This window comes from Acrocarpospora corrugata, from assembly GCF_009687845.1.
GTDB classification, from domain to species: domain Bacteria; phylum Actinomycetota; class Actinomycetes; order Streptosporangiales; family Streptosporangiaceae; genus Acrocarpospora; species Acrocarpospora corrugata.
In genome coordinates, this window is the sequence record NZ_BLAD01000097.1 from 1 (window position 1) to 48,277 (window position 48,277).

Consider the following 48,277-nt stretch of genomic DNA (forward strand, 5'->3'; position numbering starts at 1 on the left):
TACTCCTTTTGGGGGCCGTGGGGACTCCAGTCCCCGAGGTAAGGGCGCAGGTCGTCTGGGGCTGGATCTTTGTCGAAGCGCGCATGGGCGAGGCGGGATGGACCGCGGACTGGGTCCAGGCGGTCGGCGATCGCGTGTCCCACTCGATCCAGGGTCGCAGGCGTTCGGCTTCCACTGGCTCCTGGCAGCCGGCCGCAGCTTGGTCGAGCGCGGCACAGAACTCGCGGATTTCGCTGGCCGCCCCCCATGCGTCCAGGGCATTGGCGAATGTCATGTTGCGGTAGTCGTCAACTGCGCGGCTGCGGGCCTGCCCCATCGCGGCCTCCCAGCGCGCCCGCTTCGCGGTTTCTTCTCGTTCTTGTTCGGCGAGCCACTCCTCGTATTGCTGTCTCCGGGTGGACACGCCGCTTCGCCTGACGGTTCAGAATGGGCGGCATGGTCAAACGACGATCCGGTTGCCCGTGTGGGCTGCCCGCCGGGTACGAGGACTGCTGCGGGAGACTTCACCAGGGAGAGGCGGCTCCGACGGCGGAGTCGTTGATGCGATCCCGGTACAGCGCCTTCGCCGTCGGCGACGCCGGCTACCTCCTCCGCACCTGGCATCCGGCGACGCGGCCGCAGTCCCTGGAGTTGGAGCCCTCGCTGCGCTGGGTGCGCTTGGACGTCCTGGAGGCCACCGAACGCACGGTTCACTTCGCCGCGCACTATATGGACGCCGGCCGCACCCACGTCTTGCAAGAACATAGCCGCTTCGTCCGGAACCGCGACGTTTGGCTCTACGTCGGCCCCATCTCCTCCAGCTGACATTTCGCCACACGTTTCGCGTTCAACCGGCGGATACACGACGCCCGCTCCGGCAACCGTGCACGACACTCGACGCGGAAGCGTTCGGCCCGCGCCCGTTCGGGGCAGTTTCGCTTCTCGATTGATCGCGACGACCGAAGGGAATCTTCCGGCGTAAATGGCCGACGCCAACTATCGATCACAGCCGCACTGGTTACCGCCTTGCCCAGACCCGCGCAGTCCAGAAGAACTGACCACCCTGCCCCAGGCTCCGCTGGCGACGGTCAGGCCTCGCCGAGGTCGGTGCAGTGGGCGATCGTCGCGTCGTCGGCCGTCACCGCGTGGCGCGCCTCCGCCTGGCGGACACGATGGATGATTTCGGCGGGTCCGCTCGTCGCCAGGACGGTCATGACCTCTGGCCAGTCGGTGAGCTGGAACCGGTCCACGATGCGGCTGGCTCCATTGCTGAGCAGGACGGCGCCGGCTAGTTCGGAGATCGGGCAGCTTCCGGTGATCGCCTCGTCTGCCGCCCGCGGGTCGTCCTTGGCCACCCAGAAGCCGTCCGGCCGGTTCCGGTTGGCGCGCAAGTCTCGCAGGAGCCGCTGGTATTCGTCGCTACCCACGGCGGCGGCTTCGAGCGCGGGCTGGTACGACCGGCTGATGATCACCTCCCGGGGATCGGAGACGACGAGCGGCGCATCGTCTGCTCTGTCCAGGACGAGGACCGAGTCACCGAGCACCAGGTACTCGAGGAGGCCCTCGGACCGGCGCAGGATGGCGACGGTCGCCGACGGACTGATGGGGTTGGCGACGTCGCAGGTGTCCCGATGATCGTCCGTCACCCGCTCGATGGCCTCGGCGAGCAGCGCCGAAAGGCTGCGGTCCCGCACGAGTGACAAGAGGCTCAGGAGGCTGCCTCCCAGGCGGCCTGCGTACCAAGCCACACCATGCCGGCAGATCGATTCGGTGCCGGGGATGCCGGCGCCGTCGATCAGCACCGCTGCCGTCGGCACGGCGCCGGTGAAGTCCTCGTTAACGCGGCCGGCCCGTCCCGCGGCCACGCTCGTCATCGCCACCCGCATGCTCTGCCCGCAGTCTGGCCCTTGATCAGCGACTCGTCACCATACGTGAGCCGCATGGCGGGAGCGACGACCAGGCGGAGACCGGCGTCTGCGGTGGTGCCGAAACAACCTCGGCCCGCAGACCCGCAGCCGCCAAAGTGCGGTCACGCTTCCGACCGCCAAATGCGGTCAAGACTCACGAGCAAGTGCGCTCAGCTCCCACGAACACGTTGCGACCCTTAATCCCGCGCGCCGGAGGGAGAAAGCGGCAGCCGCCGGAGACATCTCCGGCGGCTGCCCATCAGGCGATTACGCCTACCACCACGGGCCAACGATTCTCGAGATGACGTCTCGTTGGTCGTCCAACGGTTGCCTGGCTGCCTGCTTCGGCTCCAGGCGAATGACGTCGACCTCCATCTTGAATGAGGTGTTGACGTAGGCCCCGGCTACGAATTCGCCCTTCTTGCCGTCGTATACGCGGGCGTAGTAGTCAGTTTGCACCCAACGCACGGCCATCACCGGGGCGAGATAGGCGACGTTGGCAGCTGGATCGCGGGGACCGCCCGGTATGACGGCGGTACCTGAAGTGTTTGTCTGGACAGTTCCCGAGCTTCGAACATATGCGATGTCAAACCACGGCGCCTTCCCGCGAAGCTCGATAGAGTTCTGAATCATCTCGGAATCGGATTGGCTGATGTTCGTGTTGTAGGTAACCGTGGTCGACGTGCCGAGACCGACCGGATTGATCGCGATTCCCGTGTCCTCTCCGACTTCTTCCCACCCACTGGTGGTCTCCATGGAGACATAGGGGTTCATACAGGGGAAGGCCATCCTCGCCTCCCCCATGCACTCTTTCTGGTATTGCCCTGCCATCGCCCCCCTTTCGGTGTACGCGGCTTTGGACTGCTCCACGCGCTTCCGCGCGCAGACGGAGTTACACCGGTTCAGGCCGGCCTTGTCCGCGTATCTGTCCGCTGACCCGACCATGGGAGTCGCCGGTTTGGGGGCAGCGCTGCCGCTTCCTCCTCCCGCGCCGCAGTTGTCCTCGGCGCATGACCGCAGGCCGGTCGGGTCGGTCATGGTGGCGGGGCTGTTGTTGCTGTAGGCGTAGCCGTGCATCTGCTGCGGGTCGTTGACGTCGATGATCGGGTCGACGCTGGTGAACGCGCCGATCAGCGGGTCGTACTCGCGGGCCCCGAGGTGGGTCAGGCCGCTGGGGTCGTTGGTGCCGTTGACGAAGCCCTTGTCGCCCGCCCAGGAGCCGGGGGCCGTGCCGCGCAGGCCGCCGAACGGGAGGGTGCGGCGGCGGGAGACGCCCAGGTCGGTGGACTTGATGGTGGCTTCGCCGGTGTCGTGGTGGTCCTGGACGGTCCAGGACAGGGTGCCCGACGCGCGGACCGCGACCGTTGTGCCCAGGTGGGTGTAGTAGCGGGTGCCGGTCACCGTGGTGCCGGTTCTGCGCAGTTCCAGGCCGCCGGGCAGGTAGAGCGTCGTTCCGGCGGGGTCGCGGCGGACCAGCCGGCTGCCTTCCGCGTCGTACAGGTAGGTCGTGCTCTGGCCGCCCTGCGCGGAGGTGCCGAGGTGGCCCTCCTTGTCCCAGGTCATCGTGGTCGTGACGCCGTTGGTGGTGCGGCTGGTGGTGTTACCGGCCGCGTCGTACGCGAAGGAGTCGGACCCGGTGGCCGCGCCGGACTTGTCGACGCGGGTGACCGTGTGCGGCTTGCTTCCCGCGGCCCCGCCCTGCGCGGGCTGGACGTAGTCGCGGCCGGTGTCCGGCGTTCCGTGCCAGGTCTCGGTGTCCCGGCTGCCGGTGGAGGTGTAGGTGTAGGAGTGCCAGTACTTCGCGGGGCCGCCCAGCCCGGCCATGGACCGCGCGGCGGCGCAGTCTCCGGTGGACGGGGTCCACGCCTCGACGATCCGGCGCAGGTAGTCCGTCGTGTAGCACTGGTAGTCGGCGGCCTGACCCCCGTTGGGGGTGTCGGCGATCCGGGTCAGGTTGCCCATGTCGTCGTAGCGGTAGCCGAAGTCGGCCACCTCGTTCTTGAGTTCGGGCACCACCGAGACGTTGGTGGTACGCCCGGTGGGCTCGTCGATGGTGAAGGTCTGCCAGACGCGCTTGCCCTCCACGCCGAGGATGCGCTGGATCGGCTGGCCGAGCTGGTTGTAGACGACGTCGTTGACGTACAGCTGGGAGCCGCTCAGGTAGGTGGGCGCGCCGACCGCGTTGTAGCCGAGGCTGAGCGTCTCGGCGGGCAGGCCGCCGGCCGCCGGTGTGGCGGTACTGGCGATCTGGCCGTCCTGCTTGTAGGCGGTGGTGAAGGCGTAGGTCCCTGCCAGCGTGCCTTCGGCGGCGGGGACGGTGAGCTTCGTGTCGGTCGGGCGGCCGCCCTTGTCGTAACCGGTCACCTCGGTGACGTACTGGCTGGTGCCGTCGTGGCGGATGGACTTGGCGGGTTTGCCGACGCCGCCCGGGGCCGTGTCGTAGGTCCACTCGGCGCGCGGCGCGCCGGTCACCGAACCGTCCCGCAGACTGGTCTTACGGCCCAGTGCGTCGTAGGTGTACGCCAGGGTGACGCCCCGGGCGTCCTTGATGGTGACGAGCTGACCGGCGGCGTCGTAGGTGGACTCGGTGACGCCCTTGTCCGGGTCGGCCGTCTTGATCTTCCGGCGGCGCTGGTCGTAGGTGTGCTGCCACTTGTTGCCGGCGGCGTCGGTCACGGTGGCCAGGTCACCGGCGTCGGTGTAGGTGTAGCTGGTGGTGTCGTAGGCCGTCGCCGAGCTGTACTGGCGCAGTTGGACGGTGCGTCCGCGGGCGTCGGTGATGGTCTGGGTCTTGGTGCCGCCGGCCGGGGGCACGACGGTGGTCCGGTCGCCGCCGTACGTGGTGACGCTCTTCCACTTGGGCGCCCCGTTGGCCACCAGGGTGGTCTCGGTGATCCGGCCGGCGCCGTCGTACCGGTTCTGGGTGACCGAGGGGATCGTCACGGCCGGGCTGACCAGCGTCGTCCCTGGGAGGCTCCCGTCGTGGTAGTACGGCGCGGAGGTCCAGGCCACCAGGCCGCGGGTGTCATGGACGGAGTCGGCGATCAACCGGCCGCCGCCGATCGTCTGGGTCTGGGTCTGCCGCTCGCGGAGCAGGCCGTCGTAGAGGGTGACCGAGGTCAGGTACTTGCCGGTGCCGGTCGGCAGCAGCTTCCTGGTGGTGATGGCGGTGGGGGCGTTCGCACGGAGCAGGTAGGAGAAGGTCAGGTTCGCGCCCAGGGCGCGGTCGCGGCCGGGGAGCCAGGCGGCGGTGAGGCGGCCGATGCCGTCGTAGACCAGATCGGTCCTGACGTCGTTGGGCGCCTCCAGGATCTTCGGCTGGTTCCAGGCGATCTCCATGGTCGTGGTGGTGGCGTGCCCGGCCGGGTTGGTCGTACGGACCGAGGTGACCGGGCCCGCCTTCGCGGGGGCGTAGGCGGTCGTGGTGGTCCGGCCGAGCGCGTCGGAGCTGGCGACCGTGCGGCCGTTGGCGTCGTAGCCGGTGGTCCCGGTCACCACCCACTGCGGGGTGGCGCCCGACCAAAAGCCGGCCTCATCCGTCTTCACCACCAGGCCCCGGGTGGGCGCGGTGCCGAAGGGCTTGGTGACGTCGTCGAAGTAGCTGCGGGTCATGGACAGCACGTCGCCGGGCACTGCGGGAGTGGCCGTGCAGGCGACCCCGTAGGTGTCGACGGCGGACACCCTGTCGCGCATCCAGAGGCCGTCGTTGACCAGGTAGGTGCTCCTGGTGCACTGGTCGTCCGCCGCGGTGGCCTCGTCGCCGAGGTCGTTCACCTCGACCGGCAGGTTGTCGGCGTTGACCTTGGTCTCGGCGCGGGTCCACCGGGTCGTGTCGTTCCCGGTCAGGTGGGTGCGGCCGAACGTGGTCGCGTCATGCGTCCGGTACGCCGTGAGCGGCCCGCCCTGAGCGTTGACGCCGGTCCGGGTGTAGGAGGGCTCGACCAGGGACCCGCTCAGCCAGACGCCGCCCGGCCCGTCATAGGTGATCTGCTCGCGGAGCTTGCCGGACAGCGCCTCGTGGTCCTCGATCGCCTTGGAGTGCGGGTCGCCGGTGCCGTCCAGCGAGTCCTTCACCCAGACGTCGCGGGCGCCGGTCAGCTGCTTGTCGCCGTCCATGCCACGGAAGTAGCGGTACTCGGTGGCCGACTGCGGGCCGCTCTCCACGCCGGTGCGCACCAGCACCCGGCCGTAGCCGCGCCACTGGCCCCAGGTGCGCTTCTTCTCCTCGGTCAGCTCCGAGTCGTCGTAGTGCCAGGCGGGTGCGTCCAGGTAGTCGTAGCTGGTCTGCTCGTGGGTGAAGCCTCCGGTGTTGTCGTAGACGTCCACGCGGTGGACGACGTACTTGTGGAACCAGTCGAGGGTCGGTTTGGTGTCGTCGGGGGCGTAGTACTGCGGCATGCAGCGGCTGCCGTTGGTGTGCGGGGCCGGCGGGCTCGACCGGGCGCAGTCGCCGGGGAGGTAGGTGACGGCGATCTGGGCGCCCGACTCGGTGGTGATCGAGACGATCCGGAACCGGTTGAGCGCGGTGCGCCCGTCGGCGGGGCCGTCCACCCGGTTGGGGAAGGGGTCGGCGCCGGGCGAGAACACGATCTCCGGGTAGGTCTCGGTGGCTCCGCCCTTGACGCCAGAACCGGACCGGGTGATCCCTTCCAGCCACATCGGCACGCCTTCGCCCTGGCTGGATCCGGCGTTGAGGTAGGAGTGGCGGAGCGTCCAGGTCTCGACCGTGCGGTACTGCCCGGCGTCCCACACCTGGGCCCGGATCGCGCTCAGCCGCTTCTGGGTCCAGAAGGTGGGCGTGAGCTGCTCGGTGCACCGCGCGCCCGGCTGGCAGTACTGGTCCCACGGGGTGTCCGGCCAGGACGCGGGGACCGCCTTCTGGGCCGTGTCGAAGCAGGTCGCCCCGGGCAGGCAGCGGTCGGCCACGTCGAAGAGGACCTGGGCGGCGGGCTGGGCCTGGTCGGTGCGGGAGCCGTACTCGATCTTGGAGAGCCAGCCGCCGCGGTAGTAGGCGGTGCGCTTGTCCGGGTCGTTCTCGCGGCCGTACGCGCCGGGCTCCCGCCCGAAGGACAGGGTCATCGTGTTGCCGTGCGGGTCCACCACCTTGTCGAGGTTCCACCGCCACGCCTGGGTGCGCCGGGAACCGGCGAAGTCGCCGGAGGCGTAGCCGGGCTCGCCCGGGTGGTTGCCGTACACCTGGGTGGTCCAGGTGGACTGGGCGGACGCGCGGTTGCCGAAGAAGTACTGGACGCCGTCGATCGTGGTCACCTTCCAGTACTCGCCGTCCTGGTCGCCGTTGCCGACGGAGGTGTCCTTGATCAGCTCGATCTTGGAGCCGTCGTCGGAGACGCCCTTCCATCGCCCGCCGCCGACGTCGATCAGCTCGGTGCCGCGGCCGTTCAGCGACATGGTCGCGTTCGCCTTCCACCAGCACTGGTCACCGGTCTTGTCGCCGGCGTTGTTGGGGTCCTTCCCGTCGACCGCCTCGGTGTCCTTGGCGCAGGACTTGTACGTGCGCTCGATGAACCCGGGCCACAGATCCCACCCGTCGCCGATCCACGAGCCCTGCGTGTTGGTCCCCCCGGTCCGGCCGTCCACCGCCTGCGAGGAGTACGCCAGCGCCAGCGACGGCACCGGCCCGCCCACGCCGGGCGGCACGCGCAGCGGGTAGGACCAGGCGAAGCCGCCGGTCTGCTGCGACACCTGCCAGGTGGCGGCGGGCGACAGCGAGGTGGCCGTGTAGTCGCCGTTGCCGCCGGCGGCGCCGGCGGTCGCGGCCAGCAGCATCGGCTCCCCGCCGGCGGGGAGAGTGACGTCGGCGGCGAGGGAGCGCGCGGCCGACTCGTTCCTGGAGTTCACCGGTTTGGCGGCGTCCAGGCCGCAGCCCTTGGTGCCCGGCGCGGTCAGCGCGCAGGGCGGCAGCTCGACCAGGCGGAGCCGGGAGGCCCAGTCGCCTCCGTAGGCGGAGGCGAAGCCCGAGTAGTCGACGGAGACGGAGACGGTATCCGAACCGGTGCTCGCGACGGTGCTCGCGACGGTGCTCGCGACGGTGTCCGCCGAGCCTCCGTCGGCCCGCGACACGGTGAGGAGCACCCCGGAGACGCCGGCCTTCGCCGTCGCCGCACGGTCGTGCACCCGCACCCCGACCTTGCCCACCCGGGCGGCCACCCCCGGACTGACCCACACCGGCGAGGCGGCTGCCCGGACCGGCTTCCGCCCGGTGGGCGCCAGGTCCACCACGGTGGTGACAGGTGAGGGCCAGGACACGTCGGCGGCGCCTGCCCGGGGCGGCTCGGCGATCTTCGGGGCGGTGCCGCCCTTCAGCTCCTTGACCGGAATGCTCAGCACGTCTTCGGGGACGGGAGGACTCCACCGGGGCGCGGCGGCCAGCGACTCCCCGCCCATGAGCGGGAGCGTGACCAGTAAGGCAGTGACTATCGCCAGAATTCGTTTCATGCCTGCTCCTACGCCTGTGATCCGTCGGAGTTGATCTCGCCCTGGGTGAGAGCGCGCTGGTAGGCGGCCACCCGGTCGATCGCGCCTGGCCAGAACTGCGCCGGGGCGCCCGACTGCCTCGCCCGGCCGACCGCCCAGCCCTGGTTCGCCGACCATCCGCCGGTGTAGGACGCCAGGTCGGTGCCGTCGAAGTTGTCGCCGTTCAGGTAGAGGCGGATCTTGCCGCCGGCCTGATCGTGGACCCCGGCGAGATGCACCCAGCCAGTGCCGACGGACTCGGTCGAGCAGGCCCTGCTCTCGGCGCCCTCGTCCCCGGCCGTCATCGTGAAGCACCAGGCGGGGTCGGTGACCGCGTCGCCGTTCAGGTCAAGGTCGGTCCGGTACTGGAGGCGGAACCCCGAGCCGGTGGGGCCGTCGGCCGACACGGCGGTGACCGGGCCGGACACCGTCGCGCTCGTCAGCTTCACCCAGGCGGTCACGGTGAATGCGTTCTTCGTGTCGAGCACCGGAGTGGCCGTGGTCCACGCGGTGCCGCTGTTCAGCGCGACCGCGTTGGTGCCGGCCCGCCCAGCCGTACGGGCCGCCGTCCCGGTGACGGTGAGCGGGCGGTCGGCCGGGACCGAGGCCGCCGTGCCGCCGCCGGCCTCGTCGAAGCCCCAGGCCCAGGATCTGGTGCCGGCCGGCCGCACCAGGAACTCGTAGCCGGCCGCGCTCACGGTCGTGTTCCCCGCCGCGTCGGCGGCCTTCACGGTCAGCACGTTCGGCCCTTCCCGGTCGGGCGTCAGGGTGCCGGTCCAGGAGCCGCCTGGCGCGTCGAACCAGCCCTTGTTCACGCCGTTGAGAGTGAACTCGACCTTCGAGGCGCCGGACGCGCCGGCGGTGAACGCCCCCGCCTGGCCCACCCCGCCGCTCCAGATGCCAGCGGATTTGGGCGGGTACGCGGTCGAGGACACCGTCAGATCGGTCGGCGGCGTCTTGTCCACCGTGAAGTCGAACCACGCGGAGTAGGCGCCGCAGAGGAAGGCGTCACAGCCGCGCACCCGCCACGAGTAGGCGCCTTCGGGCAGGTCGGTCGGCACCTGCCAGGACGCGGCCTGGTCGACGGCCCTGTTGGTGACCGCGGTTCCCGACGCCGCCTGCTGGACGGCGCGGGTGGCCTGGTCGTACACCTCGAACTCGACCCTGCCGAGGGTGCCCCCGTTGGGGTCGTCGGGGGTGGCCTGCAGCGTCGGCCGCCCCGACCGGACCTGCGCGCCGGAGGCGGTGCAGGAGAAGCCGCAGTCGCCGGCGACCTGCAGCGCGGTGGGCGCGGTCGGGGTGTGGTTGTACGTCACGACCAGTGCCGCGCTGCTCGGCACGAAATACGACCAGCCGTATTCGTCGCCCTCGTTGTTCGACCTCAGGCCCAGCGTCAGCGAGTCGCTGTTGCTGGTGGCCAGCGCCTGGAGCTTGGCGTCCAGGACCGTGCCGGCCTCGTCGAAGATCTTCTGCTGGTTGGGGCTCGGGCAGCTGCCCTCGTTGGCCTTGAAGGTCTGGGTTTCGATGTGCCCCAGGTAGTCGTCGGCGGCCGTGTTCCAGGTGTAGGAGTTGAAGTGGCTGATGTGCCGCGTCTGCCACAGTTGCGTCTTGTAGCCGGCGCAGGCGGCCACGTGGTTGGCCGTCACCTTGAAGAGCGCGCTGTGGACCTTCGCGCCGTTCATCTGGTCGATGTCGAACTGCATGAACGTCCGCCAGACGCAGCTCTCGTTCCACTTCTTCCCGACGCGCATGTCCGACCGGTACTGCGTGAAGTACGAGCCGGTCTTGTCACAGCTCGTCACGTGCGTCCAGTAGGTCGGCGACGGCTTGCTGAAGGTCGGGTCGATGTACAGGGGGAACTTCACGTTCTTGGCGCGGAGCATCTCCGCGACCGGGGTGACCGTGAGCTCGGTGGCGTTGGCCGTCGTCTCCATCTTCTCGACGCGGTGCCGCACGGCGTTCGCGCCGGTCATGTCGGCGCCGGTCGAGGCCGCGCCGGAGTCCCACATCAGGGCGGAGCCGGACTGGAACAGCTGCTTGCCCGCCGAGTCCACCACCTCAAGCACGCCGTCGCGCTCGCGGACCGTGGCGTTCTCCGCGTCCACCCCGAACCGGAGCCGGGCCAGCGCGGGGTTGGCCGCCGCCTGGGCGTTCTTGACCACCAGCAGCTGCGAGAATCCATCCCGCTCGGCGCGTAGCTGGAGATCCACGCCCGGCAGTACCTCCGGGTAGGTGGCGGTGTCGCCGCTCAGGACCGGCTTGGGCAGCGGCCAGGGCGACTTCAGCCGGACCTGGGTGTCACGTTCGCCGAGCGTGACCAGCGGCGCGGAACCCCCTCCGGAGAACCGCACCTGCGCCGTGATCGCCCCCGGGATCACGCCGCCGCCGGCGTCGAAGCGAAGCGAGGTGTCGATCGGCCGCCAGCCGCCGGCCGTCCTGGCCCGTACGGGGATGATCGTCTGAACCGAGGTCAGCGTGCCGTCCGGGTTGGCGAAGACCTGTCCCGTCTCCGTCCGGAGCGACAGGTCCTCGATTCTGCCGCCGCAACGGGCTGCCTCTGCCACGGCCAGCGCACCGGTGACCGCCTCCGGCGCGCATGAGGGCGCAGCCCGTACGGCGGCTTCGGCGGGCGTCGCCGTCAATCCGGTCAGAAGTAGGCCGAGCACAACACCGACGCGGGTCGGCAGTCTCATATGGGACATCGACAACTCCGTGTTCGAGAGCGAACGTGCGACCGACAATGGCCGCACCCGCGGCAACTATGACAAACCCGCGTTATATCTCCGTATATCCGGCGTATATGGGCGCGGATACAGAACGTATATCCGTCCGACGCGGCCCGCCCTATACCTTCGGGAAAGCCTCACCGTCAGGGAATTGGCCTCGGGCTGCCGAGGGCGGCGAGCTCTTCCCCGGCCTGGCGATCAACCCCGGGTCCTCGCGGAGAATCGCCGAGTGCACAAATTTCACCGTCTGTACTTTACTGTTCCAGTCAGTTCCTTCCTGCGATTTGCCAGGCCGGCACCAAATGGCCATAAAGAACACCCGTAACAAGAATTTCTTGACGCCATATTCCGGCGACTCCATAATTGCCGCCTCCCAGAAAAATGAGGTAGCCCGTGCGGAAATCACTCATATCCGCGGTCTCCGGTTTGACAATCATGTTCGCGGCGTCTCCGGCCCACGCCATGGCGGGCCCAGATCTCACCCCGACGGAAACCACGTTCCCGACATCCGATCTGACGCCGGGCAGCCTGATCTTCTTCGATTCCGGCATCAGGAACAAAGGCGACCTGACCGCAACGGAATTCAACATCAGACGAGTTCAAGGAATACTACGACGGCGATCTGAAAGACCGCGTCCGCAGCTAGCTCCGCTGCTCGAACCGGGGCCTGGCAGCGCCCGCGATGCCCGCTCCCGCGACCGGTCCAGGTCTTGCCGGTACTACATGCCGGATGCGCGGTCCATCTGCTCCAGCGCCCTGCTGGACCGCGAAAGCCCCGCCGGACAGGTGGCCGGGCTTTCGGTGGTCGGCGCGCCTAGGAGGAACCTCAGTTGAATGGGTTGTCGTGGAACGAGGAATTGGTGTGGTAGGTGCTGTTCGGGGGGTTGAAGCGGACGCCGTCGACGATGAGTGAGACGTTGTTGATGGTGCCGCCGGGGGTTACCTCGCCGCTGACGAGGGAGGCGGGGTTTGAGCATTGGGGGATCGTTACCGCGGTGCCGCCGCCGGTGGAGATGATGGTTCGCCAGGCGCCGTTGACGGAGGCGTACAGGGTGGGGCGGGAGTAGCTGGACTGCCAGCAGATGGCGATCGTGTAGCGGTACTTGGTGTTGCCGTCGTCGAAGGCGATCGTGCCGTAGCCCCCGGACAGTTTGATGCCTTGACCCCATACGTCGATGTTCGCCGACTGGTCGGAACCGTATGCGGCGTGGGCTGGGGCGCTTGGCGCCACAAGTGCGGCGACCGTCAGCAGAGCAATCGCGAGGACCCGTGAAAAGCGTGCCACCAATTTCTACCTCTCTTTGCCGGATATCGCTTCGAGGTGATTATTTTGGCGAGGTTTCAGGATGTCCAGTCGCGGAATATTGACATATATGTAACTTCTTAAATTAAGGCTTTGAACATGCCTCTAAGGGTCAATTGACCTGCGGTTTTCTGTCCCGCGTACCGGCTTGGAGGTCGAGCGCGGACCAATACTGTGGCGAACTTTCCCGGTTCTGCGGTCGGTTTAGGCCATTGGCGTGCCTGGGGAGCCGAAAGGAGATGCGGCACAGCGCGTCCACAAGGCATGGAATATGCCGTCCGGGTCGTATCGCCGCCAGAGCCGGGTGACCCGATCACCGGTCCTGCCCGGGTAGACCCGCGCGAACGCGCTCCCGTCCGGGCGGCTCTCGAAGCCTGTGTAAGCACCGTCGACCCGTTCGGCGAGAGGCTGCCAGGCCGCGTCGAGCGCCGCGCCGCTCCGGGGCGGGAACATCGAGGCGATCACCAGCGTGTGCTGCCGCCGGTGCGGGAAGGAGGTCGCGTCGGCGGGCATGTCGTTGACCGCCCCGCCCATGGACCGCATCTGGATCAGGGCCTGCTGCGGTCCCGTCGCCGCCTCCATGATCGCCGCGGCAGCGCCCGGACAGGCCGTGCCCTCCACTGCGTACCGCCAGGGGCAGGCCCTGCTCGCGGGCGAAGCGCAGCGCGGCGACCACTTCCGCGGTGTCGCCGGGGAGCAGCACGGCCGCGGGACTGGCCAGAGTCGTGTACGTGGACCGCAGCAGCCGATAACGCTGGTCCCCGGGAAGAACGATCTTGTCCGTCAGCTCGGGCGGAGCCGTGCCGAGGGTCACCGCGTCCCCCTGATCTCGCGGACGCGCTCGCGAACGGCGGGGGCGACCTCGGCGGCGAATACCTCCAGCTGGGCCAGGTGCTCGGCCACCGGCCAGAACACGAATGTGTCGAAGCCCAGATCGACCGCCCATCCGGTCAGCGTGCCGATCCACAGTCGAACGTCGCCGACCAGGCCCGGAGCGCCGCGGAGATCGCCGATCGCGCCGATCACGTTGTAGATGCGGCGAATGTCAGCCGGATCACGCCCGGCCCCCCGCGCCGCGTCGTCGATGATCTTCTGCTTCGCGGGAACCTCGTCCGGGGCGACGTAGATGTTGAGCGGTGAGATCCAGCCGTCGCTGGAGCGTCCGGTGACGGCCAGCATGCGCGGCTTCTGGCTGCCCAGCCACAGCGGGATCGGCGCCGGCGGCACGGGTCCGGCGGCGTAGCCCTCGATCACGTGCTGATCGCTGCGCAGCCGTACGGTGGAACCCGCCAGCGCGGCGCGCATGACGTGCAGCGAATCCTCGGTGTAGGCGACCATCTCGGGGCCGCCGCGCCGCTGGCCGCCCATGCCGGCGATGGCGTCGGCGAACGCTCCGCCGCCGAGCCCGAGGACGATCCTGCCCTGCGTGAGCACGCTGAGGGAGGCGGCGGCCTTGGCCAGCATGGTCGGCGGCCGCAGCTGCAGATCCGCGACGTCGGTGAGGAACGAGATACGTTCCGTCTCCGCCGCCAAGTGGGTGATCAGGGTCCAGGCGTCGAAGTGCCCGGGTTGGTAGGCGTGGTCCTGGACGGCCAGGTAGTCCAGTCCACCGGCTGCGGCGGCACCGGCCAGCCGCCTGGTCTCCGCGAGTCGCCGCACGTCAGGGTCAAGGCTTAGCCCGAAGGTGATCGGGTGCCCGAAATCAGTCATGTCATGAAGTGTTCTCACGGGGTACTGTTTGGGCAAACCGATGGTTAGCTACTAATATTTGGTAAGTGGCTATCGAATCAACGCTTGGCGCCCTTCGTTCCGGCCAGCCGACCATTCACGAGCCGAGCTGCCGGGGCTTCCAGGACATCCTCGAACTCGTGGGACGGCGGTGGACGTCGGCGATCCTGCTCGCCGGGCAGCGGGGGGCCCGCCGGTTCGGCGAGTACCGCCTGTCCGTGCCCGGGATCTCTGACCGGCTGCTCGCCCAGCGGCTGAAGGAACTCGAATCCGAGGGCCTCATGCGACGCACGGTCATCCCCAGCACGCCGGTACAGATCCTGTACACGCTCTCCCCGAACGGCGAAGAGCTGATGTCCGCCCTGCAGCCTTTGGTCGACTGGAGCTACCAGCGCAACCGGTCTGAGGTCAGCAATGCACCTTACCTAGACTGAAACCGTGACTGATCAGCGACGCGTCAACATCGGCAAGCAGCATCCGGCCAGCTACAAGGCTCTCATCGCCTTGTCTACGGCGGCGGAGGAGAGCGCCGCGGCGGCAGGCCTCGACCCGCTCCTAATCGAGCTGGTGAAGATCCGCACGTCCCAGATCAACGGCTGCGCGTTCTGTCTGCGCATGCACACCCGTGATGCCCTCAAGAAGGGCGAGAGCACGGACCGCCTCGCGGTGCTGCCCGCTTGGGCGGAGACCGGCTACTTCTCCGAGATCGAGCGCGGGGCTCTACGCCTGGCTGAGGCGATCGCGCGGGTGTCGGACGGCCATGTGAGCGATTCGGACTACGCGGCGGCTGCCGCGGTGCTCTCCGATGATCAGGTGTCGGCGGTCGCTTGGCTGTCGACAGTGATGAACGCCTTCAACCGGGTGGCGATCACAAGCCGGTATCCCGTCGATGGCCACTGAGCCGGCCTCCTTCGCGGGGCGACGCAAGCCAGCGATGGGCTTCGTGATCGGCCAGTGATCACAGGTCGGGAGAAAGGGCCAGATGGAAGCCCGCTGACCAGCGTTTCCACAGGTCAGCGCAGGTTCCGAGCGGCCCAGATTTTCGGCAGGCGCGGTCTCCCTAGAAGGAGTTCCTGTCGGCAAGCGCCGAGCGGGTCGCGTGCAACGACGCCAGGAGCTGCAGCCGGTCCGCGTCGGCGCTGCCCGGCTCGGCAGTGAATACCAGCATGACCGGGCCGGGACTACCGGGCAGCGGATAGGTATCCCAGTCCAGGACGATGTCACCGACCTCGGGGACCCGGAAGGTCTTGGTGCCGCTGACAGACTCGCGTACGTCGTGCCGGGCCCACAGCCGCCGGAACTCGGCGCTGCGGATGCTCAGCTCACCGACGATCGCGGTGGCGCGCGGATGGGTGGGGTCGGTGGCGACGGCGGCGCGCATCATGCCGATGTAGTCCAGGGCCTGCCGTTCCCAGTCCGGGCAGCTCCGCTCGCCGGTCAGCGTGTCGTCGAACATCAGCAGGAGCATGTTGAGCCGGTCGGGCGGATAGTCGCCCGGGTCACCGAGCAGCGCCTCCGCCATCGGGTTCCAAGCCAGCAGATCGAGGTGCCGGCCGAGCACGACCGCCGGGGTGTCCATCACCCGCAGCAGCCGCCGCGTTCTGCCCGGCACCCTTTCCGGACCGTGGTCCACCCGGGCGGGCATCGGCCGGCGGGCGGCGTGGGCCAGGGTGAACAGGTGCCGGCGTTCCTCCTCATCGAGGCCGAGCGCGCCGGCGAGCGCGTCCAGGACGTCGTCGGACGGGCGCACCTCCCGGCCCTGCTCCATCCGCTGGTAGTAGTCAGTGCTCAGCCCGGCCAGCAGGGCCAACTCCTCGCGCCGCAGCCCGGTGACCTTGCGCCGGCCGCCCGGCTCCAGGCCGACGTCGTGCGGACGCAGCCTGCTGCGCCGGGCGCGCAGGAAGTCTCCGAGCTCACGAGCGTACGGATGGGTCATGCCGCAAGCATGCCGCCTCGCCGGGCATCCAAGGTAGGTCCCGCAGACCTAGGCAACCGAGAACGATCGAACCGGCTCGTCTTGCTCCTAGCGTCGTCGGTCTACCGCATTGATACCCCCAGGAGCAGCAGATGACCGGATGGACCGCCGACCGCATCCCCGACCAGCACGGCCGGATCGCCGTCGTGACCGGCGCGAACTCGGGCCTCGGCCTGGTCACCGCGACCGAGCTGGCCCGTCACGGCGCTCACGTCGTGCTCGCCGTCCGCGACACCGCCGCCGGCGAGGAGGCCGCCCGCCGGATCGGCGGCGACGTCGAGGTGCGCGAGCTGGACCTGGCCTCCCTCAACTCGGTACGCGCGTTCGCCGCGAAGCTGGCCGCCGACCACCCGGCGATCGACCTGCTGGTCAACAACGCCGGCGTCGTGTTGCTCGGCCCGCGCCGTACCTCCGCCGACGGCTTCGAGCTGCAACTCGGCACCAACATGCTGGGCCACTTCGCGCTGACCGGCCTGCTGCTCGGCAACCTGGCCGCGGCGAGGGAATCCCGGGTGGTCAGTCTCAGCTCGATCACCCACAAAAACGCGCACCTCGACTTCGACGACCTGATGTTCGAGCGTGACTACCGGGCCGCTCCCGCCTACGGCCGATCCAAGCTCGCCACCACGATCTTCGGCGTCGAGCTGGACCGCCGCCTGCGCGCCGCCGGATCGCCGATCGTCAGCGCGCTGGCCCACCCCGGTCTCACGCGCACCAACCTGACTCCGCGTGCCTGGGAGCACCGCGGCCGGTTCGGGCGGTTGATCGCGTGGCTCGGCCTGCTGACCACCCAGTCGGTGGAGCAGGGCACGCTGCCCCAGTTGCGCGCCGCGACCGAGCCCGGTGTGCGGGGCGGCCAGTTCTTCGGGCCGTCCAGGCTCTGGGAGACGCGCGGCCGGGTCATCGAGGCCCGGCTCAGCCGGGAGGCGGCCGATCCGGCCGTCGGCAAGCGGCTCTGGGCGGCGGCCGAAGCACTGACCGGCATCAGCTACCTCTGAACCCGGCCGAGGCGCTGAGCGTGGCCGGCGTCATCGCGGGCATGTCCACGCCGATCACGATGATGGCCAAGGAGAGCGTCAACCGGGCCTTCGAGACCACGCTGGCCGAGGGCGTGCGGTTTGAACGACGCCTCTTCCACACCACCTTCGCGACCGCGGACCAGAAGGAGGGAATGGCCGCCTTCGCGGAGAAGCGCAAGCCGTCGTTCGTCAACCGCTGAGGGGTCCGCCCCGGGGCGAAACCCCGGGGCGGACATTTGACTGACGAGCACCGGGTGCTAATCCGTGACTCGCACCCGGCGCTCGCGTTCATCTCACCGGACGGTGATGAGCCCCCGCTGGTAGGCGCGGACCAGGCGGCGCGGTACCAGCAGTTGCCAGCCGTCGACGACGACGGGTACCAGGTCGGGAGCGGTGGCCTTCCACTGGGAGCGGCGATGCCTGGTGTTGCTGCGGGAGGTCTTCCGTTTGGGAACGGCCACGACTACCAGCTCGCTTTCGTGATTCCGGGCAGCTCGCCCCGGTGAGCCATCTGGCGGAACCGGATCCGGGAGAGTCCGAACTTGGTCAGGTGGCCGCGCGGACGTCCGTCGACGGAGTCGCGGTTGCGCACGCGGGTAGCGCTGGCGTCGCGGGGTTGCCGGGCCAGTTCTCGTACGGCCGCCGCCCTGTCCTCGGGGGTTCCCGTGCGGATGATCTCTTTCAGCTCCGCCCTGCGAGAGGCGAAGCGGGCGACGATGGCTCTGCGCCGCTCGTTGGCTGCGATCTTGCTCTTCTTGGCCATCAGACCTTCTCTCCCCGGGCGCGGATCCGGGCCACGGCCGCCTCGACGCCGATCTTGTCGACGGTTTTGATCGCCCGGGTGCTCAGGGTGAGCCGGACGAAGCGGTCCTCGCTGGGCAGCCAGAAACGGCGGTGCTGGATGTTGGGGTTCCAGCGGCGCCGGGTGCGCCGGTGGGAGTGGGAGATGTTGTTGCCGAAGACCGGTCCGGTGCCGGTGAGCTGGCAGTGGGCCGACATCAGGCCCTCCCGTAGCGCTGGTTGAAGCGCTCCACCCGGCCCGCGGTGTCCAGCACCCTGCTCTTGCCGGTGTAGAAGGGGTGACTCGCCGAGGAGACGTCGACATCGACGAGGGGGTAGGTGTTGCCGTCCTCCCACTCGATCGTCTTCTCGCTGGTCACGGTCGAGCGGGTCAGGAAGGCGAAACCCGCGCTCGGATCGCGGAACACCACGGGGTGGTAGTCGGGGTGGATGTCCTTCTTCATCGGTCCTCCCGGAACTCGACGTGCTTGCGAATGATCGGGTCGTACTTGCTGAGGGTGAGCCGCTCGGGGTTGTTGCGGCGGTTCTTGCGCGTCACGTAGGTGTAGCCGGTCCCCGCGGTGGATCGCAGTTTGACGACCGGTCGTAGCTCGTTTCTGGCCAAGGCCAAGGTCCTTCCTGTTGCCGGACCATGCCATGATAATGATAACTGTTTTCATTCTTGCAACTTGGGAGATCCCCGTGCCCACCCCCGTCGTCCTGGTCGCAGGCCTGCACGCCTCAGCTCGCACAGCTACCGTCGACCGGTTCCTGGCCGACCATCCAGGCGCCGTAGTCATCCACCACGACCTGCGCGAGGTCATCTCCGGCCGGGTCGAGCGCGTAGTGCGCGACGCCTCCGGCGTACGGGACCTGGCCGAAGTACGGCTGGCGCACGGCTGCGTGACCTGCACCGTCCGCGAAGACCTGCTGCCCCAACTGCTCCAGCATGCCGCTGCCCCCCTGCTGGTCGTGGACCTGTGGGACTCGGTCGAACCCCGCTCGGTGGCCGAGGCACTCGACTGCGAAGAGGCCCACGAGGTCCTCCGGCTGACGTCCGTACTGACCGCGCTGCACACCGAGCACCTGCCGGTCGACATCACCCGCGGCGAGCGCCTGGCAGAAGCCGGCCGGAGCGCGGCGACCGGCGACCGGCGCTACCTGGCCGAAGTGCTGGCCCGACAGATCGAGTACGCCACCGCCCTGGTCCTGCACGGCGGCGACGAGGAGGACGTCGATCTCGCCCGCGCCCTGCTCGCGCACCTCGCGCCCGTCACCCCGGTCTTCGCCGACTCCCTGCCCGACGTGACCGGCACCGCGCTGTGCACCCAGGAGCTGGCAGAACGCGTCGACCCCGCCACCGCCCTACTCCCCTGCGACGCGCAGACCGGCGAGGTCACCACCATCGTCTGGCGCCGCCTGCGGCCGCTGCACCCCGCCCGCCTCTTCGAGGCCGTCGACGAACTGGTCACCGAGTCGGTCCGCTCCCGCGGGCGGTTCTGGCTGGCCACCCGGCACAACCGCATGCTCGCCTGGGACGCCGTCGCGGGCGCGGTGTCGGTCGAGGACGCGGGCCCGTGGCTGGCCGCACTCCCGGAGGCCGCCTGGGACCAGATCTCGCCCGCCCGCCGCACGGCCGCCTCCCTGGACTGGACCGACGCTCTCGGGGATCGCGTCCAGCACCTGGTCTTCACCGGCCCAGACCTCGACCGCGAACGCATTCACGCGCTACTCGACTCCTGCCTGCTCACCCCCGCCGAGGCCGTGTCCGGCTCGAACCTGTGGGCAGGCTACGACGACCCGTTCGCCGCCATCCTCGATCTGAAGGAGATCGCATGAAGCCTCGCCGTACCCCGCGCGGGAAAGGCAACCCGCTGCGGGGTGCGACCTCCAGATGCCGCAGGCGTCAGCGTGGACGTGAATTGCCGAAAACGGTACCGTCGCCCGGAGAAGTCGATCTCGGCGTTCTCCGGGCGATTGGAGCTTGTGGATGTCTTCAAGGACGGCCCGATCACCCCGTGTCTCGCCCACGCCCGGCACTCCTCCGACCGGCAGGGTTCGCTATGCCACGGGCCTTCTCGTGGCCGTCTTGGTCGCTGGCTCGCTGGGGTATTTGTTCGGCGCTCCCGACGCCACCCAGAACGCCATCGCCGAATTGCAGGAGGCGGATGCCAAGCGGGATGTCAAGCAGATCGTTGAGTTGACGTCCTCGGCTCGGGTGACCGTCGCTGATCTGGACAAGGTGTTGGCGGGGCTGGCCGCGGCGCTGCCGCCCGGCGGGGCCCTCAACGCCCGGCCCGCCGACGCCGAGGAGATCGGCGAGTGGCAGCGCATGATGCGGCAGGCCGTGGACAGGCACGCCGAGAGCCCGTCCGGGACGACGGCGACCAACGTGGCGCGGGCCGGATTCCGTGCCGCCGTGAACGCGGCGGCGATCGCGGTCGACGCGTACGCGGCCTGCCAGAGACTCTCCCCCGAACTCCGGCAGACCTTCCTCGACCTCGCCGCCCGTCAAAGATCCGCAGCCGTCATGTCCTGGTCGGTCGCGGCCACCCAGCTCGATCAGATCAATATCGACGCGGGTAACGGCCACCAGCACGTCTACCTGACAAGTCTTCCGGGTGAGGGCTCCATGCTCGCCGACAACGTGCCGGAAGGCACGCGCGAATAGGACTGAACGGTCCGCCGGGCTCTCGTTCGACATCCCGAGCCGGTGGCCTTCGCTAGTCCCGCTCGTCGGCGCCCGCATTGCGCTTCCGGGGGCGGCCTGGCTGGTCGCGCGGCGCGTCGAAATCCTGCTCCGAGAGCGCTGGTCGCACGCAGGCGGCGCAGACCCCGTACACCGCTTCGACCTCGAAGCCGTCCGGACGGCGCTCGGCCGCCTGTTCCAGGACCAGCCCGCAGGCCCGGCAGATCAGATGGTGGTGCCGGGCGGGGCCGCAGACCCGGTAGGTCGCCTCCCCGTCCTGGTTGAAGGCGTGCACGAGACCGGCGTCGACGAGCGAGGACATCGCCCGGTACACGGTCGTCAGCCCGATCGGCTCGCCCCGCTGGAGCAGTTCCGCGTGCACCTGCCGGGCGGTGATCGGCCGCGCCTCGGCGAGGAGCGCCTCCAGCACCAGCACGCGCTTCCTCGTCGCTCGGACGCCGGCTCCGCCGAGCCGGGCGTGCCATCGCAGTAACTCGGGCATATCGGTCACCGTTACAGCTTGACAATGGTTTTCGTTTTCTACATGGTTGTCCACGAAAGCACCAGCTTGAAATGAAAACCGTAACTGATCTAGGAAGGTCCGGCATGCACCCCCTGCGTTCTGCCGCCCTCTGCACCCTTACCTTGCTGCTGGCCGGCTGCGGCGGCACCGCCAGCCCGGCGGCCACCAGCGGAACCTCCGCCGCGGCTCCCGGACTCATCACGGTCGTCGCGTCCACCAATGTGTACGGCGACATCGCCCAGCAGGTGGGCGGCGATCGGGTCGAGGTGACTTCGATCATCTCCGACCCTGGCCAGGACCCGCACTCCTACGAGGCCAACACCCAGAACCAGCTCGCCCTCTCCAAGGCGAAGCTGGTGATCGAGAACGGCGGCGGTTACGACGACTTCGTCGACACCATGCTCAAGGCCAGCGGCAACACCGCCGCCGAGATCGTCAACGCCGTCACCGTCTCCGGCAAGACGGCCCCCGCCGGCGGGGAGCTGAACGAACACATCTGGTACGACCTGCCGTCCGTCGCCAAGATCGCGGATCAGATCTCGGCGGGCCTGGCCAAGGCCGACCCCGCCTCCGCCGCTGCCTTCACCGCCAACGCCGACGCCTTCAAGGCCAAGCTCAAGCCCCTGGAGGACCGTACGGCGCAGCTCGCGACCGAGGCGACGGGCACAGCCGTCGCGATCACCGAGCCCGTCCCGCTCTACCTGCTGGACGCCGTCGGGCTCAAGAACCTCACCCCTGAGGAGTTCAGCGAGGCCATCGAGGAAGGCGACGACGTCTCCCCGCAAGTTCTGGCCGAGACGATCGCGCTGTTCACCGGCAAGAAGGTGGAAGCCCTGGTCTACAACGAGCAGACCAGCGGCCCGCAGACCGAGCAGCTGAAGAAGGCGGCGACCGACAACGGCATCACGGTGGTCCCGGTCACCGAGACCCTGCCGGAAGGCAAAGACTACGTCGCCTGGATGACCGGCACCCTCGACGCACTCCAGGCCGCCCTCACCACATGACCGCCACCCCGCTCATCACCCCGCGCCGCTCGAACACCGATAACGTGATCAGTCTCAGCGGCGCGGAACTCGCCTTCGGCGACCGGATCCTGTGGCAGGGCCTGGACCTGGAGCTGGGCCGGGGCGAGTTCGTCGCCGTCCTCGGCCCGAACGGCTCGGGAAAGACCAGCTTCCTGCGGGTTCTCCTCGGACAGCAGCACCTGAGCGCGGGCACCCTGCTGATCCAAGAACGGCCACCCCGCCGAGGCAGCGCCCTGCTCGGTTACATCCCGCAGCACCGGGCCGTCGCCCCGCAAACTCCCCTGCGTGGCCGCGACCTGGTCCGGCTGGGCCTGGACGGTCATCGCTGGGGCCTGCCCGTCGGCGACCGGCGAACCCGCCGGCAAGTCGACGAACTGCTGGAAGCCGTGGGCGCCAAGGCATTCTCTGACCGCCCACTGGCCCTGCTCTCCGGCGGCGAATTGCAACGGCTTCGCGTCGCACAGGCCCTGGCCACCGACCCGGCCATCCTGCTCTGCGACGAACCCCTTCTCTCGCTCGACCTGCATCATCAGAAAGTGGTCGCCGAGCTGGTCAACCAGCGGCGGCGCACCCACGACACCACGGTGGTGTTCGTCACCCACGAGATCAACCCCATCCTGGAGATGGTGGACCGCGTGCTCTACCTCGCCGAGGGACGATTCCGCTTCGGCACCCCCGCGGAGGTCATGACCTCCGCGAGCCTCTCCAGCCTGTACGGGAGCCCGGTAGAAGTGGTCCACCTCAACGGCAGGCTCGTGGTCGTCGGCGCCCCCGGTTCCCACGACCACGGCGGAGAACCCTCAGCATGACCGGCGACATCTGGCAGCAGATCTTCAACTACGACAACTACGGCGAACTCCTGGTCCTGGTCCGCAATTCCCTGATCGCCGGAGCCATGCTGGGCCTGGTCGGCGGCGTCATCGGCACCTTCGTCATGATGCGCGACCTCGCCTTCGCCGTGCACGGCATCGCCGAACTGTCCTTCGCGGGTGCCTCCGCTGCGCTCCTCATCGGGGCGAATGTGGCCGCGGGTTCGCTCGTGGGGTCGATACTCGCGGCGCTGATCATCGGCGCGTTGGGCGTACGGGCCCGGGATCGCAACTCGGTCATCGGGGTGCTCATGCCCTTCGGCCTCGGCCTCGGCGTGCTGTTCCTGGCCCTGTACAAAGGCCGCGCGGCGAACAAGTTCGGCTTGCTCACCGGTCAGATCGTGGCCGTCGACACCGTTCAGATGAGCTGGCTGGTCGGCACCTCCGCCGTGGTCCTGCTCGGGCTCGCCGCAGTCTGGCGGCCTCTGGTGTTCGCCAGCCTTGACCCCGAGGTCGCCGCCGCCAGAGGCGTCCCCGTCCGGGTCCTCTCCCCTGTCTTCATGATCCTGCTCGGCCTGTCAGTGGCCGTCTCCATCCAGGTCGTCGGCGCGCTGCTCGTCCTGGCCCTGCTCGTCACCCCGGCCGCGGCGGCCATGCGGGTCACCGCGTCACCGATCCGGGTGACGCTGCTCAGCGTCCTGTTCGCCGTGACCTCGGTGGTGGGCGGCATCCTGCTCGCCCTGGGCAGCACCATCCCGATCAGCCCGTACGTGACCACCATCTCTTTCGCCCTCTACCTGGGCTGCCGGATCGTCGGCGGCGGCACTACTCGTAGGGCTCGACAGGTTGCGGAATCTCGGTGACCGAGATGGCGTCCAGTTCGGGGGCGACGGTCCCGGCCGGGAGCTTGCCGGACTTGGGTTCCCGCCAGGTGCCGGTGACCTCGATCCAGGTGTTCTCCGGCGGCATGGTGGCGTCCAGGACGGCCACCTTCAGCGCGATGCCGTCGGCCGCGCAGCACGCGATCTGAATTCGGGCCACATACCATCGGTCCTTCTTCTTCACCGAGGGCACGACGAAGCCGGTCAGCTTCACCTGCCGACCCACCAGCGAATTGGCCGAATCGCCCCAGGCCCGCCCGATGAACTCGCTTAAGGCCATGTCGTTGACCTTCCCGGCGGGGAGGGCGTGGTAGGCGTCCAGCGCGGCGACGGGCGGCTGGGCTGGGGCCTCCTCCGACTTGGCCGAGAACGCGCCGAGTGCGGGCGGGGCGATCAGGTAGATCGCGAACACCGGTAGCGTCAGCAGCCAGGCCACCCGCGGCGCATGCCCGTGCTCATGTCCGTGCTCATGCCCCTCGTGGTGGTCCGGCCGCGGGGAGCCACGCCATTCCTGGATCAGCCCGACGACGCCGAGCACGAACACCACCGCGGCCGCCGCGATCAGGAACGGCTGGAAGCCCGGCTTGACGTAGTTCAGGTAGGTGGTGGACAGCGTGGTGATCCGCAACACCGCTCCACCCAGCAGGATCAGAATCATGCTCTGCGTCAGCCGGTTCACAGCAGGACCTCCCCGACCGCCATGCTGACGATCACCGCGAGTACAAAGGTCAGCGGAATGAACCGGGCGGCGAACCGCCGCCCGAAGGTCCCCGCCTGCAACGCGATCAACTTCAGGTCGACCATCGGCCCCACCACCAGGAACGCGAGCCGCGCGGTCGGGGAGAAGGCGGTCATGGAGGCGGCCACGAACGCGTCGGCCTCCGAACAGATCGACAGGATCACCGCCAGCAGCGCCAGCGCCAGCACCGAAACCACCGGGATGCCCGCCACCGACTCCAGCCACGATCGTGGGACGACCACGTTCATCGTCGCCGCGGTGGCCCCGCCGACGACGAGGAACCCGCCCGCGTGCAGGAAGTCGTGCCGCATCGCGTCATGGAAGGACTGCCACTTCGATCCTGCGCCGCCCGTGCGCGAAGGGATGCGCAGCCATTCGGCACGTCCGAACCGCAGCCACACCCATCCGGCCAGCACCGCGACCAAGAGCGAGGCCCCGAACCGGGCCACGGCCATCATCGGCTGCCCGGGAAAGGCCACCACCGTCGCCACGATGACCACCGGATTGATCGCCGGAGAGGCCAGCAGGAATGCCAGCGCCGCCGCCGGGGTCACCCCCCGGGACATCAGCCCGGAGGCGACCGGCACCGACGCGCACTCGCACCCTGGCAGCACCGCCCCGGCCGCGCCCGCCACCGGCACCGCCAGGAAGGGCCGCCTCGGCAGTGCCCTGGTCCAGAACGAGGCCGGGACGAACGCGGTGATCGCCGCCGACAGCAGCACGCCGAAAGCCAGGAAGGGCAACGCCTGGACACAGATGGCCACGAAGATCGTCGCCCACGCCTGCAACGCCGGAGCCGTCAGATACGGCGTGAACACCAACCGCCCGATCACCAGCAACCCGACGACCACGGCGAACATCCACGGCCCCACCGCCGCCACCGGCTGCCGCCGCCCCCACTCCGAGGGAGGGATCTCCTCGGCGGCGTCGACCGTCACTCGCTCAGACATGTGCCGATGCTCCCAGAAGTCCGCAGACGTGTTGAGATGATTCGGCGCTGATTGTAGGGGGCGAACATGAAGGATTCGGCCCGGTGACGCCCGGAGACTTGGGTCTATGAACCGATCACGGCTTCTTTGCGACGTTGCGCTGCCAGGCGGCGGGCCGGGGGGAGGGTGAGGGTCGTCAGAACGGTGCCGGCGACCAGCAGGAGTGCGGTTCTGGCGGAGGTGAGTTCGGCGAGGGTTCCGGCGAGGGCGGCTCCGGCGGGCTGGCCGCCCCAGGCGATCATGCGGGCAGTGGTGTTGACTCTGCCCTGGAGTTCGTCGGGGGTCTGCTCCTGGCGTTCGATGATCCCGTTGAGGCTGACCAGGGTGTTGGCGGCCTGCCAGCAGGCCAGGACGGGGAGGGCGAGCGGGAGCCGATCGGTGCACGCCCACGCGATGAGAAGCAGCCCGACCGCGGTGAGTCCGCTGAGGGAGATGGCGGGCGTGCTGAAGCGGCGGCGCAATCGGGGCAGGAGCAGACCGGCGAGCATCGCGCCGACGGCCGCCGAGGCGAACAGGAGCCCGATCCGGCCGTCGCCCGAGGACAGGCCGAACCGTTCGACCGCGACGACGACGAGCAGGCCGAGGACCGCGCCCTCGGCGAGGCTGTTACCGATGCCGAGGAACGTCAGCGAACTGATCATGGGGTGGGTTCGGATGTAGCGGATGCCGTCGCCGATCTCGGCGCGCAGATTCCGTTTCTCCCCCGGTGCCGTTGCCGGGAGCGGCAGGCGGGACAGCAGCAGGGCGGCGGCGGCGTAGCTCAGCGCGTCGAGGCTCATGGCGTGGGAAGGGCCGGTGGCGGCGATGAGAGCACCGGCGAGCGCGGGCCCGATCAGGGCGACCAGCGTGCTGAGCGTCATCAGGGTGCTGGTGGCTTTGGCGATACCCCCGCGGCCGACCAGGGCGGGGAGCGCTCCGAACGCGGCGGCGTCGAAAAACACGAAGGACGCCGAAGCGCCCGCGGCGACCACGAACAGTTGGGGTGTGGTGAGCAGGCCGAGCGTGGCGGCCACGGGGACGCTCGCGATGAGGAGCGCGCTGGTCCAGCTGGTGACGGCGAGGGTGCGGCGGCGGTTCCACCGGTCGGCCAGAGCTCCGGCGGGCAGGCCGAGGAGTAGGTAGGGGATGGCTTCCAGCGCGGCGAGCAGGCCGCTGAGCGCGGCGCTGCCGGTGCGCTGGTAAAGCAGCACGGGCAGCGCCACGAGGGTGATCGACGATCCGACCCAGGAGATCAGCCGGGCCGTGAGGTAGCGGGACATCAGAACACGGTGGGGTGCAGGGCGCGAGCCAGCGCCTGGGTGCCGTCGATGGCGCGCAGGGCGGAGTAGTCGGCGGCCGGGGTGCCGATGAGGCGTCCGTTCTTGACGGCCTTGGTCTGGCTGAGGTGCTGGCGCAGCCAGGTTTCCGCGGCGGCCCGGTCGGTGTCGTCGGTGTAGTGGTAGATGATCGTGTCGGGGTCGGCCTTGGCGACGGTCTCGACGGAGATGGCGTCGAAGTTCTTGCCTGCGGGGACCATGCCGTCCAGGAGGTTGGCGCCGCCCGCCGTACGGACGATGTCGGAGTAGAGGCCGCGGGCCAGCGCGTAGAGCTGCTTGTCGAAGATCTGCACCATGGCGGTGCCGACCGGTGGCTGTCCGGTCAGTCGCTCGCGGAGGTCGGTGAGGGCGGCCTCGACGGTGGTCTTGGCCTTGGCCGTACGGTCGGGGACGCCGAGGAGGGCGCCGAGGGCGTCGAGGTCACGGCCGGTGTCGGCGAGGGTGGCGGTGCCGGTGGTGTCGGGGCAGAACGCGGCGTCGACGTAGACGGGGACGCCGAGTGCGGCGAGTTCGGCGATGGTGGGGAGTTTCTTGCCGTCGAAGTTGTATTCGCCGTCGGCGAGGATGAAGTCCGGCCGGGCGGCCAGGAGCGCCTCCCTGGAGATCTCGCCGGAGGCGAGGACCTTCACCGAGGCGTAGTCGGCGGCGTAGGCGGGCTTGGGCGGTGACTGGTCGGTCCAGACCTGCCCGGCGATGCGGTCCTTCAGGCCGAGGGCGAGCAGGAGTTCGGTGTTGGAGGGGAAGAAGGACACGATCCGCTGCGGGGGCTGGTCCACCTGTACGGTCCGCCCGCAGTTGGTGACCTGGGCGGGGAAGGCGGTCGTGGCAGGATCGGCCGCGACGGCGTTGGGTTCGGTGGTCGCGCCGCAGGCGGCGGTGAGGGCCAGTAGCGCGAACACGGCGATGCGATTGGTCTTCATTGGAGCTCTCTGATTTCTTGTCGTGGGGCGAAGGTGAGGTTGGGGCGGCCGGTGAGCGGGTTGACGCCGAGGTGGGCGCGGACTCCGAACACCTCGGCGAGGAGCGCGGGGGTCAGGACGTCGATGGGCGGGCCGTGCGCGACGACCCGTCCGGCGGACAGGACGTAGAGGCGGTCGCAGTAGGCGGTGGCGAGATTGAGGTCGTGCAGGGCCGCCAGCGTGGTGATCTTCAGCTCGCGTACCAGCTCAAGGAGTTCGAGCTGGGCGGCGATGTCGAGATGGTTGGTCGGTTCGTCCAGGACCAGCACCTCGCCCTGCTGGGCCAGGGCGCGGGCGAGCAGGACGCGCTGGCGTTCGCCGCCCGAGAGCGTGACGTAGCGTCGGTCCGCCCTGTCGTGCATGCCGACGCGTGCCAGAGCCCGGGCGATGATCTCCCGGTCCGCGGCGGGCGTGGAGCGGTGCGGGGTGCGGCCGGTCGCGACCAGTTCGGCGGCGGTGAAGTCGAATCCGTCCGCGCTGTGCTGAGCTACGACGGCCGTCCGCTGCGCGGAGCGGCGGGCCGACAGCGCCCGCCACACGTCGTCGTCGTCCACGCGCACGGTTCCGGCGTCGGGACGCCGCGCGCGGTAGAGCGTACGCAACAGGGTGGATTTGCCGCTGCCGTTGGGTCCGATCAGCCCGACGAGTTCACCGGGTTCGACGTCGAGGTCGACTCCGCTCACGCCGCCGATCTCGACATGGACGCCGGACAGCTGGACGCGCATCAGGCCACCGCCGTCTCGCGGCGCAGTAGCCACAGGAAGAAGGGCGTGCCCAAGGTCGCGGTGAGGATGCCGAGGGGAAGTTCCAGCGGCGGTGACAGGGTGCGGGCGGCGAGGTCGGCGGCGACCAGGAACAGCCCGCCGGTCATCGCGATCAGCGGGAGAGTCCGCCGGTGGTCGGGGCCGACGAGCAGCCGGACGGCATGCGGGACGATCAGCCCGACGAAGGCGATCCCCCCGGCGACCGCGATGACGGCGGCCGTCAACAGCGCGGCCACCGCCAGGAGCACCAGCCGGAACCGGTGGACGGGAATGCCGAGCGCGGCTGCGGTCTCGTCGCCGAGTAGCAGCGCGTTCAGCCGCCGCGCCTGCGACAGCAGCCAGCCGGTGCAGGCCACCACGATCACGGCGGGCGCGGTCAGGTCGCTCCAGCGGGCTCCGGCCACCGATCCCAGCAGCCAGAACAGGATCCCGGCCAGCTGGTCGGGCTGGGCGCGCAGCTGCAGATAGCTGGTGGCCCCCTGGAGCAGGTAGGACAGGGCGACCCCGGCCAGGACCAGCCGCGTGGGGGTGAGCGCGCCCCGGCGGCTGCCCAGCGCCAGCACCAGCGCGAGGGTCGCGCAGGCTCCGGCGAAGGCCGCCCCTGACACGCCCAGTCCGGCGACGCTCCCGAGGGTGATGACGGCGACGGCGGCCAGGGACGCTCCGGAGGTGATGCCGAGCACGTACGGATCGGCGAGCGGATTGCGGACGACGGTCTGCAGGACGGCCCCGGCGACGGCGAGCCCGGCCCCGGCGATCAGGGCGAGCACGGTCCTGGGCGCGCGCGAGTTCCAGATGATCTCGTTGTCGATGCCGCTGACATCGGCGGGCGGGCGTCCGGTCGTCAGGTGGGCGGTGATCACCCGCCACACGTCGGCGGCGGGCAGGTCGACCGCTCCATAGGTGACGGCTGCCACGAGCAGGACGGGCACAGCCGCGAGCAGCAGGGCGGCCAGCAGCGGGTAGCGCCGTCCGGAGATGAGGTGAGGGGAGCGCAACGGAGGTCTTTCAGTGCGGGAGGGGCAGGGAACGGCGCGGACGACCGTCCAGACTCGCCTCAAGCCGGGTCCCGCCCAGGAACGGCAGCCCGGCGGCGGTGTTGGAGTAGGTGCCGGGCGCGATGACGCGGACCACGTTCAGGCCCGTCTCGCGTACGTCGGCGGTGGTGAGGTCGCTGTAGAAGACCTGAGGGCCCAGCCGCTCGGCGAGCTCACCGGCGTTGCCAGGCGGTGGCGGTGTGAGGGTGGGCCGGTGTTCGGTGAGGGCTTGGGCGAGTTCGTCGTCGAACTCCGCCTGGATCGCGGGATCCAGGAACAGTTGCAGGTGACAGCCGTAGTCGACGACATCGGCGAGGTCGGCCCGGTAGGAGGAACCGTAGGCGCGGTCGGATCGCCAGGGTTTGAGAGGGCTGCGCGGGTCGGCCGCGACCCTGCAGTAGGGCCCGTCCGGGTCGTCAAGGCCGGCGACGAACAGCTGCAGCTGCAGAGCCTCGCCGTAGGCCTTGATCATCGAATCCTCCACATTGGCGCGTACGCCCATGCCGAGGGTCAGGTAACCGCTCTCGCGATCGCGGACCAGCGCTCCGGCCACGCACAGGCCGCTCGGGTTCGGGAATTCGAGGAACCGGACGTCCAGCCGTCGTCGCGGCCCTTCGGCGAAGACGGCAAGCCAGGGCGGCGGGGTGAGGGCGCGGAGTCCGGCCCTGCCGTGCCAGGCCAGCGTCATGGCGTCCCGTTCGACGATCTCGCACAGCCCGCTCCATACGGCGAACTCGCGCGTCGGCCCGGCGGCCAGGCCCGCCTGAATGACCGGGTTGGTGCGTGGCGTGGGCGGGGTGAGGTCGGCGGAGAAGTAGGACACCCACACCAGCCCAGCCGGAACGAGCCTGGCCTCGCCGGTGACCAGGTCGGTGGCCGTGGTCCACTCCACCGGCAGTTCCGAGGTGAACTCGGCGAGCGGGAAACCCGCCTGCGCGTACTGGCCGGCGGAGTACAGGGCCAGTGACGCCGGATCCAGCGCCGTCGGGCCGAGGTCGCCGTAGGCGGCTGTCAGCAATCCGGCGGGGACGAGGTTGCCGCAGTACCGTTCGGCGGCCTCACCGAGCGCCGCGCCTAAGGCGGCTTCGGGGTCGGCGAACGCGTATCCGGCCCCGGCGGAGTCGGCCGGCCAGGGGCTGAAGCGGGTGGTGTCGGACAGCAGGGCGGTGATCAGCTCGAACGAGCCGGGCAGATGATCGGGAACGTCGGTGTGGACGAGGCCGCGGACGATGCCGGTACGGGCGTCCAGAAGGGAGGCATACATGGTCACGCCAGTGGGAGGGGATGAGGGAACAGGTTGTCTTCGGTCAGGACGCGGTCGGTCAGCCCGAGCAGCTGCGGCGTCTCATACAGGCGGGGGCCGCCGCGCAGCGGGAAGGCGGGCGGGGCGTTACCCACCATTCCGGGGACCAGGACCCGCACCACCGACAGCCCGGCCATGGCGATATCACGGGTGGTCAGGTCGGCGCTGTACGCGGTCAGCCCGGCCTCGGCCAGCCGGTCCAGATAACCGGCTGGGTCGGCGGCGGGCAGATCGGCCAACGCGGGGCCGGGCTGGGCGCGAAGCCGGTCTAGCGGGCCGCCCTGCATGCGGGGGTCGAGGTAGAGCTGGGCGATGGCGGGCAGGTCGGTGAGGTCGCGGTAGTCGGACCGGAAGGCGTCGCGGTAGGTCCGGTCGGCGCGGAAGGGCCGGAACACGTGCGCCTCCAGGGCGCCGGTGGCCACCGCTCGCCACACTTCGCCGTCGGGATCGGCGAGCTGGCAGGTCAGCGAGTACAGGCCGTACGCCTCGACCAGCGCCTTGGCCGCTGCCTCGCCGGAGGTGGGGCGACATGCGCTGCCGAACGCGACGATTCCCTCGCCCTCCAGGAACGCGGCCATCACCGGTACGCCGAAGGGTGAGGGAACGGCCAGCAGCCGCACCGAGGGAACCTCGCCGCCAAGCGGCGCGGTCACCCGCTCCGGATCGGACACGGCCTCGACCCCGGCCCCGCTCGACCACCAGATCGTGGTGGCGTCCCGTTCGAACAGTTCCTCCAAGGCGGCCCGCTCGGCCCGGCGCCGGGTCGGACCCGCCGCGATCCCGGAGTAGAAAAGCGAGTGTGTGGCCGGTTCGGCGGCGCGTGGGCCGTGGAAGTAGTCGAGCCAGACCATCGACGCCGGGACCAGCACCGGTTCGCCGGTCCGCAGGTTCGTGGCGGGCGTCCAGGCGATCTCCAGATCACGGGTGAGCGGGACGAACGGAAATCCGGGCTCGCGGTACTGGTCGGCCGAATACAGCGGGATCGTCTCGGGGTCGAGCGCGGCTTCGCCGAGCCGCCGCCAGGACGAAATGAGCAGGTTCCCTGGGATGGCGTTGCCGCAGTACCGCTCCACGGCCTCACCGAGCGCCGCGCCACGGGCCCGGGCCGGATCGGCGATGGCCGCGCCGAACCCGTGCCGGTCGGCCTTCCAGTCGGCGAACCGGCGGGTGTCGGAGACGGCCGACCCCCACCCGGTCCAGAAGCGGGGCAGACCGGGCGGCCGGGCCTGGGTTTCGAGCGCGGTCAGCACCCCGGTACGCCGGTCGACCAGCAGGTCTTCGTTCATGAGGTCTCCAGGACGAGCCGTAGGGCACGCACGCTCTGCCGAACGGGAGCGGTCGCGGTGGTGGTGTAGCGGTCGGCTCCGGTGCCGAGGGCCAACGCGAGACGAGGGAAGTCGCTGCCGGCGATCTCCAGCCGGAGCCTGGATCCGGCAGGCAACGTGGATACGACAGGGCTCAGGACCAGACGGCCGGATCCACCCGACCGGCCGCGGGTCAGCTCGAAGACCTGACCGTCGGCGGTGTGTTCGGTCAGTCGGACGATCCAGTCGACGTCGCCGATGGGAGCGGCGACGTCCAGGTGCGCTTCGGCCGCAGTGAAGGTGAGCGCGGCCGGAAGTGGCGGGGTGGCGTATCGGAGGGCGTCGGGACGTTCATCGAGGGCTTTGCGGTCGGTGGCGGGTGCCAGCGAGGGACGCGGGTCCGCTGGGTCGTGAACGAAGCCGCCGAGCGTGGCGTCGGGTTGGCTGGGGCGGAGGGATCCGTCCGGGTGGGCGTGCAGGACGCGCTCTGTCGTATCCGACGGCCAGGACAGCCAGGTCGTCCCGCCGATCGGGAGGATCTGCTCCCCAGCTCGCGCGGTGCCGTCCAGGCAGTCCCGAAGCCAGGCGACCTGCAGTGCGCCCAGGTCCAGCAGCGAGTGCGCCCCGTGGTCCCGGTCGGCGTATCTGGTCCGGCCGGTGAAGGCCAGATCGTGACCCCACGGGCCGATCACCAACTGCTGCGGCGGGCGCGGAGTCAGGGCGCTGCCCACGGTGCGCCAGTGCGCCAGGGTCTCCTCGATCAGCAGGTCATACCACCCGCCGATATGGAGGCCGGCGGTCGGCAGGGAGGCCAGTTCCCGTTCGGTGATCTCCTCCTTCGGCTGGTGGCACGGTCCGTCGCGGACGACATCCGCCCATCCGGGAAGGCTCACGCCGATCCGGTCAGGCAGCCCGGTCACCGGTAAATGGGCCAGCGCGCCGGGATCTGTGCCGAGCAGGAGCGCGGTGAGGCCGTCGCGGCTGACACGGCCGTCGGCGCGCTCCAGCCACCAGGCCGCGTGCTCGGCCAGCCGGAGGACACCGTTCTCGAACTTGGTGCGGTACAGCGCCATCGACGGCCCCATGCTGACCACCGCCGCGACGACCTCGGGCCGTTCGACGGCCAGCGCCCACGCGGTGTATCCGCTGTAGGAGCCGCCGTAACCGATGAGGCGTCCGTCGCTCCACTCCTGGGCGCGGATCCAGTCGGCCAGCGCGGCGCCGTCGCCGCGTTCGTTGCGGTAGCACTCCCAGACCCCGTCGGAGTCGTACCGGCCGCGCACGTCCTGGACCACGTACGCGAAGCCGCGCCGCGCCCAGCCGACTCCTTCCGCCAGATGATGACCGCGTCCGTACGGCGTGCGGGTGACGACCGTCGGTACAGGCCGGACAACAGCGTCGGGTAGGTGGACATCCAGCGCCAGCGGGGTGCCGTCCCAGCCGGGCAACCGCAGGTTGTAGCGGTTCATGTGATCGGCAGCGGCAGCACGGGATGCCGGTCCAGGCCACCGGACGCCGGATCCACGACGAGCTGGAAGGATCCGCTCGCAGGAAGACCGGTGGCGTGCCAGGTCAGCACATCGTTGACGAGCAGGCCGGCGGCGAGCGCGACCGCGCCCGCGTTCGGCCAGGGAACCGGGGGCAGCGCCACCTTGCCCGCCGCGCCCGCGTCCAGGTAGGACCACAGACCCGCGAGCTCGTCGGGCAGCGGCGACGCCGCGAGCCTGCGGCCCCGCAGATCCCGGTAGGACGCGGTCCGCCCCGGCACCGTCATCGGCCCGAGCACCAGCCGGGTCCCCTCGACGTGACAGCGATGCCAGACCGTCCCGCCCGCGTCGACCCGCTGCCAGCTCTCGTCCGGCAGCCAACTCGCGCAGGCGACCAGCACATCGGCCGCACGCGGGTCGTCGCCCACCTCCGCGACCCCCTCCAGTAACCGCGTGACGTGCAGGGCCACCGGCCCGTCCCCGCTCACGCACACCCGCAACTCGTTCTGGGTGACCTCGGGAGCCGTTCCGAACACCCCCCGCTCCCGCAGGACCGCCGCCAGCGGCTCCAGCTCCGGGTCGTTTCCACCCTGATAGGCCTGGTCGCGCATCCGCTCCAGCAGTGCGGCCGGACCTGAAAGCCGTGCGAACCGCTCGTGCTCATCACACGAGCGCCAGGTCCCGTCCGGGCCCGGGTACAGATGATGACCGGGGGTGATCGACTCCATCGGCTTTCTTCTCCGCGGTTCGAGGGGTTCTGGGGATTCGACGGGTGAGGGGGGACGGGCGGCCCGTTTGGGGAACGGGCCGCCCTGCCGGAACTAGGCGTTCCAGGCGAACGGGGAGTGCACCAGCGCGTTGGTGCCCGGACCCTGCAGCGCCGGAAGCGCCGCCTCGGCGACCAGTTCCTCGAACGCGAACGGCGTGTGCACCAGCGCGTTGGTGCCCGGACCCTGCAGCGCGGGCAGCGCCGCCTCCGGGGTCAGTTCCTGGAACTCAAGGATGTTCACGAGGTTCTCCCATCGACATTGAAAACGGTTTTCGTTTTCAAGGTCGAACTTTAGACATGCACACCCCTCGGGCGCAAGGACAATTTCCGGATATCTCCGGACATGGGAATACGGCTCGGCTGGTCCCACCTCGCGAAGAAGGCGCTCTGTTCGGCCAGATCCCGGCGACGCGAGGCCGCTTCGGCGCAAAACCACCCGGTCGGTCAGCCTCAAGCGCGACCTGCTGGCGGTGCGGATCGCCGCCGGGACCAACCTCGGGCCCATCCGTGTAGCCGAGACATCGGGGGTTGGTATGCCGTGCACGCCTGTAGAGACTGGCCGGCGGGAATCACGCCACTCGCCTGGCCACGCTTCGGTGTTCAGAACATGCGCGCGCTCAGGCCGGTTTGCGGTCGATACGGCCGCAGTGCTTGGCAGTCTCCGGCCCGCCGCCGGTGATCAACCGGATGAGTTCGGCAGTCAGGTCGAGGTGTCGCTCATCCGGTCGGTGACGATCAAGCCGGGTCCGTGGACGGGCTCGGCTCGGCACGCTCACGGGCGGCGGCCGACTTCACCACCGCGACCGCGACCGCGGTGGTGAGCGGGATGGCCAGCACGAGGCCGATAGAGCCGACCAGCGTACGCACCACCTCCTCGGCCACCCCCTCGGTGCCGATCACGTCCAGCAGTGGCCGACCGTAGGTGTCGACCAGCAGCAGGATCGGCAGTGTCGCGCCGACGTAGGCGAACGCGATCGTGTAGACGGTGGAGGCGATGTGGTCGCGTCCGATCCGCATCGCGCTGGTGAACAGCTCGCGGGCCGAGCGGTTCGGCGAAAGCTCGTGCAACTCCCACACGGCGGAGGACTGCGTGATCGTCACATCGTTGAGGACGCCGAGTCCGGCCACGATGATGCCGCACAGGACAAGACCGGACAGATCGACCCGCCCGTTGAGCGCGGTGAGCGCGACCCCCTCGCCATCGCCGAGCCCGGTCAGGTGCACCGCGCGCACCGCCCAGGCGCCGGCCCGGCCGTGGCGAGCAGCCCGAACAGCGTGCCGACCAGAGCGGTGGTGGTCCGGACCGAGAAGCCGTGCGCCAGGTAGAGCACGACGAACATGATGGCCGAGGATCCGACCAGCCCGACCAGCAGCGGGGACTCGCCCGCGAGCAGCGCGGGCAGCATGAATTTCATCAGCACCAGGAAGGCGAGACCCAGGCCGACCAGGGCCGCCAGCCCACGGAACCGGGCCACCGCGACGACCACGACCGCGAACGCGATGGCCAGCACACCGATCGGGGTCTGGCGCGCATAGTCGTAGAAGGCATAGTCCGGCGGACCGGCTTGGTGGGTGAAGACGCGGGTCACCTTGATCCGGTCGCCGGCCTGCATGCCGACCCGGTAGCTTTCGGCGGGCACGTCGATGCTGGCCTGCTCGCCCTGATCCTGCCCGGTCTCCAGCAGGACATCCACGATGGCGCAGGTCACCATTCGTGGCGGGCTGTTGGGGCCGGGTCGCTGATTGCTGGCCGGGCACTCGTACGGCCTGGTGGTCAGCACTGTCGCCTCAGGATGGGTGATCACTCGCGCGGTCCCGGGGTTCGCGGTGCCGGGGGCCGACTGGTCCGCCTGCCCATGCCAGAGCAGCACCATGCCGACCACGGTCGCCAGCGCGAGCGGTGCGAGCACCAGAGTGAGCACGATCAGCGTGCGGCGACTGGCGGGGTTGGGGCCGTGTACGCCACCGCCGTCGTTGGTGTGGGCGTGGGCGTGGTTTCGCAGGGAGATCCTCCGGTGGAGGGAAGCCTTGACTGGCCAAGACCAACCCGTCATTGGCGCAGTTTTGTGACAAGTCACGCTACATGGTGATATTTGACTAACTCAGCTGCTATATCGGTCACACCGATAGGCCATTATGTCGACGGCGTCGGATTCTGGCCAGCGACCAGCCCTCCGCCGCGTAGCGAGCGTTCGTGTAGTCCGTGTTGAATCCGGGCCTGGCGGCGAGCTCATTGTGGGTGCCGCGATCGACCACCCTTGAGATAGGCGCCCCGGGGGCGAAATCCCCGGGGCGGGACTCCGGTCAGAAGTCGGAGTCGAAGCTGACCGACCCGGTCACGCCCACCTGGTAGGCCGAGAAGCGGCGCTCGAAGAAGTTGGACAATTCCTGCACGTCCTGGAGTTCCATGAAGGCGAACGGGTTCTTCGACCCGTACGGCGGCTCGAACCCTGGAGGAGCGGCTCAAGCCGCACGATCGAACATGCGGTTCCAGGACCGCCGCGTCGCCGACCTCGAAGCCCGGCTCCTCGACCCCACGACCGGCAAGTAGCCCGACAAGGCTCCGACCAACGGGCCCGATCACCACCCGGTGGCCGGGCCTGTCGGCCGGCGCCGAAGGACCCTCCGGCTGGCCAGCCGGGCTGCCCGGCGCAAGGCGGGCTCAGCGGGGGCATGGTCTCGGGCCAGGCTTGGTCGCGCGGGCCGATCTCGGCAGTAGGTGCACCCGAGATCACCGCAGACACCCTCACGCCACTCGTCGCATAGTACGCAAAGCGTTGCGTCATAACGTTCGCAGTAGTCCTGCCGGGTGTCGCACCGCGGGCAGGAGCCCGACACCGTCCGGACGGCGGAGGGGCGTTTACGAGGCATCCCCCGTCCGAGGTTCAGCATCTCCTCAACCACCATGGTTCGGACAGATCGACATAAGAGTCCACGATCGTGCGTGAAGAGAAGAGCCCATCAAGCGGCTGAACCTGCACCAGAGCTCCCGCGACGCGCCAGCCGGAAGCCCACACAGGGCCTGCTCCAGCATCCCTCGCGGATGAGCGTCAGAGGGGCAGCACGCCTCAACTCCGCAACCACGAACCACCGGATCTGTCAGCCGGCGAGCTGGCCCGTGAACGGTCCCAGCCCAGCGCACCATCGCATCGGCGATGGCTCCCGGCCACAGACGCGAGTTCTCGAATCTGGCGATCTCGCTCTGCGCACGCGCCGAGAACCACACCGGGCGATCTTCCCGAGCCCTCTTGATCTTCCATCGAGAACATGTACGGTCCACGTCGTGGAGCATCGGCCAGCCCGCCCGCCTGCCAGCCTCAGTACGTTGTTGCTCTTCGTCCTGTTCGTCGGCCGGTCCCATGTCCTGAAACTCCTTCTCCCGGGCCGGCGGTGGCTCAGCCAGGTTGCTCATGCCTTCTCCAGCATCGACGGCTGAAGGAATACTCCCGAAATGATCACGCCCATCAAGCTCAAAGCGGCGACTCCTCAGCCGCTGGACGGATCAGGAACACGGTGCCCAGGAAGCCGCCCGCCGCATTCCCTTACCCGCGCTGCCCGGCGGCTGCGCAGGTCAGCGACAGGTGCATCGCCGCCGCGGCATGTCCGCCGGACGTAAGGCCCGCTGTTCACGCTCGAATCATTCCGCGGACGAAACTGCCCTGACCGGCCACGCAACGTCGTCAATCGCGAGCCACGGCGCAATGGCCACGGCAGCGGGCAAGCCCGGCGAACGCCTTGACCTCGCGGTGAAGGTGGGGCTGGTCGACGTAGCCGCTCTCGGCGGCAACACTGGCGGCGGCGTGACCCGCCGCGAGAAGGTGGGCGGCGTGGTCGAACCGCACCAGCCGGGCGGCGCGTTTGGGTGTGATGCCCAACTGGGACCGGAAGCGGGACCACAGGCGCTTGCGGCTCCAGCCGACCTCGTCCGCCAGGCCGTCGACCCGCACCCGCCCCCGCTGGTGAGCGTCCGTTGCCAGGTGTAGGCGACTTCCGGATCGACGGGTGGGCGGGCGCCCAGCCGCCGGCCGAGGATTTCCACCGCGATCGCGAATCGTTCGTCCAACGACGCGGCGGCGCGCAGCCTGTCCTCGGCGCGCCCGGCGTCGCGGCCCCAGGCATCCTCAAGGGATACCACCGTCCCGCTGAGCTCGGTCGCCGCGCCGAACACCGCAGCTGCCGCGGCCGGCTCCAGCCGGATCTGGAGGCGCTCGCCGACCCCCCGGCCGGCTGCTCGAAGATCGCCGGGGAGGAGACCGATGACGACACTGCCGCGTTCGTGCCGGCCATGGGTGTCGTAGACGAGGCCTTCTCCCTCGCTCAGGTCGACGATCAGGGTGACGGACGGGTGCGCGACCATGGTGATGTCCACGAGTGCGGGGGCACATTGGCGGAACCCGGCCATGCTGATCCCCGGCAGCCGATCTGACCGGCGCGGGACCGCGACGTCCACCCGCGCCCAGTCGGGTGGTGGCCCGGTCGGCAGCACATGACCATTCTAAGCTTCAGGGATCGTCGGCGGCCGTTGCCGTGAAGCCCAGCAGCAGTTCGCCGGTCGTCTCGGGCGCTTCGAACATGGGTATGTGCCCGACGCCGGGCAGCAGCTCGACCCGCGCGTTCGGCACCGCGTCATACTGATGCGCCGACGACGGCTCCCAGCGGCGGTCGGCAGTGCCGAAGATCACCAGCATGGGGACTTCGAGGGCGGCGAGACGTTCGGACACGCTCCGCTCTGCGATGTACGCGGTGTTGCTGCGCAGCACCATCCTGAATGTGCGGTACGTGGTACCCCGTACATCGGCGACCAAGTCGTCTGGGATATCCACGGGGCGAGCGCACGTCCCGCCTATCCCCCTGCGGATCATCGCGTCCGAACGCCTCGACCACAGGAGCGGGCCGAGAGGCGGGGCCAGCAGGACCCGGAGAAGCAACGGCTGCGCAAGGAGCGCATCGGGACTCGGGCCAGTGCTGATCAGCGCGAGCGACCTCACCAGGTCGGGACGCTGTTCGGCAAGCGCGGCGGCGATGTAGCCGCCGCTGGAGTGCCCGACCGTGATGACGCGACGAAGGCCGAGGTCGTCGAGCATCGCCGCCACCCGGCCCGCCTGCACGGGCACGTCGTATGACGGCGCGGGCGGGGACTGGCCGCAACCCGGGAGGTCGACCCGGATGACGTGATGGCGGCCGGCGACTGCCGGGACCACCGGGCTCCAGCAAGCGCCCGAGAACCCCGATCCGTGTATGAGCAACAGCGGCGGCGCCCCCCGCGGGCCGTCGTGGACCACGTGCATTCCCTGCGGCTGCTCCGGGTTGTACTCACTCATGCAGAAGACGATGCATGGGCTGCCGACTATCGGTCTTGGACAAATGTCGTCGGGCTCACACCCGACGCGCGCAGGTCAGCGACGGGTGCCGCGATCAAGTAGCGCGTGGCGATGGTGCCAAGGAGGTTGAGATCCTGGTGCCGCGGGGCTCAAACTCCGTCGCCGGTTGCGCCGGGCATCGCTGCTACCTGGATGAGGCCGTGGGTGCCGTCCGTACGCCATTCCAGGCCGCTCGCGTCCAGCTGGGCTTCCGTGGCGGCATCCACGCCGGTGACGACGTCGGATTTGAGGGTACGAAGCGCGGCCACCGGACTCGGGAAGTACGCCGAGACGGCGGCGAAGTCGGTGGTAGCCGGCCAGCTGCGGTCGCCGACGAGGCGGCGGTAGTTGAGGTCGCCCTTGAGGATGGTGATCGTGGCGGACCGGAGCCTGGCGGCGAGGTCGCCTGGCATCCGGCGGTAGTCCCAGGGGGAGCAGTAGAAGTCATGGGTGTCGAGGGTGAGCGATCCCCCGGCCACCGCGCGCCGGAGCCGGGCTGAGATCTGCTCCGCCGCCCCCCGGGTACGGCTGAGGCGGCGCAGGCAGGCGACGAAGTCGGCGGTGGTCGCGTCGGAGACGTAGTACGGGCGCGGCTTCAGGTGCAGGGTCACCGACGCGGCCAGGTCGTGGCCGAGGAGATGGTCGATGAGCACCAGGTCGGCGAGGAACTCCCGCCCGGCGTTGTCGGCGATGACGACCACCCGCGCGTCGGGTCCGAGGTGGCTCCACAGCTGGTCGCTCTGGTCGATGATGAGCCCGCCGGTCTCCGGGTGGGTGGCTCCTCGCGTACGCCCGACGTGGAAGACGAGGTCGGCCCTGTTTCCCCAGAGCGACGCCAGAAGCTTGTCCTGGGGCGTACTGAGACTGTCGAGGGCCTGGAGGTCCGGTTCCAGGGACGGGTCGGACAGCTCGGCGGTCTTCATGGGCTCGAAGGGGTCCAGCCCATACCAGGGGCCGGGGGCGAAGTAGCCGGTGACCTCAAGGACACGCCGGAAGAAGTACGACTCCGACCACAGGAACGGCGTATCGATCCAGGGCTTGCCGAAGTAGTCCTCACCCCACGAAACCCAAAGGTCACGCTCGGGCGCGGCGTCGCCCAGCGGCTGCATGAGACCTGAGGAGATCTCCTCCTCCAGGGCATCGAAGCCCTGACGCTGCGCGGGACCGTACGGGACGGCCTCCTTGATCTGCGTGATCAGCTTGGGCGTCCGGTCATGCCAGACCCCCCAGGCGAAACCCTCCGGCTCGTTGTTCAGCAGTTCCGGCGGCAAAGGCGTGGGCACCGGGCGCTCCTCATCACGGGGACTGGGAAGGCCACCGTACTTTCAGCCGCCGATGTGGATGTGCGCGGCCTACCAGGACGGCCGCGCCGGGTAGTCCGCGCGGAGAGCGCGTGTGGTCGTGCAGCAGCAACCGGTCGAGCGCGGGAGCGTAGGGGTCGCTGCGCTCGTGGCAGGCGAACAATGGCTGTCCCATCGTTCCTCGGCCCCGATCCTGCCGGCCCGAGACGCACGCATGGGCGCTGTTCGCGACGGCCTGAAAGGGCCAATGCCTTGATCAGGGCGGGTGGCTTGGCGGATGCTTGTGGACGGGCGCTCCGAAGAGGCAGGGGACGTGAAGGGATATCGGGTATTTGCACAGCACGTCGGAACCCGCCGCTGTACCGGTGGCTCCCGGACGCCCGCCGCTCCTCGGCCATCTGCTTCCGCTGATCCGCGATCCGCTGGCGTTCCTGTCGTCGCTGCCCGGCCGCGGGGACCTGGTCGAGGTGCGCGTCGGCCCGACCAAGGCCGGGCTGGATCTTCACCCGGACCACCACCGCCGACGCACTGCTCGGCGGCCACCGGATCCCCGAGAACACGACCGTCATCTACAGCCCGTACATCCTCCGCCGCCGTGCGGACCTCTTCGACGCGCCCGACCGGTTCGACCCCGACCGGTGGCTGCCCGGCCGGGTCCAGCCGGGACGCCGAACATGACGATGGGCCGGGCAGGATCGGCCGGCAGCCGGAACCGGGGCGCGGAGACGATTTGCAGCGCCAGCCGCTGGCGGCCCTCGGCGCTCGCCCGGCGCAGGAAATGCGAGGCCGTCCCTTGGCGTTCCCGCGGATACGACCACGGCGTCCGGGCCGAGGTGTAGTCGAGACCGGCGACCACCAACCGCAGCGTGGTGGCCGGTTGGCCTGGCGGCGGCGCCGAAGCGATCGAATACGGCCGGAACGGCTCGGGCGGAATCACCGCACAGAACGCGTCGTTCTCCCGTGGATCGGCCTTCCAGAGCCGGGTGACGTCATATCCGCCCGCGTACAGCAGGTTCAGGACGTCCCAGAGCTCCCACTGGTCCTCCATCCGGGCGTCCACCACTCGCTGCCACGCGCCCACGGCTGTCAGTTTCACCAGCCGTTTCGCCACCTCCCGCCCGATAGGCCGGAGCCGGGCGAAGCGCAGCAATGTCCGGAGCGGCAGCACATCGGCCTCGCCGTAGCCTTCCCGGCAGGCCACCGCCGCTCGCCACTTCGGGGTGAGCCGCACCAATTCGTCGCCGGTCGCCTGGAGGGCGGCGACGGTACGGCGCACCAACTCGTCGTCGTTCTCGGCCAGTACGCCGACCCGATCACCGGGCAAATGGTGCACGCCCTGCCCGGTGACGTCGATCTCCAGGTGACAGGTCCAGGCGCCGGACGCTCCGGTGACGACACGGCCCCGGCGGGTGGTCCCGAACGCCACCGGCGGACCCACCGGCGGGCGGCGCTCCTCGCGGACGACGGCCAGCTCACCGTCCACTTTGTCCCAGGTCCTGACCTGGCAGTCGCACGTCTGGCGTACGGCGCTGGCACTGCTGTTCAGCGGTGTGCTGTGGTGGTCCGCGGCGCCCGCGCAGTGGCAGGAGGCCCGAGCGCTGTTCTGGCTCGACCTGTCGCTGGGGATCGTAGCCCTGGGACTGTCCTTCTTCCGGCGACGCCGGCCGTTCGTGGTCGCGGTGCTCACGAGTGTCCTGGGCGCGGTCTCGGTGACCGCCAACGGCCCGGGTGCCCTCGCGAAGGTCTCGCTCGCCACCCGCAGGGTGACCTGGCAGATCGTGGTCGTCGGCCTGCTGGACCTGGTCCCCTCAGCGACCATTCCGATGCTTCAGCCGAACCGGGCCGACGACCTGTTGTGGATCGACTTCGTATTGGGGCTGCTGTCCGCCATCGCCATGCTGGTCGGAGGCATGTATATCGGCTCACGCCGCGAGCTGCTGTGGACGCTTCGCGACCGGGCCGGGCGCGCGGAGGCCGAACAGGCGCTGCGGGTCGAACAAGACCAGTCCAACGAGCGCGCCCGGATCGCCCGCGAGATGCATGATGTGCTGGCCCCACCGGATCAGCCTGATCGCCATGCACGCCGGTGCCCCCGCCTACCGCACCAACCTGCCCGCCGACAAGATGCGCGAGACGGCGGAGCTGATCCAGGCCAAATCACACGAGGCGCTCAGCGACCTCAGGCAGGTCCTCGGCGTGCTCCGCGATGGCGACCCGACCGGGGTCGGTGAGCGTCCGCAACCGAACTTCGGGGACCTTTCGGCCCTCGTGCTGGAGGCGAAGGGAGCCGGGATGCTGATCCAGTACGACGATCGTGTGTCCGGCGCGGAGCGGATGCCCGATCAGGTCGGCCGCACGGCGTACCGGATCGTTCAGGAAGGGCTTACCAACGTCCGCAAGCACGCGACTGGAGTGACCGCGCTAGTGCAGGTGTCCGGCTCGCCGACGGAGGGCGTGAACATTCGGATCCGCAACCCGGCGCGCAGCCCGCACGCGATCAACGCCGTGCTCACGCCGGGAGCGGGTCTGGGCCTGGTCGGACTGGGTGAACGCGCCAAGCTGGCCGGTGGCCGGCTGGCCAGGCGCCGCGATGGCGGGATCTTCGAGCTGACTGGGTGGCTGCCGTGGAAGGCATGAGCGGCACCCGGCAGATCCGGGTCCTGATCGTCGACGACGACGCGCTGGTCAGGTCCGGCCTGGAGATGATCCTCGGCGGTGCGCCCGATATCGAAATCGTCGGCCAGGCGGTCGACGGTCGTGACGGTCTCGCCGCCGCGCGAAAGCACCGGCCGGATGTCATCCTCATGGACATCCGGATGCCCCGGCTCGACGGCCTGGAGGCCACCGAGGCGATCGGCTCGTGGGAGGATCCGCCAAAGGTGATCGTCCTGACCACCTTTGACGCCGACGACTACGTGGCCCGGGCGCTCGGCGCCGGCGGTTTCCTGCTCAAGGAGACCGCACCGGCCGCGATCGTCGACGCGATCCGCAAGGTCGCCGACGGCGACCCGATGTTGTCACCGAGCGTCACCACCAGACTGATCGCCCAACTGACCGCCGGTATGGCCCCCGACCGGGCCCGTGCGGCCCGGGGGCGCCTGGCCCGGCTCACCGAACGGGAGCATGACGTGGCGGTCGCCGTGGGGGCCGGGCTCAGCAACGCGGACATCGCGGCCAAGCTGCACCTGTCCGTGCCCACCGTGAAGACGCACATCGGCCGGCTCTTCGCCAAGCTCGAGGTGACCAACCGGGTGCAGATCGCCATCTGCGTACACGACGCTGGACTTGCCTGAGGGTGTCCCGTTCGGAAACTGGATTGTGTTCGGTGAGCTGGGGTTTGGGTGCTCCGTTGCAAGTGGGGCGAGTTCCGCAATGTCACATGGCCTCCTTACCGCCAGTGACCCGGGCGAGGAGTACGTCCGGATCCTCGACGCGATCACCGCGCCAGGCGACGTGCTGGTCGGGCCGGACCAGGACCAGCGCGGCACCGTAGCCTGTCCCGCTCGAAATTAGGATTCTGGGCTTCAGCTGGGCGTTTTCGTGCGTCAAGCAGCGTTTGCTGCCGCCTGGAGACCGTCATTCATGACGCTCCTCACCGGTTTTGCGGAGAATCAGTGGTGCCGAATTGTCGGACATGTGTGCACCGCCTCCGTGTGCTGAAGGTCAGCCGCCCCAGAACGTGTACGTGGAACGCTCGGCGTGCAGTTCGAGCCTGTACGCCGTGCACGTGTACTCGTCCGGGCCGAGCGACAGGGGAACGGCCTGCGGCCCCTGCCACACGACGCCGCTGCCGACTTCGGCGCGGACGCCCAGATCTATCGACAGCGATCCGGCCGCATCCGTGTATTGGATGGCGGTGTCGCTGATCGAATGGCGAAATGTCAGAAGGCCCTGGTAGACAGCGAAGAAACCCCGCTGGTCGAGATCGCCGGTGCCCCTGAGAAGCATGTCGAGCTTCCAGTCCCCGGTGCCGTCGTCCCGGAAGTTGAGCGTGTTGTCCGGGCTGGTGTCATTGGTAAGCTCCGCGGTTCCCGGTGAGCTCGGATCCCAGGCGCTGGTGTTCAGACACTGTTGCTGACCGAACTCGTCGCGGCGCGCCTCGGCCATCTGAGCGAAGACGAGCAGGAGGTCCTCGAGTACGTCACGTTCGCCGAACCGATAAGCCTCAACGTCCTCCAGCGGCTCGTCCCCGCCGCGGCCATCGAGACCGTCGAGGCGCGAAAGCTGATCGCGGTCCAACCCGACGGCCTCCGCAGGCAGGTACGGCTCGCGCACCCCCTCTACGGGGAGGTGACGATGCGGGCCTGCCCCTACCTCCGCCGGGTCCGGCACCTCCGTGAACTCGCCTCCGCTCTCGCGCGGACCGGTTTGCGCCGTAACGGCGACGCGCTCCGGCTGGCCGTCTGGTGGCTGGAGAGCGACGCGCCCGGCGATCCCGCGGTCCTCCTGAGGGCCGGCCGGGACGCGCTCGCCGTCCTCGACATCCCGCTGGCCACGCAGCTGGGCTGGGCGGCCCACCGGGCCGGCGGCGGCGTGGCGGCCGGGGCGTGGCTCACCGGAGTCCTCAACCTGGCCGGGGAGCACGAGCGGGCCGCCGCGGTGTCGCGCGAGGTGCCCGAGCCCGACGACGACGCCGGTCTGACGGCTCTGGCCGAGGCCCGGCTCCAGGTGCACGGGCTGGGCCTGGGGCAGATCGACAAGGTGCGCGAGACCTACACCGAGGTGATCGGCCGCCTGCGCTCTCCCTCCCATCGGGCCCGGATCACGGCCGTGTACGCCTACCAGCTGGCCGTGCAGCTCGACTGCAGGACCGCCGCGGACCTGCCAGAACCGGAAGCCGATCCGGTGCTCGCGGCCTACGTGGCCCACGCCAAGACCACCGGCCTGGTCCATCTGGGGCGTTACCGGGAGGCGGCGGAACTCGCCGAGCGGGTGCTGGCGGTCGTCGAGGAGTGGCGTGACGCCCGGCCGATGGCCGTACTCGGGCTGGAAGTCGACCGGCACACGGCCATGCTCCTGAGCGGCGACCTCGCCACCGCCGAACGCCGGATCGTCGCCGACCACGAGCGGGCCGTGGCCGACCAGCTCTGGCACGGCTGGACCAGCCTGCGGATCATGTGCAGGGCCAGGTCCGCCCGGTTCGCCGGACACGTAAGAGAGGCCCTGCGGCTGGCCCTGGTGGCGTACGACAGCATGCCCGCCGCCTATCGCGACGTCACGCTCGGCGAGGTCGCCCTGGCCGCGGCGCTCTGCGGGGACGGGGACACCGCGGCGCAGGCCGTCCGGGCCGGGACGGACGAGCCGCCGTCCAACGGCTACCGGATCATGACCTTCTGGGCGGAACTGGCCCGGCCGTGGGTCGCCGCGCTCCGGTCGGACCTGGCGACCGCCGTGCGGGCGGGCCTCGCCGTCGCGACCTGGCCCGCGCGCACGACCTGCCCGCATTCGAGCTGATCGCGCTGCATGACCTCGTCCGGCTGGGCGCCGCCGAGCAGGTGCGCGACCGCCTGGACCGGGTCGCCGCCGGGCACGACGGAGAGCTTGCCCCGCTGTTCGCGGAGCACGCCCGAGCGGCCGGGGACGGCGCGGCGTTGCTGGCGGTGGCCGATCGCTTCGACCGGCTCGGCTTCACCCTGTTCGCCGCCGAGGCGGCCGCGCAGGCGGCCGACGCCTGCCGGGACGACCGGTCACTGGCTTTCGCCCGAGCCAGAGCGTACGCGCTGGCCAGCAGATGCGAGGGGGCCGACACCCCGGCGCTCAGCCGCGTCGAGCCGCCCGGACTCACGCCGAGCGAGAGCAAAGTCGCCCAACTCGCCGCGGAGGGCAAGACCACCAAAGACATCGCCGCCGAACTCGTGCTCTCCCGTCGTACGGTCGACAACCATCTCCGTTCGGTGTACCGCAAGCTGGGCATCCACCGCCGAGACGGCCTGCGGCAGGTCGTCAGTCACTGAGCGAGCGCGGCATCGCAGTGTCGGGGCGGCAGACCTGGTTCTCGCCGCGGAGACTGACCTTGTCGCATCTCGACCGGGACTCCGAACGCCCCGACTCCGCCTACCTCAGGGCTTGACGGCGATGCCGCCGTACGCCCAGGCGTGGCCACCGGGGATGGGCTCCTGGTACTCGTTCTCGTCCGGACGCCAGTCGACCACCTCGACGAGGCCGGGTTCGATCAGGTCCCAGCCGGTGAAGAAGCGCGTCACGTCGGCATGTGTGCGGGGAATCATCGGGGCCGTGCCATTTTCGTATGGTTTGCCCAGTTCCTCCTGCTGGACCTTGGGGGCGAAGTCGAGCGTGATGTGCGAGAGCAGCAGGTGGCTGCCCGGGAGGACCACGGCCTTGCAGTATTCGACGAGCTGGTGCGGGGCCTCGTCGTCGGTGAGGAAGTGCAGGACGCCGGCCAGGATGAGGCCGACCGGCTTCGAGAAATCGATCACGCGCCGGATCTCGGGGTGGGACAGGATCACGTCGGGTTCGCGGAGATCCGCCTCGATGACCGTGGTCATCCCGGTCGTGGTGCCCGTTAGCAGCGCCCGCCCGTGAACGAGCACGATCGGATCGTTGTCCACGTAGGCCACCCGGGCGTACGGGTTGACCTGCTGGGCGATCTCGTGTGTGTTGCCCTGCGTGGGGATGCCTGTCCCGATGTCGAGGAATTGTGTGATCCCCGCTTTCGTGGCCAGATGCCGTACGGCCCGGCGGAGGAAGGCCCGATGCGCGCGCACCCCCTCACGCGTCCCCGGCGACACCCTGACCAGCTGCTCGGCCGCCTCCCGGTCGGACATGAAGTGGTCCTTGCCGCCCAGCAAATAGTCGTAGATGCGCGCCGGATGCGGAATGTTCGGGTCGATCCGCGAGGCGGGACTCTGGTCACGAACCGGAGGCAGAGCGTCAGCGGAACCGGTCATACGCGCTCCCCGGCATTCGTGTAGTGCATGGTTCTCCTTCTATTTCGACTGACGCTCGCCGCGAAGCTCGCATCAGAAAAGGCCCGTCCGTCTGGCCGGACCGGATGGCACCCTCGCCGGGGCGCCGAAATCGGCGTGAACGGCGTCGCGGCGGGACCGGGGCGGCCAGACAGGACGGGAGTCAGCAGGGGTCAGTGGGGGTCAGTGGGGGTCAGGCAGGTCA

52 protein-coding genes and 2 pseudogenes are annotated in these 48,277 nt (G+C 69.6%); 17 read left to right on the plus strand and 37 right to left on the minus strand.

Annotated elements, in window-relative coordinates; all coding sequences use genetic code 11:
• Window positions 1–403 (minus strand): annotated as a pseudogene (locus Acor_RS43685) (hypothetical protein); the annotation flags it as partial.
• Between the two features lie 32 nt (window positions 404–435).
• Here Acor_RS43685 and Acor_RS36280 point away from each other — a divergent pair.
• Window positions 436–804, plus strand: coding sequence for a YchJ family protein (locus Acor_RS36280; protein ID WP_246239604.1), 369 nt, complete (start codon window positions 436–438; stop codon window positions 802–804).
• Between the two features lie 263 nt (window positions 805–1,067).
• On the opposite strand, the gene Acor_RS36285 is transcribed toward Acor_RS36280, so the two are convergent.
• From Acor_RS36285 to Acor_RS36315, 8 genes and pseudogenes are all read right to left on the minus strand, one after another.
• The gene (locus Acor_RS36285; RefSeq protein WP_174876246.1) at window positions 1,068–1,865 is read right to left on the minus strand and encodes a hypothetical protein; all 798 of its coding nucleotides are present in this window, start codon (window positions 1,863–1,865) and stop codon (window positions 1,068–1,070) included.
• Window positions 1,866–2,159: 294 nt separating this feature from the next.
• Window positions 2,160–8,342, minus strand: a complete 6,183-nt coding sequence (locus Acor_RS36290; protein ID WP_155341305.1) for an RHS repeat-associated core domain-containing protein — start codon at window positions 8,340–8,342, stop codon at window positions 2,160–2,162.
• 8 nt (window positions 8,343–8,350) lie between these two features.
• Window positions 8,351–11,062: a LamG domain-containing protein gene (locus Acor_RS36295; RefSeq protein ID WP_155341306.1), complete on the minus strand. Its 2,712-nt coding sequence runs from the start codon at window positions 11,060–11,062 to the stop codon at window positions 8,351–8,353.
• A gap of 290 nt (window positions 11,063–11,352) precedes the next feature.
• Window positions 11,353–11,676, minus strand: coding sequence for a hypothetical protein (locus Acor_RS36300; protein ID WP_155341307.1), 324 nt, complete (start codon window positions 11,674–11,676; stop codon window positions 11,353–11,355).
• Between the two features lie 236 nt (window positions 11,677–11,912).
• Window positions 11,913–12,371 (minus strand): hypothetical protein, encoded by a 459-nt coding sequence (locus Acor_RS36305; RefSeq protein ID WP_155341308.1) that lies wholly within the window; start codon window positions 12,369–12,371, stop codon window positions 11,913–11,915.
• A gap of 222 nt (window positions 12,372–12,593) precedes the next feature.
• Window positions 12,594–12,971, minus strand: a complete 378-nt coding sequence (locus tag Acor_RS45065) for a hypothetical protein (protein WP_246239605.1) — start codon at window positions 12,969–12,971, stop codon at window positions 12,594–12,596.
• Window positions 12,972–12,993: 22 nt separating this feature from the next.
• Window positions 12,994–13,203, minus strand: a pseudogene (locus tag Acor_RS46530) (FAD-binding protein); the annotation flags it as partial.
• On the minus strand, window positions 13,200–14,099 hold the full coding sequence (locus tag Acor_RS36315) for an LLM class flavin-dependent oxidoreductase (protein ID WP_155341310.1): 900 nt from the start codon (window positions 14,097–14,099) through the stop codon (window positions 13,200–13,202). The pseudogene Acor_RS46530 and the gene Acor_RS36315, both read right to left, overlap by 4 nt.
• 65 nt (window positions 14,100–14,164) lie before the next feature.
• Here Acor_RS36315 and Acor_RS36320 point away from each other — a divergent pair, with 65 nt between their 5' ends.
• Both Acor_RS36320 and Acor_RS36325 read left to right on the plus strand, forming a co-directional pair.
• A complete protein-coding gene (locus Acor_RS36320) occupies window positions 14,165–14,551 on the plus strand; it encodes a winged helix-turn-helix transcriptional regulator (protein WP_170317257.1) in 387 nt (128 codons plus the stop codon).
• Window positions 14,552–14,555: 4 nt separating this feature from the next.
• Window positions 14,556–15,017 (plus strand): carboxymuconolactone decarboxylase family protein, encoded by a 462-nt coding sequence (locus Acor_RS36325; protein ID WP_155341311.1) that lies wholly within the window; start codon window positions 14,556–14,558, stop codon window positions 15,015–15,017.
• A 160-nt stretch (window positions 15,018–15,177) separates the two neighbouring features.
• Here Acor_RS36325 and Acor_RS36330 read toward each other — a convergent pair whose 3' ends face one another.
• The gene (locus Acor_RS36330) at window positions 15,178–16,053 is read right to left on the minus strand and encodes a helix-turn-helix transcriptional regulator (protein WP_155341312.1); all 876 of its coding nucleotides are present in this window, start codon (window positions 16,051–16,053) and stop codon (window positions 15,178–15,180) included.
• Between the two features lie 131 nt (window positions 16,054–16,184).
• Here Acor_RS36330 and Acor_RS36335 point away from each other — a divergent pair, with 131 nt between their 5' ends.
• Complete coding sequence (locus Acor_RS36335) at window positions 16,185–17,090, plus strand: oxidoreductase (RefSeq protein ID WP_155341313.1); 906 nt, start codon at window positions 16,185–16,187, stop codon at window positions 17,088–17,090.
• Window positions 17,091–17,110: 20 nt separating this feature from the next.
• The gene (locus tag Acor_RS36340) at window positions 17,111–17,311 is read left to right on the plus strand and encodes an enoyl-CoA hydratase-related protein (RefSeq protein WP_422664858.1); all 201 of its coding nucleotides are present in this window, start codon (window positions 17,111–17,113) and stop codon (window positions 17,309–17,311) included.
• Between the two features lie 93 nt (window positions 17,312–17,404).
• On the opposite strand, the gene rpmF is transcribed toward Acor_RS36340, so the two are convergent.
• Genes rpmF through rpmG form a run of 5 tightly spaced genes read right to left on the minus strand, consistent with a single transcriptional unit; the run spans window position 17,405 to window position 18,516 of the window.
• Window positions 17,405–17,572 (minus strand): 50S ribosomal protein L32, encoded by a 168-nt coding sequence (gene rpmF, locus Acor_RS36345; RefSeq protein WP_155341314.1) that lies wholly within the window; start codon window positions 17,570–17,572, stop codon window positions 17,405–17,407.
• Window positions 17,573–17,574: 2 nt separating this feature from the next.
• Window positions 17,575–17,874, minus strand: coding sequence for a 30S ribosomal protein S14 (rpsN, locus tag Acor_RS36350; protein WP_155341315.1), 300 nt, complete (start codon window positions 17,872–17,874; stop codon window positions 17,575–17,577).
• The gene (gene rpmB / locus Acor_RS36355) at window positions 17,874–18,110 is read right to left on the minus strand and encodes a 50S ribosomal protein L28 (RefSeq protein ID WP_155341316.1); all 237 of its coding nucleotides are present in this window, start codon (window positions 18,108–18,110) and stop codon (window positions 17,874–17,876) included. Before rpmB ends, rpsN begins: the two co-directional genes overlap by 1 nt.
• On the minus strand, window positions 18,110–18,355 hold the full coding sequence (locus tag Acor_RS36360; RefSeq protein ID WP_155341317.1) for a type B 50S ribosomal protein L31: 246 nt from the start codon (window positions 18,353–18,355) through the stop codon (window positions 18,110–18,112). The genes rpmB and Acor_RS36360 overlap by 1 nt, the downstream gene beginning before the upstream one ends.
• The gene (rpmG, locus tag Acor_RS36365) at window positions 18,352–18,516 is read right to left on the minus strand and encodes a 50S ribosomal protein L33 (RefSeq protein ID WP_155341318.1); all 165 of its coding nucleotides are present in this window, start codon (window positions 18,514–18,516) and stop codon (window positions 18,352–18,354) included. Before rpmG ends, Acor_RS36360 begins: the two co-directional genes overlap by 4 nt.
• 77 nt (window positions 18,517–18,593) lie before the next feature.
• Here rpmG and Acor_RS36370 point away from each other — a divergent pair, with 77 nt between their 5' ends.
• On the plus strand, window positions 18,594–19,730 hold the full coding sequence (locus Acor_RS36370; RefSeq protein WP_246239606.1) for a CobW family GTP-binding protein: 1,137 nt from the start codon (window positions 18,594–18,596) through the stop codon (window positions 19,728–19,730).
• Between the two features lie 241 nt (window positions 19,731–19,971).
• Complete coding sequence (locus tag Acor_RS36375) at window positions 19,972–20,562, plus strand: hypothetical protein (protein ID WP_155341320.1); 591 nt, start codon at window positions 19,972–19,974, stop codon at window positions 20,560–20,562.
• A gap of 52 nt (window positions 20,563–20,614) precedes the next feature.
• Here Acor_RS36375 and Acor_RS36380 read toward each other — a convergent pair whose 3' ends face one another.
• A complete protein-coding gene (locus tag Acor_RS36380) occupies window positions 20,615–21,082 on the minus strand; it encodes a Fur family transcriptional regulator (protein ID WP_155341344.1) in 468 nt (155 codons plus the stop codon).
• Between the two features lie 104 nt (window positions 21,083–21,186).
• Between Acor_RS36380 and Acor_RS36385 the strand changes: the two genes are divergently transcribed.
• Genes Acor_RS36385 through Acor_RS36395 form a run of 3 tightly spaced genes read left to right on the plus strand, consistent with a single transcriptional unit; the run spans window position 21,187 to window position 23,800 of the window.
• Window positions 21,187–22,107, plus strand: coding sequence for a metal ABC transporter solute-binding protein, Zn/Mn family (locus tag Acor_RS36385; RefSeq protein WP_155341321.1), 921 nt, complete (start codon window positions 21,187–21,189; stop codon window positions 22,105–22,107).
• Window positions 22,104–22,937, plus strand: coding sequence for a metal ABC transporter ATP-binding protein (locus tag Acor_RS36390; RefSeq protein ID WP_155341322.1), 834 nt, complete (start codon window positions 22,104–22,106; stop codon window positions 22,935–22,937). Before Acor_RS36385 ends, Acor_RS36390 begins: the two co-directional genes overlap by 4 nt.
• Entirely contained in the window at window positions 22,934–23,800 is an 867-nt protein-coding gene (locus Acor_RS36395; protein ID WP_155341323.1) for a metal ABC transporter permease, read from the plus strand. Before Acor_RS36390 ends, Acor_RS36395 begins: the two co-directional genes overlap by 4 nt.
• Here the strand turns inward: Acor_RS36395 and Acor_RS36400 are convergent.
• From Acor_RS36400 to Acor_RS45750, 13 genes are all read right to left on the minus strand, one after another.
• Window positions 23,763–24,497 (minus strand): TIGR03943 family putative permease subunit, encoded by a 735-nt coding sequence (locus Acor_RS36400; protein WP_155341324.1) that lies wholly within the window; start codon window positions 24,495–24,497, stop codon window positions 23,763–23,765. The two genes, Acor_RS36395 and Acor_RS36400, sit on opposite strands and share 38 nt — an antisense overlap.
• Window positions 24,494–25,507, minus strand: a complete 1,014-nt coding sequence (locus tag Acor_RS36405; RefSeq protein ID WP_155341325.1) for a permease — start codon at window positions 25,505–25,507, stop codon at window positions 24,494–24,496. The genes Acor_RS36400 and Acor_RS36405 overlap by 4 nt, the downstream gene beginning before the upstream one ends.
• Window positions 25,508–25,611: 104 nt before the next feature.
• Window positions 25,612–26,805, minus strand: coding sequence for an MFS transporter (locus Acor_RS36410; RefSeq protein ID WP_155341326.1), 1,194 nt, complete (start codon window positions 26,803–26,805; stop codon window positions 25,612–25,614).
• The gene (locus Acor_RS36415) at window positions 26,805–27,782 is read right to left on the minus strand and encodes an ABC transporter substrate-binding protein (protein ID WP_155341327.1); all 978 of its coding nucleotides are present in this window, start codon (window positions 27,780–27,782) and stop codon (window positions 26,805–26,807) included. The genes Acor_RS36410 and Acor_RS36415 overlap by 1 nt, the downstream gene beginning before the upstream one ends.
• On the minus strand, window positions 27,779–28,546 hold the full coding sequence (locus Acor_RS36420; protein WP_155341328.1) for an ABC transporter ATP-binding protein: 768 nt from the start codon (window positions 28,544–28,546) through the stop codon (window positions 27,779–27,781). Before Acor_RS36420 ends, Acor_RS36415 begins: the two co-directional genes overlap by 4 nt.
• Window positions 28,546–29,583 carry a FecCD family ABC transporter permease gene (locus Acor_RS36425; protein WP_218034708.1) on the minus strand — a complete coding sequence of 346 codons (1,038 nt, stop codon included), beginning with the start codon at window positions 29,581–29,583 and terminating at the stop codon, window positions 28,546–28,548. Before Acor_RS36425 ends, Acor_RS36420 begins: the two co-directional genes overlap by 1 nt.
• A 10-nt stretch (window positions 29,584–29,593) precedes the next feature.
• Window positions 29,594–30,886: a YcaO-like family protein gene (locus Acor_RS36430; protein WP_155341329.1), complete on the minus strand. Its 1,293-nt coding sequence runs from the start codon at window positions 30,884–30,886 to the stop codon at window positions 29,594–29,596.
• 2 nt (window positions 30,887–30,888) lie between these two features.
• Window positions 30,889–32,211, minus strand: a complete 1,323-nt coding sequence (locus Acor_RS36435; protein WP_155341330.1) for a YcaO-like family protein — start codon at window positions 32,209–32,211, stop codon at window positions 30,889–30,891.
• Complete coding sequence (locus tag Acor_RS36440) at window positions 32,208–33,698, minus strand: CocE/NonD family hydrolase (RefSeq protein WP_155341331.1); 1,491 nt, start codon at window positions 33,696–33,698, stop codon at window positions 32,208–32,210. The genes Acor_RS36435 and Acor_RS36440 overlap by 4 nt, the downstream gene beginning before the upstream one ends.
• On the minus strand, window positions 33,695–34,444 hold the full coding sequence (locus tag Acor_RS36445; protein WP_155341332.1) for a hypothetical protein: 750 nt from the start codon (window positions 34,442–34,444) through the stop codon (window positions 33,695–33,697). The genes Acor_RS36440 and Acor_RS36445 overlap by 4 nt, the downstream gene beginning before the upstream one ends.
• Window positions 34,445–34,537: 93 nt before the next feature.
• Window positions 34,538–34,726, minus strand: coding sequence for a streptamidine-related RiPP repeat protein (locus Acor_RS36450; RefSeq protein ID WP_155341333.1), 189 nt, complete (start codon window positions 34,724–34,726; stop codon window positions 34,538–34,540).
• Window positions 34,727–35,220: 494 nt separating this feature from the next.
• Entirely contained in the window at window positions 35,221–35,709 is a 489-nt protein-coding gene (locus tag Acor_RS45745) for a YibE/F family protein (RefSeq protein ID WP_170317259.1), read from the minus strand.
• A complete protein-coding gene (locus Acor_RS45750) occupies window positions 35,700–36,539 on the minus strand; it encodes a YibE/F family protein (RefSeq protein ID WP_170317260.1) in 840 nt (279 codons plus the stop codon). The genes Acor_RS45745 and Acor_RS45750 overlap by 10 nt, the downstream gene beginning before the upstream one ends.
• Before the next feature lie 353 nt (window positions 36,540–36,892).
• Here Acor_RS45750 and Acor_RS42555 point away from each other — a divergent pair, with 353 nt between their 5' ends.
• Entirely contained in the window at window positions 36,893–37,036 is a 144-nt protein-coding gene (locus Acor_RS42555) for a hypothetical protein (RefSeq protein WP_170317255.1), read from the plus strand.
• Window positions 37,037–38,165: 1,129 nt separating this feature from the next.
• Here Acor_RS42555 and Acor_RS45075 read toward each other — a convergent pair.
• Window positions 38,166–38,432 carry a helix-turn-helix domain-containing protein gene (locus Acor_RS45075; protein ID WP_246239609.1) on the minus strand — a complete coding sequence of 89 codons (267 nt, stop codon included), beginning with the start codon at window positions 38,430–38,432 and terminating at the stop codon, window positions 38,166–38,168.
• Window positions 38,433–38,455: 23 nt separating this feature from the next.
• Between Acor_RS45075 and Acor_RS45080 the strand changes: the two genes are divergently transcribed.
• Complete coding sequence (locus Acor_RS45080) at window positions 38,456–38,911, plus strand: hypothetical protein (RefSeq protein WP_246239611.1); 456 nt, start codon at window positions 38,456–38,458, stop codon at window positions 38,909–38,911.
• Between the two features lie 76 nt (window positions 38,912–38,987).
• Here the strand turns inward: Acor_RS45080 and Acor_RS36470 are convergent, their stop codons facing one another.
• Both Acor_RS36470 and Acor_RS36475 read right to left on the minus strand, forming a co-directional pair.
• Complete coding sequence (locus Acor_RS36470; RefSeq protein WP_246239613.1) at window positions 38,988–39,806, minus strand: alpha/beta fold hydrolase; 819 nt, start codon at window positions 39,804–39,806, stop codon at window positions 38,988–38,990.
• Between the two features lie 149 nt (window positions 39,807–39,955).
• A complete protein-coding gene (locus Acor_RS36475) occupies window positions 39,956–41,128 on the minus strand; it encodes a damage-control phosphatase ARMT1 family protein (RefSeq protein ID WP_155341335.1) in 1,173 nt (390 codons plus the stop codon).
• A gap of 435 nt (window positions 41,129–41,563) precedes the next feature.
• On the opposite strand from Acor_RS36475, the gene Acor_RS45970 reads away from it, so the two are divergent.
• The gene (locus Acor_RS45970; RefSeq protein WP_155341347.1) at window positions 41,564–41,824 is read left to right on the plus strand and encodes a cytochrome P450; all 261 of its coding nucleotides are present in this window, start codon (window positions 41,564–41,566) and stop codon (window positions 41,822–41,824) included.
• Here the strand turns inward: Acor_RS45970 and Acor_RS45975 are convergent.
• On the minus strand, window positions 41,712–42,965 hold the full coding sequence (locus Acor_RS45975; RefSeq protein ID WP_155341336.1) for a flavodoxin domain-containing protein: 1,254 nt from the start codon (window positions 42,963–42,965) through the stop codon (window positions 41,712–41,714). The genes Acor_RS45970 and Acor_RS45975 overlap by 113 nt on opposite strands.
• 103 nt (window positions 42,966–43,068) lie before the next feature.
• The gene (locus tag Acor_RS42560; protein ID WP_170317261.1) at window positions 43,069–43,224 is read right to left on the minus strand and encodes a hypothetical protein; all 156 of its coding nucleotides are present in this window, start codon (window positions 43,222–43,224) and stop codon (window positions 43,069–43,071) included.
• On the opposite strand from Acor_RS42560, the gene Acor_RS36490 reads away from it, so the two are divergent.
• Both Acor_RS36490 and Acor_RS36495 read left to right on the plus strand, forming a co-directional pair.
• On the plus strand, window positions 43,223–43,783 hold the full coding sequence (locus Acor_RS36490) for a sensor histidine kinase (RefSeq protein ID WP_170317262.1): 561 nt from the start codon (window positions 43,223–43,225) through the stop codon (window positions 43,781–43,783). The two genes, Acor_RS42560 and Acor_RS36490, sit on opposite strands and share 2 nt — an antisense overlap.
• The gene (locus Acor_RS36495; RefSeq protein ID WP_155341348.1) at window positions 43,780–44,439 is read left to right on the plus strand and encodes a response regulator transcription factor; all 660 of its coding nucleotides are present in this window, start codon (window positions 43,780–43,782) and stop codon (window positions 44,437–44,439) included. Before Acor_RS36490 ends, Acor_RS36495 begins: the two co-directional genes overlap by 4 nt.
• Before the next feature lie 82 nt (window positions 44,440–44,521).
• Here Acor_RS36495 and Acor_RS46535 read toward each other — a convergent pair whose 3' ends face one another.
• A complete protein-coding gene (locus Acor_RS46535) occupies window positions 44,522–44,695 on the minus strand; it encodes an aromatic-ring hydroxylase C-terminal domain-containing protein (protein ID WP_344192140.1) in 174 nt (57 codons plus the stop codon).
• 114 nt (window positions 44,696–44,809) lie between these two features.
• Complete coding sequence (locus Acor_RS36505; RefSeq protein WP_155341339.1) at window positions 44,810–45,253, minus strand: hypothetical protein; 444 nt, start codon at window positions 45,251–45,253, stop codon at window positions 44,810–44,812.
• Here Acor_RS36505 and Acor_RS42565 point away from each other — a divergent pair.
• The gene (locus Acor_RS42565; protein ID WP_170317263.1) at window positions 45,218–46,600 is read left to right on the plus strand and encodes a hypothetical protein; all 1,383 of its coding nucleotides are present in this window, start codon (window positions 45,218–45,220) and stop codon (window positions 46,598–46,600) included. The two genes, Acor_RS36505 and Acor_RS42565, sit on opposite strands and share 36 nt — an antisense overlap.
• The gene (locus Acor_RS36510; protein WP_170317264.1) at window positions 46,501–47,100 is read left to right on the plus strand and encodes a helix-turn-helix transcriptional regulator; all 600 of its coding nucleotides are present in this window, start codon (window positions 46,501–46,503) and stop codon (window positions 47,098–47,100) included. Before Acor_RS42565 ends, Acor_RS36510 begins: the two co-directional genes overlap by 100 nt.
• 105 nt (window positions 47,101–47,205) lie before the next feature.
• Here Acor_RS36510 and Acor_RS36515 read toward each other — a convergent pair whose 3' ends face one another.
• Window positions 47,206–48,054: an SAM-dependent methyltransferase gene (locus Acor_RS36515; protein ID WP_155341341.1), complete on the minus strand. Its 849-nt coding sequence runs from the start codon at window positions 48,052–48,054 to the stop codon at window positions 47,206–47,208.
• Window positions 48,055–48,277: the final 223 nt, after the last annotated feature.

Excerpts from the sequence above, each read along its gene's own strand:
- Acor_RS36330 (WP_155341312.1), bottom strand. The coding sequence starts at position 16,053 with ATGACCCATCCGTACGCTCGTGAGCTCGGAGACTTCCTGCGCGCCCGG.
- Acor_RS36290 (WP_155341305.1), bottom strand. The coding sequence starts at position 8,342 with ATGAAACGAATTCTGGCGATAGTCACTGCCTTACTGGTCACGCTCCCG.
- Acor_RS36390 (WP_155341322.1), top strand. The coding sequence starts at position 22,104 with ATGACCGCCACCCCGCTCATCACCCCGCGCCGCTCGAACACCGATAAC.
- Acor_RS42560 (WP_170317261.1), bottom strand. The coding sequence starts at position 43,224 with ATGGCGATCAGGCTGATCCGGTGGGGCCAGCACATCATGCATCTCGCG.
- Acor_RS36445 (WP_155341332.1), bottom strand. The coding sequence starts at position 34,444 with ATGGAGTCGATCACCCCCGGTCATCATCTGTACCCGGGCCCGGACGGG.
- Acor_RS36405 (WP_155341325.1), bottom strand. The coding sequence starts at position 25,507 with ATGTCTGAGCGAGTGACGGTCGACGCCGCCGAGGAGATCCCTCCCTCG.
- Acor_RS36285 (WP_174876246.1), bottom strand. The coding sequence starts at position 1,865 with ATGCGGGTGGCGATGACGAGCGTGGCCGCGGGACGGGCCGGCCGCGTT.
- Acor_RS45975 (WP_155341336.1), bottom strand. The coding sequence starts at position 42,965 with ATGGTCGCTGAGGGGACCAGGTCCAGCAGGCCGACGACCACGATCTGC.
- Acor_RS42555 (WP_170317255.1), top strand. The coding sequence starts at position 36,893 with ATGAAGGCGAACGGGTTCTTCGACCCGTACGGCGGCTCGAACCCTGGA.
- Acor_RS36380 (WP_155341344.1), bottom strand. The coding sequence starts at position 21,082 with ATGCCCGAGTTACTGCGATGGCACGCCCGGCTCGGCGGAGCCGGCGTC.
- Acor_RS36490 (WP_170317262.1), top strand. The coding sequence starts at position 43,223 with ATGCACGCCGGTGCCCCCGCCTACCGCACCAACCTGCCCGCCGACAAG.
- rpmB (WP_155341316.1), bottom strand. The coding sequence starts at position 18,110 with ATGTCGGCCCACTGCCAGCTCACCGGCACCGGACCGGTCTTCGGCAAC.
- Acor_RS36360 (WP_155341317.1), bottom strand. The coding sequence starts at position 18,355 with ATGAAGAAGGACATCCACCCCGACTACCACCCCGTGGTGTTCCGCGAT.
- Acor_RS36470 (WP_246239613.1), bottom strand. The coding sequence starts at position 39,806 with ATGAGTGAGTACAACCCGGAGCAGCCGCAGGGAATGCACGTGGTCCAC.
- Acor_RS36415 (WP_155341327.1), bottom strand. The coding sequence starts at position 27,782 with ATGAAGACCAATCGCATCGCCGTGTTCGCGCTACTGGCCCTCACCGCC.
- Acor_RS36430 (WP_155341329.1), bottom strand. The coding sequence starts at position 30,886 with ATGTATGCCTCCCTTCTGGACGCCCGTACCGGCATCGTCCGCGGCCTC.
- Acor_RS36440 (WP_155341331.1), bottom strand. The coding sequence starts at position 33,698 with ATGAACCGCTACAACCTGCGGTTGCCCGGCTGGGACGGCACCCCGCTG.
- Acor_RS45750 (WP_170317260.1), bottom strand. The coding sequence starts at position 36,539 with ATGACGGGTTGGTCTTGGCCAGTCAAGGCTTCCCTCCACCGGAGGATC.
- Acor_RS36395 (WP_155341323.1), top strand. The coding sequence starts at position 22,934 with ATGACCGGCGACATCTGGCAGCAGATCTTCAACTACGACAACTACGGC.
- Acor_RS36280 (WP_246239604.1), top strand. The coding sequence starts at position 436 with ATGGTCAAACGACGATCCGGTTGCCCGTGTGGGCTGCCCGCCGGGTAC.
- Acor_RS36410 (WP_155341326.1), bottom strand. The coding sequence starts at position 26,805 with ATGTCCCGCTACCTCACGGCCCGGCTGATCTCCTGGGTCGGATCGTCG.
- Acor_RS36335 (WP_155341313.1), top strand. The coding sequence starts at position 16,185 with ATGACCGGATGGACCGCCGACCGCATCCCCGACCAGCACGGCCGGATC.
- Acor_RS36295 (WP_155341306.1), bottom strand. The coding sequence starts at position 11,062 with ATGTCCCATATGAGACTGCCGACCCGCGTCGGTGTTGTGCTCGGCCTA.
- Acor_RS36420 (WP_155341328.1), bottom strand. The coding sequence starts at position 28,546 with ATGCGCGTCCAGCTGTCCGGCGTCCATGTCGAGATCGGCGGCGTGAGC.
- Acor_RS36515 (WP_155341341.1), bottom strand. The coding sequence starts at position 48,054 with ATGACCGGTTCCGCTGACGCTCTGCCTCCGGTTCGTGACCAGAGTCCC.
- Acor_RS36505 (WP_155341339.1), bottom strand. The coding sequence starts at position 45,253 with ATGGCCGAGGCGCGCCGCGACGAGTTCGGTCAGCAACAGTGTCTGAAC.
- Acor_RS36315 (WP_155341310.1), bottom strand. The coding sequence starts at position 14,099 with ATGACTGATTTCGGGCACCCGATCACCTTCGGGCTAAGCCTTGACCCT.
- rpsN (WP_155341315.1), bottom strand. The coding sequence starts at position 17,874 with ATGGCCAAGAAGAGCAAGATCGCAGCCAACGAGCGGCGCAGAGCCATC.
- Acor_RS36385 (WP_155341321.1), top strand. The coding sequence starts at position 21,187 with ATGCACCCCCTGCGTTCTGCCGCCCTCTGCACCCTTACCTTGCTGCTG.
- Acor_RS36300 (WP_155341307.1), bottom strand. The coding sequence starts at position 11,676 with ATGTTGAATTCCGTTGCGGTCAGGTCGCCTTTGTTCCTGATGCCGGAA.
- Acor_RS36435 (WP_155341330.1), bottom strand. The coding sequence starts at position 32,211 with ATGAACGAAGACCTGCTGGTCGACCGGCGTACCGGGGTGCTGACCGCG.
- Acor_RS45065 (WP_246239605.1), bottom strand. The coding sequence starts at position 12,971 with ATGGAGGCGGCGACGGGACCGCAGCAGGCCCTGATCCAGATGCGGTCC.
- Acor_RS36495 (WP_155341348.1), top strand. The coding sequence starts at position 43,780 with ATGAGCGGCACCCGGCAGATCCGGGTCCTGATCGTCGACGACGACGCG.